Source organism: Bacillus sp. AFS037270, from assembly GCF_002585305.1.
Genome location: NZ_NUNF01000009.1, coordinates 1 through 47175, shown reverse-complemented (window position 1 = coordinate 47175; position 47175 = coordinate 1). Strand labels below are relative to the sequence as shown.

General features: G+C 36.8%; 46 protein-coding genes, 4 pseudogenes and 1 riboswitch. Of the genes and pseudogenes, 16 read left to right on the top strand and 34 right to left on the bottom strand.

What is annotated here, in order from left to right; all coding sequences use genetic code 11:
* Window positions 1–469 precede the first annotated feature (469 nt).
* Together COD92_RS04095 and COD92_RS04090 are read right to left on the bottom strand one after the other, a co-directional pair.
* The gene (locus COD92_RS04095) at window positions 470–667 is read right to left on the bottom strand and encodes a hypothetical protein (RefSeq protein WP_098995904.1); all 198 of its coding nucleotides are present in this window, start codon (window positions 665–667) and stop codon (window positions 470–472) included.
* A 153-nt stretch (window positions 668–820) separates the two neighbouring features.
* Entirely contained in the window at window positions 821–1444 is a 624-nt protein-coding gene (locus tag COD92_RS04090) for a hypothetical protein (protein WP_098527472.1), read from the bottom strand.
* A gap of 226 nt (window positions 1445–1670) precedes the next feature.
* Here COD92_RS04090 and COD92_RS04085 point away from each other — a divergent pair, with 226 nt between their 5' ends.
* Window positions 1671–2117 (top strand): hypothetical protein, encoded by a 447-nt coding sequence (locus COD92_RS04085; protein WP_098527473.1) that lies wholly within the window; start codon window positions 1671–1673, stop codon window positions 2115–2117.
* Between the two features lie 105 nt (window positions 2118–2222).
* On the opposite strand, the pseudogene COD92_RS33260 reads toward COD92_RS04085, so the two are convergent.
* Window positions 2223–2687 (bottom strand): annotated as a pseudogene (locus tag COD92_RS33260) (ATP-dependent DNA ligase); the annotation flags it as partial.
* Between the two features lie 1366 nt (window positions 2688–4053).
* Between COD92_RS33260 and COD92_RS04075 the strand changes: the two are divergent.
* Entirely contained in the window at window positions 4054–4473 is a 420-nt protein-coding gene (locus COD92_RS04075; protein ID WP_098527475.1) for a hypothetical protein, read from the top strand.
* Between the two features lie 100 nt (window positions 4474–4573).
* Here the strand turns inward: COD92_RS04075 and COD92_RS04070 are convergent, their stop codons facing one another.
* Together COD92_RS04070 and COD92_RS04065 are read right to left on the bottom strand one after the other, a co-directional pair.
* Complete coding sequence (locus tag COD92_RS04070) at window positions 4574–4831, bottom strand: hypothetical protein (protein ID WP_098527476.1); 258 nt, start codon at window positions 4829–4831, stop codon at window positions 4574–4576.
* Between the two features lie 111 nt (window positions 4832–4942).
* Window positions 4943–5431 carry a hypothetical protein gene (locus tag COD92_RS04065; RefSeq protein WP_098527477.1) on the bottom strand — a complete coding sequence of 163 codons (489 nt, stop codon included), beginning with the start codon at window positions 5429–5431 and terminating at the stop codon, window positions 4943–4945.
* Window positions 5432–5664: 233 nt separating this feature from the next.
* Here COD92_RS04065 and COD92_RS04060 point away from each other — a divergent pair.
* The 4 genes and pseudogenes from COD92_RS04060 (at window position 5665) to COD92_RS04045 (ending at window position 10729) form a co-directional block, all read left to right on the top strand.
* A pseudogene (locus COD92_RS04060) lies at window positions 5665–7169 on the top strand (ABC-F family ATP-binding cassette domain-containing protein).
* Between the two features lie 250 nt (window positions 7170–7419).
* Window positions 7420–8325, top strand: a complete 906-nt coding sequence (locus COD92_RS04055) for a putative selenate ABC transporter substrate-binding protein (protein WP_098527478.1) — start codon at window positions 7420–7422, stop codon at window positions 8323–8325.
* A 14-nt stretch (window positions 8326–8339) separates the two neighbouring features.
* The gene (locus COD92_RS04050; protein ID WP_098527479.1) at window positions 8340–9098 is read left to right on the top strand and encodes a phosphonate ABC transporter ATP-binding protein; all 759 of its coding nucleotides are present in this window, start codon (window positions 8340–8342) and stop codon (window positions 9096–9098) included.
* On the top strand, window positions 9095–10729 hold the full coding sequence (locus COD92_RS04045; RefSeq protein WP_098527480.1) for a PhnE/PtxC family ABC transporter permease: 1635 nt from the start codon (window positions 9095–9097) through the stop codon (window positions 10727–10729). The genes COD92_RS04050 and COD92_RS04045 overlap by 4 nt, the downstream gene beginning before the upstream one ends.
* A gap of 240 nt (window positions 10730–10969) precedes the next feature.
* Here COD92_RS04045 and COD92_RS31785 read toward each other — a convergent pair whose 3' ends face one another.
* Window positions 10970–11137, bottom strand: coding sequence for a hypothetical protein (locus tag COD92_RS31785; RefSeq protein ID WP_176541041.1), 168 nt, complete (start codon window positions 11135–11137; stop codon window positions 10970–10972).
* A 251-nt stretch (window positions 11138–11388) separates the two neighbouring features.
* On the opposite strand from COD92_RS31785, the gene COD92_RS04040 reads away from it, so the two are divergent.
* Both COD92_RS04040 and COD92_RS04035 read left to right on the top strand, forming a co-directional pair.
* Window positions 11389–12555 (top strand): MFS transporter, encoded by a 1167-nt coding sequence (locus COD92_RS04040; RefSeq protein WP_098527481.1) that lies wholly within the window; start codon window positions 11389–11391, stop codon window positions 12553–12555.
* 72 nt (window positions 12556–12627) lie between these two features.
* Window positions 12628–12978 (top strand): hypothetical protein, encoded by a 351-nt coding sequence (locus COD92_RS04035; protein ID WP_098527482.1) that lies wholly within the window; start codon window positions 12628–12630, stop codon window positions 12976–12978.
* Between the two features lie 214 nt (window positions 12979–13192).
* On the opposite strand, the gene COD92_RS04030 is transcribed toward COD92_RS04035, so the two are convergent.
* Entirely contained in the window at window positions 13193–13633 is a 441-nt protein-coding gene (locus tag COD92_RS04030; protein WP_098527483.1) for an ArsI/CadI family heavy metal resistance metalloenzyme, read from the bottom strand.
* A 289-nt stretch (window positions 13634–13922) separates the two neighbouring features.
* Here COD92_RS04030 and COD92_RS04025 point away from each other — a divergent pair, with 289 nt between their 5' ends.
* From COD92_RS04025 to COD92_RS04015, 3 genes are all read left to right on the top strand, one after another.
* Window positions 13923–14249, top strand: coding sequence for an ArsR/SmtB family transcription factor (locus tag COD92_RS04025; RefSeq protein WP_098527484.1), 327 nt, complete (start codon window positions 13923–13925; stop codon window positions 14247–14249).
* A gap of 71 nt (window positions 14250–14320) precedes the next feature.
* Window positions 14321–14512 carry a hypothetical protein gene (locus tag COD92_RS04020; RefSeq protein ID WP_098527485.1) on the top strand — a complete coding sequence of 64 codons (192 nt, stop codon included), beginning with the start codon at window positions 14321–14323 and terminating at the stop codon, window positions 14510–14512.
* 28 nt (window positions 14513–14540) lie between these two features.
* Window positions 14541–14747, top strand: a complete 207-nt coding sequence (locus tag COD92_RS04015; protein ID WP_098527486.1) for a hypothetical protein — start codon at window positions 14541–14543, stop codon at window positions 14745–14747.
* A 79-nt stretch (window positions 14748–14826) separates the two neighbouring features.
* On the opposite strand, the gene COD92_RS31780 is transcribed toward COD92_RS04015, so the two are convergent.
* From COD92_RS31780 to COD92_RS32650, 15 genes are all read right to left on the bottom strand, one after another.
* Window positions 14827–14997, bottom strand: a complete 171-nt coding sequence (locus COD92_RS31780) for a hypothetical protein (RefSeq protein ID WP_176541040.1) — start codon at window positions 14995–14997, stop codon at window positions 14827–14829.
* A gap of 199 nt (window positions 14998–15196) precedes the next feature.
* A complete protein-coding gene (locus COD92_RS04010) occupies window positions 15197–15625 on the bottom strand; it encodes a protein-tyrosine phosphatase family protein (protein ID WP_098527487.1) in 429 nt (142 codons plus the stop codon).
* 28 nt (window positions 15626–15653) lie between these two features.
* A complete protein-coding gene (arsA, locus tag COD92_RS04005; RefSeq protein ID WP_098527488.1) occupies window positions 15654–17429 on the bottom strand; it encodes an arsenical pump-driving ATPase in 1776 nt (591 codons plus the stop codon).
* A 16-nt stretch (window positions 17430–17445) separates the two neighbouring features.
* Window positions 17446–17811 (bottom strand): arsenite efflux transporter metallochaperone ArsD, encoded by a 366-nt coding sequence (gene arsD / locus COD92_RS04000; protein WP_098527489.1) that lies wholly within the window; start codon window positions 17809–17811, stop codon window positions 17446–17448.
* Between the two features lie 101 nt (window positions 17812–17912).
* Window positions 17913–18335 carry an arsenate reductase (thioredoxin) gene (gene arsC, locus COD92_RS03995; RefSeq protein ID WP_098527490.1) on the bottom strand — a complete coding sequence of 141 codons (423 nt, stop codon included), beginning with the start codon at window positions 18333–18335 and terminating at the stop codon, window positions 17913–17915.
* Between the two features lie 26 nt (window positions 18336–18361).
* Window positions 18362–19417, bottom strand: coding sequence for an ACR3 family arsenite efflux transporter (arsB, locus tag COD92_RS03990; RefSeq protein WP_098527491.1), 1056 nt, complete (start codon window positions 19415–19417; stop codon window positions 18362–18364).
* A gap of 26 nt (window positions 19418–19443) precedes the next feature.
* Window positions 19444–19791 carry an ArsR/SmtB family transcription factor gene (locus COD92_RS03985; protein ID WP_098527492.1) on the bottom strand — a complete coding sequence of 116 codons (348 nt, stop codon included), beginning with the start codon at window positions 19789–19791 and terminating at the stop codon, window positions 19444–19446.
* Between the two features lie 250 nt (window positions 19792–20041).
* A complete protein-coding gene (locus tag COD92_RS03980; protein WP_255286511.1) occupies window positions 20042–20536 on the bottom strand; it encodes an arsinothricin resistance N-acetyltransferase ArsN1 family A in 495 nt (164 codons plus the stop codon).
* A gap of 226 nt (window positions 20537–20762) precedes the next feature.
* Entirely contained in the window at window positions 20763–21125 is a 363-nt protein-coding gene (gene crcB, locus COD92_RS03975; protein ID WP_098527493.1) for a fluoride efflux transporter CrcB, read from the bottom strand.
* Window positions 21125–21520, bottom strand: coding sequence for a fluoride efflux transporter CrcB (crcB, locus tag COD92_RS03970; protein WP_098527494.1), 396 nt, complete (start codon window positions 21518–21520; stop codon window positions 21125–21127). Before crcB (COD92_RS03970) ends, crcB (COD92_RS03975) begins: the two co-directional genes overlap by 1 nt.
* Window positions 21521–21582: 62 nt before the next feature.
* Window positions 21583–21643: riboswitch (Fluoride riboswitch) on the bottom strand.
* Between the two features lie 100 nt (window positions 21644–21743).
* On the bottom strand, window positions 21744–22577 hold the full coding sequence (locus COD92_RS03965) for a D-alanyl-D-alanine carboxypeptidase family protein (RefSeq protein WP_098527495.1): 834 nt from the start codon (window positions 22575–22577) through the stop codon (window positions 21744–21746).
* 114 nt (window positions 22578–22691) lie between these two features.
* Window positions 22692–23885, bottom strand: coding sequence for a nucleoside transporter C-terminal domain-containing protein (locus COD92_RS03960; protein ID WP_098527496.1), 1194 nt, complete (start codon window positions 23883–23885; stop codon window positions 22692–22694).
* Between the two features lie 528 nt (window positions 23886–24413).
* On the bottom strand, window positions 24414–25718 hold the full coding sequence (locus tag COD92_RS03955) for a hemolysin family protein (RefSeq protein WP_098527497.1): 1305 nt from the start codon (window positions 25716–25718) through the stop codon (window positions 24414–24416).
* 95 nt (window positions 25719–25813) lie between these two features.
* Complete coding sequence (locus COD92_RS03950) at window positions 25814–26227, bottom strand: MerR family transcriptional regulator (RefSeq protein WP_141561075.1); 414 nt, start codon at window positions 26225–26227, stop codon at window positions 25814–25816.
* 35 nt (window positions 26228–26262) lie between these two features.
* Window positions 26263–26388 (bottom strand): hypothetical protein, encoded by a 126-nt coding sequence (locus tag COD92_RS32650; RefSeq protein WP_255295240.1) that lies wholly within the window; start codon window positions 26386–26388, stop codon window positions 26263–26265.
* A gap of 118 nt (window positions 26389–26506) precedes the next feature.
* Here COD92_RS32650 and COD92_RS03945 point away from each other — a divergent pair, with 118 nt between their 5' ends.
* Entirely contained in the window at window positions 26507–26890 is a 384-nt protein-coding gene (locus tag COD92_RS03945; RefSeq protein ID WP_176541042.1) for a DUF1398 family protein, read from the top strand.
* Window positions 26891–27150: 260 nt separating this feature from the next.
* The gene (locus COD92_RS03940) at window positions 27151–28149 is read left to right on the top strand and encodes a DUF3231 family protein (protein ID WP_098527500.1); all 999 of its coding nucleotides are present in this window, start codon (window positions 27151–27153) and stop codon (window positions 28147–28149) included.
* 102 nt (window positions 28150–28251) lie between these two features.
* Here the strand turns inward: COD92_RS03940 and COD92_RS03935 are convergent, their stop codons facing one another.
* Window positions 28252–29832, bottom strand: coding sequence for an amidohydrolase (locus tag COD92_RS03935; protein ID WP_098527512.1), 1581 nt, complete (start codon window positions 29830–29832; stop codon window positions 28252–28254).
* Between the two features lie 326 nt (window positions 29833–30158).
* Complete coding sequence (locus COD92_RS03930) at window positions 30159–30779, bottom strand: hypothetical protein (RefSeq protein ID WP_098527501.1); 621 nt, start codon at window positions 30777–30779, stop codon at window positions 30159–30161.
* A 293-nt stretch (window positions 30780–31072) separates the two neighbouring features.
* Here COD92_RS03930 and COD92_RS03925 point away from each other — a divergent pair, with 293 nt between their 5' ends.
* On the top strand, window positions 31073–34735 hold the full coding sequence (locus COD92_RS03925) for a polysaccharide deacetylase family protein (protein WP_098527502.1): 3663 nt from the start codon (window positions 31073–31075) through the stop codon (window positions 34733–34735).
* A gap of 65 nt (window positions 34736–34800) precedes the next feature.
* Here COD92_RS03925 and COD92_RS03920 read toward each other — a convergent pair whose 3' ends face one another.
* The gene (locus COD92_RS03920; RefSeq protein WP_098527503.1) at window positions 34801–35190 is read right to left on the bottom strand and encodes a hypothetical protein; all 390 of its coding nucleotides are present in this window, start codon (window positions 35188–35190) and stop codon (window positions 34801–34803) included.
* A 192-nt stretch (window positions 35191–35382) separates the two neighbouring features.
* Here COD92_RS03920 and COD92_RS32645 point away from each other — a divergent pair.
* Window positions 35383–35798: pseudogene (locus tag COD92_RS32645) on the top strand (NADPH-dependent FMN reductase); the annotation flags it as partial.
* Between the two features lie 113 nt (window positions 35799–35911).
* Here COD92_RS32645 and COD92_RS33565 read toward each other — a convergent pair.
* The 6 genes and pseudogenes from COD92_RS33565 to map form a co-directional block, all read right to left on the bottom strand.
* Window positions 35912–36500 (bottom strand): annotated as a pseudogene (locus tag COD92_RS33565) (DUF421 domain-containing protein).
* A 51-nt stretch (window positions 36501–36551) separates the two neighbouring features.
* Window positions 36552–37628, bottom strand: a complete 1077-nt coding sequence (locus tag COD92_RS03905) for a PrsW family intramembrane metalloprotease (protein WP_098527504.1) — start codon at window positions 37626–37628, stop codon at window positions 36552–36554.
* Window positions 37629–37760: 132 nt separating this feature from the next.
* On the bottom strand, window positions 37761–38729 hold the full coding sequence (locus tag COD92_RS03900; protein WP_098527505.1) for a ring-cleaving dioxygenase: 969 nt from the start codon (window positions 38727–38729) through the stop codon (window positions 37761–37763).
* Window positions 38730–38743: 14 nt separating this feature from the next.
* Window positions 38744–39349 (bottom strand): alpha/beta hydrolase, encoded by a 606-nt coding sequence (locus COD92_RS03895; protein ID WP_098527506.1) that lies wholly within the window; start codon window positions 39347–39349, stop codon window positions 38744–38746.
* A gap of 248 nt (window positions 39350–39597) precedes the next feature.
* Entirely contained in the window at window positions 39598–41076 is a 1479-nt protein-coding gene (locus tag COD92_RS03890) for a SulP family inorganic anion transporter (RefSeq protein ID WP_098527507.1), read from the bottom strand.
* A gap of 274 nt (window positions 41077–41350) precedes the next feature.
* A complete protein-coding gene (map, locus tag COD92_RS03885; RefSeq protein ID WP_098527508.1) occupies window positions 41351–42091 on the bottom strand; it encodes a type I methionyl aminopeptidase in 741 nt (246 codons plus the stop codon).
* A gap of 214 nt (window positions 42092–42305) precedes the next feature.
* On the opposite strand from map, the gene COD92_RS03880 reads away from it, so the two are divergent.
* Window positions 42306–43634 (top strand): D-serine ammonia-lyase, encoded by a 1329-nt coding sequence (locus COD92_RS03880; RefSeq protein WP_303745788.1) that lies wholly within the window; start codon window positions 42306–42308, stop codon window positions 43632–43634.
* A 28-nt stretch (window positions 43635–43662) separates the two neighbouring features.
* Here the strand turns inward: COD92_RS03880 and COD92_RS03875 are convergent, their stop codons facing one another.
* From COD92_RS03875 to COD92_RS32480, 3 genes are all read right to left on the bottom strand, one after another.
* A complete protein-coding gene (locus COD92_RS03875; RefSeq protein WP_098527509.1) occupies window positions 43663–45177 on the bottom strand; it encodes a pyruvate kinase in 1515 nt (504 codons plus the stop codon).
* 154 nt (window positions 45178–45331) lie between these two features.
* Complete coding sequence (locus COD92_RS03870; protein WP_098527510.1) at window positions 45332–46690, bottom strand: arsenic transporter; 1359 nt, start codon at window positions 46688–46690, stop codon at window positions 45332–45334.
* A gap of 226 nt (window positions 46691–46916) precedes the next feature.
* Window positions 46917–47175 (bottom strand): hypothetical protein (locus tag COD92_RS32480; RefSeq protein WP_218014452.1); only part of this gene is annotated, 259 nt, incomplete at its 5' end.

Here is a 47175-nt window from a genome sequence, read left to right as displayed (position 1 = left end):
ACTATTTCTTTTTCCACTTCGGATTCACTCCTCTCAAGATAAAAAGTATTATACTCATATATGAATAAAATTGTCAAAATTATCAGTTAATACTAAATAATTAGATGTGGATTATTGAATTCCTTAGTTTGTACTTCGGAAAATGTTTTTTAGTCAAAACAGGAAATTATACCCATATATTTCCTACTTATAAGGGTAATCTTATTATTAGAGCAAGGCTTAACAATAAACCTCACTGTGTATGGCTACTACATCATGATAAATTAGCCTTGCTCTCAATTCCCACCCAATTACCCATATCATCCAGCACTTTAATTCATAAAATGTATTGGGATTAGTCAAAAAGCCAAGCCAGTATGAATCAACTTTGTTCTATGTGTACTTTTCCATTCACTACTCAATAATGTGAGTAGTCTTTTTCTATTGCCATAAAAAAAGCACCCAAATTCATGAGTGCTTAAATGACATATTATTTATAATTAGTTTTTAATGAAACTGCTATTGGATCTTTTTCCATACAAAATTCCAATAATGATATTTTTCCTTCATGTTCTAATTGATGAGCCAGAAAAATTATTTCTTCTGCTTCTTCTTTAGATGAAATGGGAGATAATCGTACATTACCATTGTTTAGTACAATTTGATTAAATAAATCATACTTTTTCAAATTATCAGCCCCTCATTAAAGTATTACTTTGTAATTACCCAATGAACCAATGAATTAAACATAAAAAGCCACCCTCTACACATTTGTATCATTTTCTTAAATTAGTATTCCAACGCAAAATTCTAATCTTGAATAGTTACTAAAACACCATCTTCAAAATATATATATATATTTATAGCCAGGATAAACCCATTGTTCACTAACACCACTTGCACTTGTAGTTCGATTAATATCTGATGGTCTTCCCCATCCTTCAGTTAAAACTTCTTCTGAAGTCATTCCGATAATGACAGGTTGAGGGTCTACCGTTCTTTCATAAACTTTTTTATTTTGTGTTTCTTGGTTAGCTAATTGGAAATAGTATTGATATTTATCATTAGCCGATGTTTTAACTTCATCAATTTGATTTTTTATTTCATCTGGAACATATTTTAGTGCTTTCAAAGTTAAAGCTATATATTGATATTTTGCTCCAAGATTATTTGTCTCTGTATCACTCCGTTGTAATTCTTGATATTCCTTTAAAGAAAAGGCAATATTGTAATAATCTTTTAGTACCTCATTAGATTGACCAATTGTTAGTTTCATTAATGTATCATAATCTTTATTTATAACTAGTTGTATGTACTTTTGTTCTTCCTCTGTAATTTCTCTGGTGTATGATTTAGGTTTAACCTTAACTTCAGTATTAACTTCTTTGTGTGTTTGTTTTTCTTGAGGTGAACAAGCTGATAATAAAAATCCACAACCTAAAAATAACAAGATTTTATAAAACAAAATATCCCCCCTTATTCTACAAAGGTCAATTTTACCACGATAGAAGTTGGGGAATTTTAGAAGTTATCGACAAGTTTTTTAAGTCGCAACTTGAATATATTATTGGATTTCTTATTGTACTACTGGGGATGGAAAGTTAAATAAACAACACAGAATTTAAGTGATTTCTCTGTGAATTATTCCTAATTAAAAGGGGAAACTAAGATAAAAAGGGGAAATCATTTATATGCCTAATATAATTAGAATCATTCAGCTGATTTTGCCTTGGATTTCTATCGTTTTTCTTCCAAAAAAGTCATTTAAACAATATATACCTGTATCTCTTTTTGCCTCATTACTTGTTACAGGAATGTGTTTGTTAGCTGTCCCATATAAGTGGTGGGTTGTTAAAGGGGGATGGAAAGTTAAACTTTTAAACGATGGTAGCTTTATTTTTGGACCTTTCCTTGTAGGAACATTATGGATTTTCCATTTAACCTTTGGAAATTTAAAACGATATTTTGGGTTTAACTTACTAATGGATTCCTTTTTTTCTTTCCCACTGAGCTATCTGTTTCAAAAGTTAAAACTTTTTAAGTTAGTTAACTTTCGACCTAAACACATATTTTTTTCATTTATTACTTTCTCTCTAATTATTTATGGGTATGAGGTGCTAATAAAAAGGATTAAATAATGCTATATTAATTCTCTAACTAGGGCGATTGCTTAAAAAGGTAATTGTTTTTTGTTATTCAAGTATCGGGTGCTTGAGTTGAAGAAGAAACAAAAAAGAGTGAGCCTAACTAGCCCACTCTACAAATGAAGGGACTCTAAAGAGTCCCTTTTTAGTTAGATTCCGATATTTAACTTTTGCTTTAAGCTTCGGATTAAGATAAATAAACTTGTCATTTTCCTCAGTAATGAAGTCTCTGTATTGCTTATAAAAATCCTTCTTGTTTGGAGTAGGCATAAACTCCAATAGCCCTGGATATTTGCCATTATCAAAGTTTAGTAGTAATCCAAACTCATCTTTCCTTAAACCAGATATATAGACATTCTCATATTGATAATTAATCACCTTTAACCAGTCATGCGAGCGTTTATTTATTTGATACTTGGAATCTGCTTTCTTTTGAACAATCCCCTCAAGTTCATGCTGCTTAATTAACTCAAAGTACTGTTCTGCATTTCCCTCTATCCACTGGACTTTATTTAATAAAGCTGTGTCTTCAGGTATAAGTTGATTGAGTATTTCTCTACGCTCTAATAATGGTAAACAAGTGTCGAGCCAATATTTTCATGCAAAAATATACTATAGAAAATGATGAAAGGGTAAATAAATTGAGTAAGATAGGATCTCATGGTTCTCATGAATCACACGGTTCACATGGGTCAAGTGGGGATTTAATAAAGAAAAAGATGTAAGACCATCAGCGTTTAGAGCTGTAAACACTTCTGTTGACCAAATTGTTACAGCCAATACTCCTGTTGCACCAATTCTATATCCAAATGAACAATTTGACTTAAATAAGGAATATAACCCTGATAAATCGACCTTTACTCCAAAGCAAGATGGAATATATTTAATTATTGCTAGTGTTTCATTTTTCCCAGAAAACCCAAATACAAATTATAGATTGGTATTAAACATTCGCGTAAACAATATTCCTGTAGCAACCGATGACGAATTTTTTGGTCCAAATCCGGTTGAATAGGGAGATCAAGTTAGTGTATCTAGCATCTTAAAATTAAAAAAAGGTGATGCAGTGACAATTTCTCTCTTCAGTACCACTAATGGAACCATTAAAGCTGAGGATCCAGAACTTCCTCGTGGTAATCACTTTGAAGCAGCAAGCTTCACTTTTTAAGTAACAGTCAAAACATGTCTATAAATAAGGCACTTTATGCACAACTCGTCAAATTGGCGAGTTTTTTGTGCTTATTTCCCTAATAACTATGTCCAGCTAAAATTCATTTCAATCTTTATTTTAATAAAGTACCTTAAAATTGAAATATCTAAATTAGAGCTCTTTATTGAACAAACCTGCCCCGTTCGTATTATAAGGTCAGCCAGAAAATATTTCTGGTTGACCATTTTTTATATGGTTTTATTATTACAGTAGCCAGGGTAGAACGTAACTGCCCGTGGGGCTTCGACCCCGTCAGCTAAACGGTTCGCCCCCTACTTGTAGAAACATGATTGAGGCTGGTTGGGACGTAGATCTCGTATAACAAGTGAAGCTGTGACACTGCATGGAGGAATTAGGGGTACTGGCAAATTTGCTTTCAAAAATATTAGGGAACAAAAAGTACAAATAATTACTATTTTTCATCGTATATACAACCATTCAGATAAAAGATGTTATGCATACACTATTTTAAAGTTGTTTTAATAATGCTTGAGTATATATCCATAAATCAATTTACTGAAATTAGGATACTGTAGAATATTAAAATTTTAGGAAGGGAGATGGGAAAACATATACGATCATCAAGATGAGGAAAATAATAAAACGATAAATGAGTTTGATTCCTTAAAATCTAGTTACTTATCTAAACAAGAAAGTAAATCAATAAATTCATGGATTTTAAAAATAAAAAATAAAAACAATATTAAAGAAAGCAAAGAAATGAATGCACATGTAGAAAGAGCTATTAAAACTCTTCGGTTAAAATATAAATTAATTGGTAATGGTAAGAATAGAATTGTGTTTGACCTTGAAAATGGATATGTACTAAAGGTCGCCCTTAATAATTGGGGTATGAAGAGCAATAAAAAAGAATATAAGTTATTCTTTAATTCACCATCCCACATACAAAAACATTTATGTCCCGTAATGGAGTCTGGTTACGGATGGATTATAATGAAAAAAATGACACAAAAGATACCGTCAGATAAAGAATATGATAAAAAGATATCACAATTGATTAAGATATTTAAGGAAAATGGAATTGAACCAAAAGATATCAAAGAGAAGAATCTAGCACTTTCTGAAAATGGGGAATTTATAGTAGTTGATTATGGTAATTTTATTGTAACCGGTGATTGACATACTTTATTATTTTTGTCATTTATTTTCAATAGAACAAGAAGAAGCATGTTTTCTTTAGATAATATATATTTGAACAAAAAATTCAGACGGGTTTATGCTAAACCCGTCTGATGATTTCAAGTATTCCTGATAAGCTGGTGTCAGTAAACGAACTCCCTCCACTATTATCTGAACCTGTTCTGGAAGAAGAACTACTTCCACTACTTGTTGTCCTCGTTCCCCCGTGATTATCTGAACTTGAACCAGAAGATGTCTTTGTAATCGAGATTGGGGCAATTGTAACAGCTCCACCAAAGTTAACGATCCCACCCGATATAGTACCAATAGTTATTCCATCTTGATTGTATGCCGCCATTCAAACACTCCTTCCCTTATTCCCTATTATATGTACAAGGTATAGTGCTTGTTTAAACTTCTTCATCAATCTTAAGAAAAATAGAGCAGCGCTTAGGAGCCCGACATGGTCTCAGTACCTCGGGTTCTCATAATTACTTCCTGCACGGCGTTCCAACTTACAAATCCATTTATAAAATCCAAATAAAATTAACAAAAGTATAGGATCAAGTATGGCTGCGTGCCACAAACGCCACCAGCCATAATGAAAATAACCAAAAGGCTCTGGAAGTAATGTAATCTTTTCATATGCTAAAATCACAATAACAAAGATAAAGAGATAAGTGATTTGTGTGCTGGTTTTGGTTTTAAAGGGAAAAAAGTTTGAAAAGATGATATTGACCGGAGGGACAATTAAGAGGTGTGGGATTAACCCACGCCAATCAATTTCTTTATCAAAGTACCAATAGCCATGAAATTTAAATTCGACAAAAATATCAAAGCAGCTTTGCAAAGCAATCGAAAAAGTCCAAATGTGAACGATTTGGTTGAGTGTTAGTCGCTTATTTGTTTTATACATAATTAAATTAAAGATACCAACCGCACTAAGCATTCCGATCATACAAATTTTCCCTTTTTTTATATAACCTACCCATATAGTTCGGCTTGTTATACATCGGAAATCAAGGATGATGGAAAATCGATTCATCGGATTCATCAATAAGATGTAATCCCTCTTTTGTTTTCCAATTAATTTACAATTTTTTCCTGCTAAAAAATCTAGTCGAATTCTAAAAATCTAGTATGATGTATTAATGTTTGAATTCTTGAACAAAGCGAGGATTACGAATAAAAATGAGCTTATTAACTGTTGAAAATTTATCCCATACATTTGGAGATCGCACATTATTTAAGAATGTATCTTTTCGTTTATTAGCAGAAGATCATGTTGGATTAGTCGGCGCGAATGGTGTTGGTAACTCCACTTTAATGAATATTATTACGGGACAATTGATTCACGACGGCGGCCGTGTCGAATGGACACCAGGCGTTCACTATGGCTATTTGGATCAACATACCGTGTTAACACCTGGCAAAACAATGAGAGATGTTCTTCGGGATGCCTTCCTTCCTCTTTTTGAAAAAGAAAAGGAATTGAATGAAGTTATCGCACAAATGGGCGATGCCTCACCTGAAGAGTTAGAGGTCCTATTGGAAAAAATGGGTGAAATTCAAGATGCCCTGGATGCAGGTGGTTTTTACTCACTAGATATTAAGATTGAAGAAGCAGCACGAGGATTAGGTTTGGATGCGATTGGCTTAGACCGTGATGTCACGCACTAAGTGGCGGACAGCGTACAAAGGTTCTATTAGCCAAGCTATTATTAGAACAGCCCAAGGTTCTATTACTAGACGAGCCAACCAACTATCTAGATGTTGAACATATTCGCTGGTTAACTTCTTATCTAAAGGATTACCCATATGCGTTTATTTTAATTTCCCATGATACAGAATTTATGAACCCTGTATCCAATGTTATTTTTCAATTAGAATTCTCAAAGCTGACCTGCTACACAGCAAGCTATGAAAAATTCCTAGAACTAGCGGAAATTAATAAAAATCAGCATATCAATGCCTATGAAAAACAGCAGGAATTTATTAAAAAACAAGAAGACTTTATTGCTAAAAACCAAGCCCGTTATTCGACTACCGGCCGGGCTAAAAGCCGTCAAAAACAGCTGGATAGAATGGAGCGGATTGACCGTCCTGAAACTGCCGTAAAGGCTACCTTCAGCTTCAAAGAGTCACGTTCAAGCATCCGCTATGTGTTTGAAGCAAAAGATTTAGAGATTGGTTATACAAATCCATTGCTGCCGAAAATGAGTATGACGCTTGAACGCGGTGAAAAGGTGGCAATTATTGGCTGTAACGGTGTTGGTAAATCCACACTACTAAAAACCATGCTTGGAAAAATTGACCCGTTAAATGGTAAGGTAGAACGCGGTGACTTCCTCTTTCCTTCATATTTTGAACAAGAGGTAAAAGCGGGCAATATTACACCAATTGAAGATGTTTGGAATGCCTTCCCTTAAATGGATCAGCATCAGGTTAGAGCTGCTCTTGCCCGCTGCGGTTTAAAAAATGAGTATATCTCACGCCCAATGAGTCAGCTAAGCGGTGGAGAGCAAGCAAAAGTCCGCCTTTGCAAGCTGATGATGAATGAAAGCAACTGGATTTTATTCGATGAGCCGACAAATCACTTGGATATTGATGCTAAGGCAGAATTGAAACGTGCATTAAAAGAATATAAAGGTACTGTTGTACTTGTTTGCCACGAACCTGATTTTTATGAAGATTGAGGAACCAAAGTGTGGAATGTCGAAGAATGGTCACAAATGACAGTTTAAGAACGTGTACCTGACCCCTGCCATTTAGCAGGGGTTTTTCTTATTGACACTGAGCATTCAAATGAATTTCCGATATTTACCTATATAGATAATCGATTGAGTTTGATAGAACAAATAGATTAAATGAATTTATTCGACAAATTTCTTTCTTTATAATGAGAAAGGAACTAGGAATTAACTAAACTAAGAGGTGCGGAAATTTATGAAGAAATGGCTTTCTATGTTATTATTAGCTATGCTTGTCTTTTCACTAGCTGCATGTAGCAGCAAGGATGAAAAAGCAAGTGAAGGCAAAAAGGAAACAACTACGAATACAAAAGAAGTTTTAAAGATCGGTGCGATTCCTGACCAGAATGCAGCCGAGCTTGATAAAGGAATGACGGCAGTAGCTAAATACCTTAGTGAAAAAACAGGAATGAAAGTAGAATTTGTTCCGTCAGTTGATTACGCTGCACTTGTAACAGGGTTTCAACGCGGTGAAATTCATATGGCTTGGTTTGGTGGTTTAACAAGTGTTCAAGCGATCAATCTTGTACCAGGTGCTGAATCTTTTGCGCAAAGACCTAGAGATGCGGAATTCCACTCTGTATTCATTACTCAACCGAATTCAGGTATTACAAAGCTTGAAGATTTAAAGGGTAAATCGTTCACATTCGGAAGCGAAAGCTCAACTTCTGGACATTTAATGCCACGTTATTACTTAACAGAAGCTGGAATTGACGCGAACAAAGATTTTGATGGAAAACCAAACTTCTCTGGCTCTCATGATACTACTTATAAATTAGTAGAATCAGGTGCATTCAAAGCGGGTGCACTAAACGAAGCTGTTTGGGAAGCAGCTGTTAAAGATAAAAAAGTTGATACAAACAAAGTTAAGGTATTCTATACAACCCCTTCTTTTTATGACTATAACTGGACTATCAACAGCAATGTTGACGATGTCTTTGGAAAAGGCGCTACGAAAAAGGTAGAAGATGCAATTCTTTCCATTACAACAGATCAAAAAGAAATTACGGACTTTTTCCAAACCGATAAATTTATCGAAACTAAAAATAGTAATTATGAAAAGATTCAAAAGGTAGCAAAAGAATTAAACATCATTAAGTAGTAGGTGTCAGAGAAATGTCTTCAAAAAATATGATTGAAGCCAACAATTTAACAAAACATTTTGAGCGGAAGATAGCCTTATCTTCCCTTTCTTTTACCATAAAACAAGGTGAATTAGTCGCATTAATTGGTCCAAGCGGAGCGGGTAAAACCACTCTGCTTAATTCCATTACTGGACTTGTGCCAATTACAGGAGGCGACCTTCTCATCGATGGCAAGCCCCTTTCTGCTTATAAAAAAGGAAAAATATTTGCCAAAAAGGTTGGCGTCATCCGCCAGCAATTCGATTTGATTGGGCCGCTTGCGGTTATCCATAATGTTCTAGCCGGAAAACTTTCTGAATGGGGAACCTTTAAGTCCCTTTTTTCATTATTAGTCCCACAAGAGAAACAGTTAGCGCTTAAAGCATTAGAACGTGTCGGACTTCATGATAAAGCCTATGAAATTACCTCCACTTTATCAGGCGGTGAGCAGCAGCGTGTCGCCATGGCACGGTTGATGGTACAAAAACCGGAAGTCATTTTAGCCGATGAACCTGTAGCTTCATTAGATCCGGCCAGAGCCGATGACATTTTATCCATGCTGACAAAAATTGTCACAGAGGAAAACCAGACGTTAATTACCAGCCTCCACTCTGTTGAATACGCTAGAAAATATTTTACTAGAATCATTTCGATGAAAAATGGCGATGTATTTTTTGACTTGCCAACCGAACAAGTAACAGATGACCACTTAGCTGAGTTATATCAAATAAAAAGCGGTGGAACCTTATGAAGTTAACCCGCTTATTTCGATTGCATAATCGCTTTCTCCTTTCTCTCCTCTTGGCAGCTATTTTTGTCTGGAGTCTTTTTTCGATACGGTGGAATGCCGATTTATTTCATTCCGGCGGGATTCCAACATTAGTGCAAATATTTGAAGGACTTTTTCATCCTGACCTATCCCCTGAGGTTCTCGTTCTTGGACTTGAATCAGCGTGGATTACATTGGCGTATGCTGTTGCAGGTATGTCGCTCGCCATCCTGTATGCCTTTGTCGTAGGGATTCTCGCATCTGGTGTATTAACTTCTACAAAAACATCGAAATGGATTTCGAAGGTGTTTTTTAGGGGGGTTTTAGGATTTACACGTTCGATACATGAACTAATTTGGGCATGGCTGTTTGTGGCGGCAGTTGGACTTTCCCCTTATGCTGCAATATTTGCCCTAGCTATCCCTTACGGTGGAATCTTGGGCAGAATCTTTGCGGATATGCTAAATGATGTCTCGGAAGAACCTATAAAAGCATTAAAAACATCAGGCGCGTCTAAACTTCAAACACTCATATATGGCTACCTTCCATTGATTTGGGCGGATATGATTAGTTACACGATGTACCGCTTTGAATGTGCAATCCGTTCTTCCGCTATTATGAGTTTTATTGGTCTCGGCGGCCTAGGTTATCAAATTCAGCTATCGCTTCAGGATTTAAAATATGATCGGGTTTGGGCCTTTGTGTTCTTTCTTATTGGACTTGTAATTTTAGTGGATTTATGGAGTAATTTTGTTCGCAGGACCTTAATAGAGCGAAAAAAACAGCGCGGTTTCAGCTCTGGCTGGAGATCTGTCTGTTTCACCTTATTGCTTATAATCGGCTCATGGGTATTTATCAATATTAGTGAGAACGCACAATTTTTTGAGCTGCTTTCTGATAAAAACATCGAAGCGGCCAAAAGATTTTTCGGAGGGCTAATGGGAATCGGTGTTGAACATCCGGCATTCCTAGATGGAGAAAGCTGGTCTGCAGCGTTAAAGCTAACAATAGAAACACTTGAAATGAGTATTATGGCGATTGGTTTCGCCACCATTGCCGCACTTCTTACAGTGGTTCCGGCGGCTCGAAACATCGCCAATGGAAAGTTAAGCGGGTCTAAAAAATGGTACAATTGGCTCCTTTATGGTGTGGTCCGCCTCGCTTATATTTTTTCCAGGGCAGTTCCTGAGCTAGTTTGGGCGATGATGATTATCTTTATCTTTAAACCGGGTATATTACCAGGCGCGATTGCCCTTGCCCTCCATAATTTTGGGATATTGGGGAAACTTTGGGCTGAAGTAATTGAAGACATGGACTCCCGCCCCATTCGAAATTTGGCAGCTGCGGGTGCATCTAAAACAGAATCGTTCTTTTATGGGATCCTACCGATTGTCATGCCTAGATTTCTTACCTATATCCTCTATCGCTGGGAAGTGATTATGAGGACAACCATCGTTGTTGGGTTTGTCGGAGCAGGCGGTTTAGGAATGGACTTTAAGCTTGCGATGAGCTTTTTCAATTACACACAAATAACCTTACTGCTCTTATGTTATATGATTCTTGTAATAATTGCGGACTTTGCCTCAGAAAGCACTAGAAAAGCAGTAAAGTAAAAAAACACATCTTCCAGTTAAGATGTGTTTTTTGCTATGTTCTATCACTAACTAGATTTATGATATCAAGTTGCTAGCACTTTCATAGAAATCAACTATCCAAGATTAGCATGGCTTTTTATCAATATTTTTCGGCTGTTGTGCTTCTTCTGCACCAGCCATTGTTCTTTTTTGTGTATATCCTTTCATGATAATTTTTCCATTTCCTATAAATTAAAGTATAATTGTTTTACTTATATTCTAAAAAATGGTCTGATGGCAATGTACAAAATTATGCTCTGAAGGCACCATTACCTCAACAAATTCTCCTCTTGCTAGTTTTATATCAATCTCATTTAATGCAGTAAATGGATTTCGCTTTGTCCCCAAAACTTTATTTACTCCCCTTGCTTCTAAAACGTATATCATATGTTTCCCTCGCTTCCCTTATTTCCATAGTTTTACTATAATGAAATGTCATAAGCTTTACCATAATGAATCCTTACAGAAATAGGAATAAACCTTACAATTTTGTAAGGTTCATTGTAAGTTGATATTGCTTTTGTCTGCATACTATTTCCAGTCAAGGAAATAATGGGATTTAAATGCTTGTTTTAACAAGTCGATATCCTTTATCCTAATAGAGAATGTACTGTTTTTTACAGCGGGGGTGAGAGTAGTTGGAAACAAAAAAGGCTTTACCTATATTATTTCTTGTTATGTTCTTGGTAATGGTTGGTTTCGGAATTATTATTCCAGTTTTGCCGTTTTATGCTGAGGAAATTGGGGCAAATCCAACCGAACTCGGATTATTAATGGCGGTTTATTCGCTGATGCAGCTTATTTTTGCTCCCATTTGGGGTCAGGTCTCCGATCGAATCGGGAGAAAGCCGGTGATGATGCTTGGAATAGCCGGTTTAGCGATCTCCTTTTTCATCCAAGCCGTATCAACACAATTGTGGATGCTGTTTGCGGCAAGAATACTTGGAGGAATTCTGTCCTCAGCAAATATGCCAACCGCCATGGCCTATGTTGCGGATATTACTACAGAGGAAAATAGAGGCAAAGGTATGGGGATTATAGGAGCTGCGACTGGGCTTGGCTTTGTCTTTGGCCCGGCGATAGGCGGTATTTTTTCAAAAATCAGCTTAAATATGCCCTTTTATCTTGCAAGCGGGTCATCATTGATCACCTTATTTCTTGTATTGATTTTACTTAAGGAATCAAAACAAAACGGCATTGAAACGATACAGAAAAAACCATCTTTTTGGAAAGCACTCAATGGTCATACTTCTATTCTGTTTTTTGTACAGTTTCTGATTTCATTATCACTATCTGGTCTTGAAGCAACATTTGCTTATTTTGCCGCTAAAAGAGCGGGCCTTGACTCCATTCAGCTTGGCTATATTTTCATGATCATGGGTTTCGGGAGCGCCCTTGTTCAAGGTGGCTTAGTCGGCAGACTAACGAAAAAATACGGCGAGAGTTCAGTCATTCAAGGCGGGATGATTGTCTCTGCGATCGGATTTGGTCTTATCCTACTTGTTCATAATTTTTCTACTGCCGCCATATTTCTAACAATATTTGGGTTAGGTAATGGTGTCATTCGACCAAGTGTTTCATCCCTATTGACGAAGACATCGATGGCAGGTCATGGACGGGCGACTGGTTTATTATCTTCCTTTGATTCATTGGGCAGAATCATTGGACCGCCTCTTGGCGGTTGGTTATTTTCTTTAACGATCGGACTTCCTTATATTTCAGGAGTTGTTATTACCTTCGTTGCCTTAGTACTATTTCTTATCTTCCGGCCTCAGGTGAATCCTGTTAAAGTAACGAACCTTTAATTAAATAGGCATATGTTTAATGGACATGCATAAAATGGGTTTGAGGATTCAATCGAAGTGAGGAGCATAAACATGAAAAGAAAAACCTTTATTAGTGTTTTTTTTGCTGTGATTCTCTTGGGCTTTTCGGCTTATCTTGATTCGCCATACTCATTCCTGAATAAAAACTATGCCTATTCGAACGACCAGCCTGCCGCAGCCGTGCCAATTGCTGTGGAACCATCAACGGACGTTCCTGATACGGAAGAACGACTGGTGAAACGTGAAAAGAAGAATGGCTACATCTTTGAAACATACGAGGAATATGAAGTTTATAAAGACAAAGACGGACATATTTTAAAAAGTGAACCGACTGGACAAACGGATACCCTTAAATATTGGGATTATAGCAAAAGCAAAGGAATCAGTAAGAAAGACCGCTAAATGGCTTAGCGGTCTTTTTTGTTAACAAGTTGTAAAGATTCTAATTTATGATTTAAAAAATGGGCTGTCTATTTTTTTTTAATTAGAACTTGTCCTTTTCAATATTAAAACAGTGAGTAATTACCCAAATTAAAAATTAACGTAATAAAAAACGCTGAGATTTTCAGCGTTTTTTACTTTTTAATGTTTTAAGTTACTCTGTTTAAGGGGTCTCCTAACAACAGGGGGAATTTTTAATTTCTATCTTGGACGGTGTTGTTGCACAGCATGTTGAATGTGTAGCCATTGTCTCTACATCACCTTTTGTGTAGAAGAACTCCCACTCGTTCCCGTCTGGGTCGGTTACCCAAAATTTATCTTGAGTAGCATAGCAGCAGGTAACATCCATCTCTTCTCTTGCAAAGAATCCTAATTTTTCTAAACGATCTTTATGTTGCAAGACCTCTTCTTGATTTTCTACTTGAAAGCCAAAATGTCCAACCTGGTTTCCAGAAACTTCATTTTTTAAGTTTAAAGTGAAATTAAGGCCAGGATCATCAAGTAAAAACTTAGCATAGTCTGGCTTTACTTTTACTGGCTCAGAATTAAATACTCTAGCGTAAAATTCAATGGACCTTTCTAAATCGGTAACATTTACTCCAACATGCATTTTCATTAGTAACAGCTCCTTCATGTTTATTAGCTTATAAATCAATTAATTTTGATTTATTGTTCTTAAATCAACTTTTCTTGATTTATAGTTTCAGTATATTAGTAATTTTTTCTAATTACAATCCTTTCATCGAGAAAATTTGATTTTTTATTTGTATCATTTTAACTTCTCAGAAATATAATAAAATATAAATTAAAATCAACTTTTTTTGATATAATCAATTGACACATGAAAATATTGGATATATTATGAGTGTATCAAGATTATTTGATTTATGAAGTAGGTGATGAAGATGAAGGAAGAAATTCAAATACAAGATATATCCTTGGATAAAGTGTTTGAGAAATATGAACTAAAATTTAAAGCGATTGCTGATAAAAAGAGACTACAAATCATGAATATTTTAACTCAAAATGGTTCTATGTGTGTGTGCGATCTCGCTCCCATGATGGATATGGCTCAATCGAAATTGTCTTATCATTTAAAGATTTTATTAGATGCCAACATTATCACAAAAGAGACCAAAGGCACCTGGAGCTATTATGAACTGAATCAAGACGAACTTAATCATTTATTGTCCCATGAGCTTTGCTGTATCTTTAAACCAACTTGTTACTAATTTTTTTAGATTTTAAATCAACTTTTTTTGATTAATATATCAACATAATTTGATTAATAGGAGGATGGAACATGTTTAATGAGTTTGAAGTATATCAAATGATGAAATTACGCCAAGAGGAAATAGAAAGAATAGCTCAAAACGCTTGGAAATTAGAGCGGTTGCAAAAGGAATCTTTTTTCCGAAAATTAGCAAAGAAATTAAAATCAAAACCTAAATCAACCGTCGTAAAAACTAATTGCAATTGCGTGTGCTGTTGTTAAGCACCTCGTCCTATAGGAGGTTGTGAATTTGACCGTTAATCATGCCAGCACCTTAAAAAAAGAGTATTTTCTTTCTTATATAAATTTAGTGATGATTTCTCGAAATTGTTCCTTGCAACAGGCTAAGGAATTAACAATAGAACTGTTTTTCAAAAACAACTATGAACAATATGGTAAACAAACTTACGAACGATTTATAGAAGCTTTTAAGCAATTAAGCAAGACTGAAAATTAGCCCAGTTTCATGGCATTTTTAATATGTATCAATAAAGGGAAGTTCGTTTTAAGAAACAAACTTCCCTCCATATTTCCCTTTAACAACAATTACTTTCATTACCTAATAACACGAGCCCATTGGCCTCTTGACTGAAATCAAGAGTAAGGTCTTCCGTATATGGCTCAATATCAGGATCGATTGCTACCGATACTTCATTAATAGTTACTACTTTATCTTTTTCATCTGGCTCATCCAGAGCCAGTCCCACTTGTGGCTGTCCTCAGCCAAAGCCTGCAAAATAGACACGGATGTTTTTGGCATCGTGTTCTTGGGACAATCGCTTCAATATATCACGAGCTTGATCTGTAATATTCATTTGCCCATCACCTTTCAAAAAATTCTTACTTATCTTACTTGTTTTATATCCATTTGCAAATCAAAAAGTTACTTGTATGTTTGATTTCTTTTTAAGCATTAGGAAAAATGCGTTGTAATGCTTCTTTCATTTGAGGTTTTACATTAACTTTTGGACGGGCTGTCTTAGCCATTTTTTCAGCCTCATCAATTGTCTTCGCTTTACCTAATGACAATAAGGTTCCAACTGCAACAGTTCCCGCACGGGTGCTTCCACCCCCACAATGGAAAAAAACTTTTTTTCCTTCGTTATAGGCATTTACAACATGTTCAATCGATTTTTTGATTGATTGATCTTGATGCTCGGCATCATCAACGATTGGAATATGAATTCGATCATACCCTGACTTGTTCTCATGTGACTCTGCACGTAAATCGAAAATCACATCAGCTTGCTCATTTTCCATCATGTCCTTTACATCATCTGCTCCGCCAAAATAAATACGTTCTTTAATTAATTCGTTATAGTTCTTTGTAGTCATGGTTTTATTCCACCCTCCAATGAGTCACTTAGTAGACACTTATAAAATTTTTTAATTGTTCATATCCTTTATTCTCTTCACTCATGAGAGGAACAATTGCACATCTTTCTGCCAATTCAGTAGTAACCTTTTGTATCCATCCTTCTTCTGCCTGTGCTCTACCATTTAATACAGGATCTTTAGTAGCAGTGGCGTAAAGGCTCTGGTTTATTAGCCACCATAAAGGTTTTATCTCGGCACGTTTTAAGTCATTCTGTAATCGACTAGCTTCTAATACAGGGGTAGCTTCTGCTAACGTTACAATGACCACGCTGGTTTCTTTCGGATTCCTTAAACGAGGCAGCAGTGTTTTCACGCTCTCAGGTATTTCCCCTGTTGATCGGGCCAGTTCTTTATGATAAGACTGAGCGGCGTCCAAAAGGAGTAAGGTGTGACCAGTTGGGGCCGTATCAATCACAACAACTTCATCCTTTGATCGCTCTACAACCTCTGCAAATGCACGAAATACGGCAATCTCCTCTGTACAAGGAGAGTTTAAGTCTTCTTCAATGTAGGCAAGTGCTTCATTATCCAGTTCCTTGCTTACTTTTGATAAAACTTCTGCTTTGTATGCCTCAACTTCTTCAGTTGGATTAATGCGGCTAATGGTTAATTGATCATTCATATCACTATTTTGAAAAACAAACTCTAGATGGGCAGCTGGGTCCGTTGTGGTTAAATGTACTTTATGACCTTTTTCTACTAATCCAACGGCGATTGCAGATGCCATTGTGGTCTTTCCAACACCACCCTTCCCCATTGTAAAAATCACTCTAGTATTATTTAAGGAGAAGTCTTCAATCACTTTATTTAAGCCAGGTAGAGATATAATCTTGCCTACAACCTCTGGTTCTGCAGCTGGCATTGTATACTGCTTAAATAAGAAACGTAAGTTTTGAATACCTGTTAAGGAATAAGAAACAAACGGCAACGAATAAGTGACAACTTGCTTTAAATCGTTGGGCATTTGTTTTATGGCATTACGTTGTCGTTCATAAAATGCAGATGAAACTTTATCGTCTGGCAGATAAGATTGCATTAACCCGTTAACAATGAGAGCTTGATTTGTAATACCAATTTCTTTTAATTCCTTAGAGGCACGGTTTGCCTCAAGTAATGAAGACTCATCAGGTCTTGCTACAAGGATGAGTGTTGTTTTTGTTGAGTCTGATAGTGCGTTCATTGTAACGGAATAGATTTGCTTCTTTTCATATAACCCTGATAAAGGGCCTAAACAAGAGGCGCCATGGGTGTTCTCTTCTAAAAAGCCACTCCAAGCAGTTGGTAATTGGAGAAGTCGAAGAGTATGACCCGTAGGTGCAGTATCAAAGATTATATGCTCGTAAGCTTCAACGACATTAGGATCTGCCAGTAAATTTGTAAACTCATCGAATGCTGCGATTTCAACTGTGCAAGCCCCTGATAACTGTTCTTCCATAGTAGCCACTACTGCATCAGGAAGTTTCCCACGATAAGGCCCAATAATTCTATCCCGATAGGCTCTTGCAGCTTCTTCAGGATCAAGATTACAAGCGTAAAGGTTTGGTACATTAGTAATTGCCACCGGAGTATTTGTTAACCCAACTTCTAATACATCCTGTAAGTTAGAGGCAGGGTCCGTACTGACAAGTAAGACTTTTTTTCCATCATCAGCTAATACTACAGCGGTTGCACACGCAGTCGATGTCTTCCCTACTCCACCTTTTCCTGTGAAAAATAAAAACTTGGTGTTCACAATCATTTTCGGATGGAAAGATTGAAACATAATTTTCACTTCTTTCTTATTTCGATGGTTTTAAATCAATTGTAAGACGTGGTTTTGGTTTTTCGCTAAGTTCCTCAGCCTGTACTCCAAACCAATCAGCAAATTCAACGTTGGTTGGATAGGCTCCAATTTTTGCAATTTCACCTTCAACTAAGGTTACAGGGAGTGAATCTGGCCCCTTTTCGTGAAGAACTTTGCTTACCTCTTTGTTCTCAACAAAAATGGCTGGTTCAAATCCAAGGTTATATCGTTTGATGTCGTATCCTTTTTTCTCTAATAGAAAGATAGCAGTTGCCACTCTGGTTAACTCTGGATCTACACTTGGACCACATACACCTGTAGCACAGCACAATGCTGGATCGAAAATTTCAACTTTATTCATTAATTAAACCTCCTAAAGGGTTTTTTGTATAAGTATTTACTTATATGATTCCTAAAGTTAAAGCCAAGAGTATTTTTACTCTTGGCTATTTAATTCATTTCTTATTCACCAGTTTCAGCAAAACTCTTAATGCGTTCTCCGATTTCGTCACGGACACGTTGGAAGAATGCCCACTTTTCTTCGTCATTTCCTTGAGCTTTTGCTGGGTCATCAAAGCCCCAGTGAACTCGTTTTACTTTTGGAGGAGTAACAGGGCACTTATCAGCAGCGTCACCACATAATGTTACAACTAAATCGGCGTTGTTTAGATATTCAGGATCGATAATATCAGAAGTATGAGTTGAAATGTCGATACCAGCTTCTTTCATCGCTTTTACGGCATTTGGGTTTAATCCGTGTGCTTCAATCCCAGCACTGCGTACTTCCCAATCATCGCCTAAATGTTTCTTTGCCCAACCTTCCGCCATTTGGCTTCGGCATGAATTTCCTGTACATAAGAAGTAAAGTTTCTTTTTATTTTCCATGTTGATTTCCACCTTTATTATAAGATTTAGGCTGCATGTTCATTAAAATATTTTCTTTTAAACCATAAAGCTACATTAACTAACGCAATCATTACAGGTACTTCCACAAGAGGTCCAATAACCGCTGCAAATGCAGCACCAGAATGGATTCCAAATACACCAACAGCAACAGCAATTGCTAATTCAAAGTTATTACTTCCAGCTGTAAAAGCAAGAGTTGTTGTTACAGGGTAGTCCGCTCCAATTTTCCTTCCCATGAAAAATGAAACAAAGAACATTATTACAAAGTAAATTAATAAAGGAATTGCTATACGAACTACGTCTAATGGCAAGCTTACAATAGCGTCCCCTTTTAATGAGAACATAAGGATAACCGTAAATAGTAAAGCAATTAATGTAATCGGACTAATTTTAGGAATAAACACTTTTTCATACCATTGTCTGCCTTTAGCCTTTACCAACGTAAACCGAGTAATCATACCAGCTATAAAAGGTATTCCAAGATAGATGAAAACGGATTTAGCTACTTCTATCATCGTAATATTGACAACTGCCCCTTGGATTCCTATCCATTCAGGGATGATCGTTACAAATACATACGCATAAACAGAGAAGAATAACATTTGGAAAATAGAGTTGAATGCTACTAAACCAGCAGCGTATTCCGTATCTCCTTTTGCAAGATCATTCCATACAATAACCATCGCAATACAACGAGCTAAACCAATCATAATTAGACCAACCATATATTCTGGCTTATCAGGAAGAAAAATAATGGCTAATAAAAACATAAGAATTGGTCCAATGATCCAGTTTTGTACTAGTGATAAAACTAGAACTTTTACATCTTTAAAGACCCTTCCAATCTCCTCATATCGGACTTTGGCCAGCGGAGGATACATCATTAAAATTAAGCCAATTGCAAGTGGAATCGATGTAGTGCCAACTTGCAATTTGTTCATGCCTTCTACAAAACCTGGAAAAATGAACCCCAATCCGATACCCACAGCCATAGCTAGAAATATCCATAGCGTTAGGTAACGATCAAAAAAAGATAGACGTTTCTTTTCTGTATTACTCATTTTCTCACTCCCAAACTATATTGAAGCTAACATCCGCATTGAAGTGTCGGATTCGCTTTTTCAATCATTTTGATTTTATCTGTCTGCGCTGGTACATGTTCCAAAATATCTTCTATAAGTCCAAAAAGCTCACTTTCATGATTAAGGGAATAATATATCCACTGGCCTCTTCTTTCTTCTTTAACCATCCCTGCATCTTTTAATTTTCTAAGATGCTGGCTGATAGATGGTTGACTCATATCAAACACTTCAAGAAATTCGCATACACAGCACTCACGTTGTTTTAATATAGCAATAATGGTTAGGCGAGTTTTATCACCTAACATTTTTAAAACGTTAGCTGCTCTCTCTAATTGAACTATTGATTTCACCAAAACGGACACCGCCTTAAATACATAAGTAAATAATTATGTTCTTATTTAAAATCCATGTTATATAATAAATAATTTTTTGTAGACTTTAATAAATTTATGCATACGTCTTGGATTTCTAATCCGATTAAATTGATATATAACTATTTGCTTATATATTAAAACAATAAATATTCAAATTCAAGTAATCTATTGTAAAGTTAATGTAAATAAAATAGATTGATAACCATAGCTATCAATCTACTGTAAGAAATTATAATAATTTTTCCATTGCCATAACATCCACAAATTTCCCATCGAGAAATCCTTGATTTTTAAAAACGCCTACTTCACGGAAACCCATTTTCTTATATAATCCCTGTCCTAACTTATTAAATGGAAAAGTGAACAGAATCATCTTATGAAATCCATTTTTTATAGCAAGGGATTTAAGATCTTCAAGTAGTTTCTTCCCAATTCCCCTTCCTCTGAACTCTCTAGAAATATAAACTGAAATATCAGCGACTCCATCATAGGCACAACGATTATTGTATTGGTTTAAAGAAGCCCAACCAACAATTTGACCTTCACTCTCCGCAACAATTACTTTATAACGGCCATTATGTTTTTCAAACCATTCCTTCATGTAGAAGAAATCTTTAATTTCTGTTTCCAGTGTTGCTATCCGATCCTCAATTCCTTGATTGTAAATTTGTTGAATGGACTTTATATCCGACTCTTCTGAACTTCTTATTAATAAATTCATCAACACCCTAGTACCTCCTTTTTGTTAGAAATTCTTAATTTATAATTTATATTCATTCCAACGATAATGGTAAGACGCTAAATTTAATATCGATGAAATTAATAAATACTTCTAGGATTTTAATCCCAATCCTTCCATCATTTTCATGGTTTAAGCCAAAAGATCAATATGGATTGACCAGATAGTATTCGTTTGCTCTGCTAATGGTGCTAAAGTACAATTGCTATGATTAAATCTTGATACCGATAATGCTCCCGACCCACGCAAAAATAATACCAAAAAACACTGAAATACTAACATAAAGCGCTGCGTTTTTAGTTTCTCTCTTCTGCAGCATTTGAATCGTTTCGTATCCGAATGTAGAGAAAGTCGTATAGGCTCCAAGAAAACCAGTTCCACACAATAACCAAATCCATTCCGAAATTTCCTTCCCTAGATGTAAAACAGCTAGAAAACCAAGTACAAACGATCCAGTAATATTAATGATAAAAGTTCCAAATGGGAATGCAACAGATGTTTTGGCAGCTATCCATTTTCCTAGCTGAAATCGCATGATGGCACCCAAAATACCTCCTATACCTACAAATAACATTATTTCTCTTCTCCTTTCCTTTGATTCTCTGACTTAAATTCAGCCAATTTAGCACCAAACAATGCGAGTGTAATTCCTCCTAAAATGCTTAAAACGACATAGATAATGGCCATTGTAATTTGATGATTTTTAACCAAATTCAATGTTTCAACAGAGAAGGTTGAAAAAGTAGTAAATGCACCTGTAAATCCAGTTCCAATAGCTAATTTTAAAATCGGATTAATATTTCTTCGCTTTAATGTATTAGTAAAAAACCATGATAGAAATAGACACCCTAACAGGTTAATGACCAAGGTTCCTAATGGAAATCCCGATGGTACAGGAATTATTTTTCCGATCAAATAACGGAATATGGCCCCAAAAAAGCCACCAATTCCAACAGCTAATAAATTCATTCATACACCCCCTTACATCATTTCGGTGTAAAAAAACAGACTCCTACCAGTAATAAGTAAAATCACTGGTAGGAGTCATCAGTCACTTCGACGGTCTAAGGCGACTCCATCGCCTATTGAATATGGATAATTATATAAGATAATTCTTTTGCAGACAACTTAAACCAATTGTTTTGATATTGATGTGTTTGACTTCCACTTTCTTAACATTTCGGAAACATGATCAGCGCGCCGTAAGTGTTTGCATATAATTGAATGAATAGTTTGCCATTGTTTGAATATCACTGTATTTTGACCTCTTATCCGTCTTCATGACCACAGAGATGACTTCCTTATTGCCCTTTTTTAAATATTCAACTAATGTGTGCTGTGCTGCATCAGTAAATCCAGGTTTACCAGCAATAGCGTTCGGCATGGTGTGAAGTAGATTGTGGATCGTTTTTTCTTGCATGCTTGTTTTAATTTGTGTTGTTTGTGTAGACAAGACCTTCAGTACGTTAGGATGCTCAATCGCTTCTCTTGTGATAAGGGCCATGTCATATGGAGTAGTGTAATGATTTGGATCATGGAGACCATTAGGTGTAACAAAATGGGTGTTTTTTAGACTCAATTGTTTCACTTTGTGATTCATCAGTTCAGCAAATCCCTCTTCGCTGCCGGCCACGTTTTCAGCAATTGTAACCGCCACATCATTAGCACTTAATAACAATAATGCCTTCATTGCGTCTAGTTTAGAAATCTTCTCTCCTGCTGCAAGCCCCAAACAAAGGCACTCTTGAGCTGCGGCATTTCGGCTAACCACTAACATTTCTCCATCTTCCATTCGTTCATCTAAAATAGTGGCTGTTAGCACTTTAGTCATACTTGCAGGATACGCTTTTGAATGGGCATTTTTGTTATAAAGAATCTCTCCTGTTAAGGCATCTATGGCTACTCCAAACGCTCCCACAATTTGTGGAGGTTCTGTCTCCGCCGTACTGACCTTAACTGATGACATTCCAGACATTAGTAAAAGGACTAAGATTGTTGTTGTAAAGAGCTTGCTGATGTTTGTCATGATGTACCTCCAGTTTGACGAACCTTTACTTCAAGTATTTAACTAATATTATCCGTTTTAATTTGTGCCATTATTACCAAATATTAAAAAGAGCCCATTTAGGCTCTAATTTTTTTACCATATAAACAAACCAACGAACATGGCACTTAAAAGAGATACAGCAATTCCGCTCACTAAAAGCTTCCAAACGTTTTTTCCGATTATACGAGACTTGTCATCACCCATAATAGAAGCGATGGCTCCGTAAATCATACCAACCGTACTGAAATTGGCAAATGATGTTAAAAACGTAGTTGCCACGGCTACGGTATGCCGTGGTAATGAATCTATATGTTTCTTAAGATCCATCATTGCTACAAATTCGTTTGTGGCAAGCTTTGTTCCCATAAGCTGGGCAACGTACATGGCATCATGCCCAGACAAGCCTAGAAGAAAAGCAAACGGGCTAAAAATCACTGAGAAAATCTTTTGGACGGTTAGCCCGTGGACAAAGAAACCCAAAATGCCATTTACACAGGCAGTTAATGCTACATAACCTACGACCATGGCCATAATGACAATGACCATACGAATTCCGACAAGCATGCTATTGGAAATGGTAGAGAAAAAATCTTTTCGTTCTTCCTTTGAAGGAACATAGACCACATCTTCTTCTTTACTGACCTCTATAGGATTTAAAATACTTGCCAGCAGTAAAGCATTTAAGCAGTTTAATGGGATCGCAGCAAAGACATAGGCCCCTGGTACCATGCTAAGATAAGCACCGATAATAGAACCGCTAATACTGCTCATACTCATAATTCCAAACGTAAGCAGGCGGTTTTCTTTTAACACTAAGAGCTGTTGACGAATTACGGCCAATGCCTCTGTATTTCCAAGGAACATCATTTGCAATGAAAAGAAGCTTTCCAGCTTTGGTAAGCCTGAAATCTTGGAAATCACCCAGCCTACTTTATCGATAATCCAAATTAAGATCCCAAAATAAGTGAGGATATCAAAAAAGGTAATGATAAAGATAATCGGCATTAAGGCACTAAAGAAAAAATCAATCGAGGGATTCGCCATTGCAGATGGGAAGACAAAAGAGATTCCCTCGTTTGCACAGGAAATGAGAAACGTAAAAAACGAAGCAATTTGATTAATGATCCATGTCCCGATTTTAGTTGCAAGCATAAACCAGGTAATAAGCAGTTCGATTACAATTAAACTAAGGACAGATCGCCACTTTACCTTTTTCTTATTAGGAGAGCAAAGGAATACCAGACCAAAAACAACCAAAATACCTAGAATATTTAATAAGAAAAACATGCAAACAACTCCCTATCTTCTGTTTCCCTGTATATGAAAGCCCTCATTTCACCCTCAGCTACAAACCTGGGAATGAAAAATATGTACTTTGGAAACCGAGCTTAACACAAAATAACAAGTATCTAAAAAAATAGTCTGCATGTTAATTACCTAGTTTATTCAAAATACACAGCAGTCCGACGTTTTGATTGCTCCGGTAAAAATTGAACTGAACCTTTATTGGAGAGATGATTAAAAAAGAGAGTGGGAAAACCCCAATCTCCAAAATGGGTAGGATTAAAGATGGAAAAGCATCGCCAGAGTAAACTGAAGTAGTGCTTTTCTACCATATTAAAGGTTGAATTTTCTTTAGCTATAATATAAATTTTTATTTAAGTTATAATAATATTTGTGTGAAATCAGAAAAATCTTCGGTAGATAAACCACAAGATAGTTTCTGTAAATCCCACAAAAAAGGGATACTGATTTTTCAGTATCCCCTTTTTACCCAATCCAAAATGAATTAGCGAAATAAATTCATTTATTCAACTAAACAGCCACTTGGTTTAATTTTACAATTTCTAATGACTTGATATGATAGCTATCCACTTCAATCACTTTAAACTCATAGTTATCATGACAAATTTTTTCACCTTCAGCAATATCCATTTTCTGTGATAAGATCCAACCACCAATGGTATCCATATCAGTATCGTCTAAGTCTAAACCAAATAAATCATTTATTTCTTCAATAAGAACTTTTCCATCTACGATGGTTTTATTTTCACTAATTTTATTAATATCTGGCACCTCATCAGCATCAAATTCATCACGAATTTCACCGACAATTTCCTCAAGAATATCTTCGACTGTTACTAGACCTGCAGTCCCTCCATACTCATCCATTAAAATTGCCATATGAATGCGGTCTTTCTGCATTTTAAGTAACAAATCGTGAATGGCAATGGACTCAAAAACTTGAATTACAGGACGTACATAATGTTCAATGGGAGTTTCTAAATTCTTATTGATGATATAATCTGTTAAGACCTCTTTCATATTCAACATTCCCACAATGTTATCTTTTTCACCATCAATAATTGGGTATCTTGTATAATTTTCCTCTTTTACGATTTCAAGACATTCCGCTAACGTTTGAGATCGATCAAAAGCAACAATCTCAGTACGTGGTACCATAATTTCTTTTGCAATTCGATCATCAAATTCAAAAATATTGTTAACGTATTTAAACTCAGATTGATTAATTTCTCCACTCATATAACTTTCATTAATAATTAATTGAAGCTCTTCTTCAGAGTGTGCTGTTTCATGTTCTGATGCGGGTTTCAATCCAAAAATCCCTACAACTAAACGAGCAGAACCATTTAGCATTTTTATAAAAGGATACATAATTTTATAGAATAGTATCATTGGTCTAGCGAAAAGCAATGTGACTGTCTCAGCTTTTTGGATTGCAAACGTTTTTGGTGCGAGTTCCCCAACCACCACGTGAATAAAAGTGACAGAGGCAAACGCAATAATAAAGGATGTTATACTTGAAACAGTTTCTGATAAGTTTAAGGTAACCAACAGTGGATGAAGTATATGCTCGACCGTTGGTTCTCCCAACCATCCTAAACCTAATGCAGTAACAGTAATACCCAACTGACAGGCAGATAAATACTCATCAAGGTTTGAAACGATTTTTTTTGCTGCCATTGCATTTTTGTTACCTTCCCCAACGAGTTGGTCAATTCGGGAACTGCGGATTTTAACAATAGCAAATTCATATGCTACGAAAAAAGCAGTAAATCCAATTAGAATTGCTATGATCAGCAAATTAATTAATATCAATGGTCACCTCACTTTTATTTAAAAGTAAGGAATACACCTCCTGGTTTATTAAAAAATAATATAAATGTTATGATTAGGAATCTAATGACCTGTCATTAACCAAATAATAATAACAATGTTTGCGCCAACGTTACTCCCTGTAAGGAAAGTTTATTTACAAGTATTTCTTTTTCATTATTGTTTAATTTTTGAAGTATTGGCTCCATTACCTTTATTTCCTCTTTTAAATGATCCATTAAATTAGCAATCTGTTCACAATGTTTCTCTATTTTCTCTTTATCTATCTCAGTATCTGTATTAATCATACGAATAGCAGATTTAATTTCTTCAAGCGGCATATTAAGAGTTTTATAATGTTCAATTAATTCAAGAATTTTAATAGATTCTTCTCCGTACATTCGATAATTTGAATCCGTCCTTACAGGGTTCAGTAAGCCTATATGGGTGTAATAATCAATAGTTCTTCTTGACAGGTTCATCAAACTAGCTATTTCTCCAATACGATACAACTTCCCAACTTACTCACCCCTTTCTAGTAATGTTACTATAACACGATATAAACCGTACAGTCAACGTGATGGTTAGGATAAGTGACATAACTATCGTCATTGGCCGCCAAAAACATGAAGTGACGGATTGCAAGTTGTCTCCGTAAAATCTCTGTGTTCAAAAGAATTGCCTTCAAAAAGATTTCTTTTTAATGATTTGATTTGAATATTACAATTCTAGGCATAAGAATTAGCTTTACGGTTAAAATGATGAAGAAAAAATCTTATGGAGGCATGATCATGAATGACAAACTAACGGAGAAAGAGTTAAATAAGATTATTGAAAGAAGAAGCACAGGAAAGACAAGTTTTGCTGAATTTTTAGTTGAATTATCTGAAATTGGGATTATGCAATACCATATTAATGTTGCCACAGGTCAAGCCTCTTACACAGGCGAGTATTCGGAGTTACAAACAGAACCTCAAGTAAACTTTGTGATTGCTAATCACTTTAATAGAGATCAGGCATTACAATCAATCGCAAATATTCCCCTTCCCTTTCTAGACTTTTTAAGAGAGATGGCAAACGCAGGAATTATGACCTATACAGTCCATATTTCCGAAAAAAAAGCTATTTATCAGGGAAAGAATGGTGAACAAATAGAAGAACATATTCAACTTTAAAATCCAAATTCCTGCATAAATTTAAAAAGAAAAAAGACCGGGAGCGACTCCAAATCATCGTCTTTAAATCAAGATCAAACAAATATTATCTGATTAACTCTAAAATGGTAATGAACATTGATTTTATCAATATCATTATTCTCCAAGTAATCTCCTCTCTTTAGTTATTGGCTTCCCTTTCTGTTAAATATCTCCTCTTTTTTATTAAATTAAGAACTTATGGTTAAATTAAGAAAAAATAATAACTAGGAGGGGTTTAAATGACGAGTGGTGTTCCAATTACGTCATCAGAATTAGCCAATTTATGGATGACTTATCAAGAAAAAACCATGTTTATTAGAATATTGGAGCATTTTATAGAGCACGCCGATAATGAAGAAAAACTATTGTTACAAACTCATTATAATAATGCATCAATAACAATTAATACTATTAAGGAAATTTTCAAACTAGAAGGGGCGGTTATTCCAATTGGTTTTACAGAAGATGATGTAATTAAGGGAGTTCCAAAGTTGTATGATTACATTTTCGATATCATGTATTTGCATATGATGACCAAAGTGGAAATGAGCCTATATTCCCTTTTTTGTGGCATGTCCTATCGGAAAGATATTAATGATTTTTTTATCAAATTGACCGCAGAATCCCAAGCGATGAACAGCCAATCCACTCAGTTCCTTTTAGAAAAGGGAGTTTTGGTACGTCCACCCTTTGTATCGATGCCTAAAGAAGTACATTTTGTACAGGATACCCATTATAGGAGTGGTTTCAATTTGTTGGGAGAACTGAGATCTTTAAATACGATTGAAGTTTCTCTTATCCATCATGCCATTGAAACAAACCTGGTAGGAATGCAATTAATGATTGGATTTGCTCAAGTAGCTTCAAATAAGGATGTGCAAGACTATCTCGTCAGAGGAATGAAATTGTCAAAAAAGATTGAAATGGATTTAGGTGAATTTTTACGCAAAAGTTTTATTGAACCCCCTGCTACTCATGCAGGTAAAGCAACTACGTCGAAAATTGCACCATTTTCTGACAAATTGATGATGTACAACACCAGTTTATTAACGTCATTTGGGCTCGGAAGTAATGCATTAGGCAGCGCTTTTAGTTTACGAAATGACTTACCAGCAAAAATGGCGTTACTGACAAAAGATATTTCCACTTTTGCCCATGATGGAGGAAGGATTATGATCAAAAATGGATGGATAGAAGAACCTCCACAGATTGAGGACCGTAATGATCTAACTAAATAACTTTTTATAGAAGGACCACAAAGTAGAGTGCTACCTTGTGGTCAATTTTCATACTTAAATAAAAGCTTTGACATGTTTTCTATGTTACTATTGCTGTTTTATTTAACTTCTATTAAATACTATTCGACCAGCCACGACTGTTTTCAAGGTTTTTGCCGCTAGCATATCCTCGGATGAGCCCTCAAATAAATCACGATCAAAGATGGAAAAATCCGCGACATATCCGGCTTTAATAAGCCCGCGTTCATGTTCTTTACAAATGGCTTTTGCACTGCCAATCGTATAGAGCTGGATTGCTTGGAAGCGAGACAGCTTTTGTTCCGGAATGTATCCATCATGCTTTGCATAAGGTTTTTTTCTCTCAACCGCCGCATAAATAGAATACAATGGATTAATCTCTTCTACAGGTGCATCAGTCCCAGCTGAGCACATTAATCCTCGGTCGACTAATTTTTTCCACGCATAGGCCCATTCCAGCCGGTCTTTACCTAGTCGACTGATGACCCAGGGGAAATCTGAAGGTACAAATGCTGGTTGAAGGTCTAAAACTACTGGTAATTTTTCCATTCGGTCTATTAAGTCTTCACGTAACACACAGCAGTGGATCAGGCGGTCTCTTTTACCGTTTGTTAATGGATATTTTTCAATTACAGTAAGTATCTGTTCTGCTCCTGCATCTCCAATCATATGCACGGCGACAGCTTCATTATATTGCCGGGCTAGTTTCACTAATGCTTCTAATTGTTCATTCGTTTGAATCAATAAACCACGATTGGTTGGTTGATCTGAGTACGGTTTTGATAAGGCAGCAGTAGCTCCGCCTAATGCACCATCAACAAAGATTTTCATGGCACCTGGTTCAATAAATGGCTCGTCAAAAGCCACATTGGCCTTCATCATTTTTTCAAATACAGCATTATGTCGAAGCAGTGTTACTCTAAAATGATGTTTTTCCCCTATAACCCGATGGAAAGCGGTTAACGGATTCGAAAACTTCCCAAAGTAGCTCATATCTTCAGTGTGTCCTCCCGTTAAACCATATGATAGCATCTCATCAATGGCAAGATTAAGAGAATCGGTTAGAGCCTCGATGTACGCTTCACCTTCTCGTGGAATCGCTTCTGTTACGGAATTAGTTGCTAGGTCATATAACAAACCATTTAACGTACCTTGTTCATCTCGTCCAATCTCTCCGCCTGCTGGGGATTTACTATCGCCAAAGATTCTGCCTGCCTCAAGGGCTGCTGTATTTCCTAAAATAACATGATGACAGATTCTAGTTAATACGATTGGTTCTTTGCGAATGGCATCGAGCTCTTGGAGTGTTGGAATCCGTTGATCTGCAAAGTTATTTTCATTCCATCCTTCACCAAATAACCATTGATCAGCAGGTGTAGTCTTTGCTGCTGCTTTTACCATATCTAACATTTCCTCAGCTGAAGCAGCTTTAGATAAATCTAGCCGTGTTAACTTTTCACCTTGAAAAATCATATGCAGGTGACTATCCACGAAACCAGGATACATGACGGCACCGTCCAAATTGATAAGCTCATCTGTTAATTTACTAAGTTCATTAAAAGTACCTGCCGCGATAATTTTGTCATCCTCAACAAGGACAGCTTCTACAGTTTCTTTTTCCTTTTCCATAGTGTAAATTTTTCCACCATACCAAAGTTTTCTCAAAATAATGCCCTCTTTCTTCTTTCTTAGTAAATTCTTATATTCTATTTTAACTGTACCTAAAATTAATTTTACTATGAACATGTCATTCCTTTTTTCAGAATATATTAATTAATCAAAAAGACAAAGCGTTTAGTTTTGTTTATTCAGCTAAGCTTTTTTATCTCTATCATTTGGCCGTTTGTTCTTATTTCTCTAAATATCTTGTAGATGACAGGGTTGTTCCCACTGTTCGGTTATGCCTTGAGTCAATCCTTCAATAAAACTAATAAGAATACTAATTCCCGTATAAAAAATTAGGGAACCAAAATGGTCCCCTTTTTAAAATATTAATTTTTCTTTCCATTGTTCACTTTTTGATCCTTACGAATCGTTGCTTTTGCTTTTGCATCTTGAGAAACTTGTTGTCCATGATTGACATTTGTTGTTGTCGAGTTTGCCGGTGCCGTTGTTGTTGATGACGATGTTGTTGTCGAGTTTGTCGGAGCCGTCTTTGTGGTTGTTTTTGTACTTGTCGTTGTTGTATTAGTTTTCTGATTGGTCGTAGTTTTAGTAGTAACAGGTGCTGTAGTTTTAGTTGCTGATGAAGCAGCTCGTATAGTCGTGGTACTGTTTTGTACCTGAGCTGTGGTTTTATTACTCTCCGCTTGAAGAGTAACAGGCTTAATAGAGACCGTACTATCGACGTTCTTTCTTTCCGTTATAGGCTTTTGCTCTTTTAAGGTTTTATTTTCTGTTGTGATTTTATCCGCTGTTCCTTTTGTTTGATTGTTCTCGTTTTTTTCTACTGAGTCTATGTTATCAGTTGTTTTTGGTTCATCTGAAATAGGTAAATTATTAACTTCGTTCAATTGTTTAGTAAATTGATTGGATAATAAGTTGTTGGTGAGAGAAAACGTAACGGATCCCACTAACACCATGGTTAGGGCTCCAATAGCTCTTTTGTTCATATTCTTCCCCTTTTGTCTTTTTATTCAGGATGGCAATACAAATTTCGCCAAAACCTGCAGGTTTATGGGGGTAGTTAAGTAAATTTAAGAGACTAAAGACCAAAAATTGACTCAAGTACCATTAGAAATAAAAAAAACATTTCATTCTACCCCCAAAATCTATTAAAGACTACCTAACCTTTTGTTGGTAGTCTTTTTTTGTCGAAAAATATAATGCAGTAACCGCAGCATCAAGAAAGTAATACATTCTATTAAAATTTAACTCTCAACAAACGCCTATAAGGAGGAATTACGTGAATAGAGTTTTTAGGTGGATTGTTCGATCATTTTTTGCACCCGTCACTGGTAATAGAGGGGCCATTGCGAGTTCACTTGGATTTTTCCTGGCATTTTTGCCTATATACAGTGTAAGAATTCCATTATTGCTCGTTCTCTCACTTTTGTTTCGTCTTAATATCATCGCCATTTTACTTGGAACGTTAATTACCCTTTTTATTCCTAATATTCGAGATTTGCCTTTCCTGCATGTACCTGTATTAGAAGGATATAATTTAACACCAGCCTTGGGTGGATTAATCGGGCTTGTTTGTTATTTTTTCTTCCATTGGTTTTACAATATAGGGCTAAAAAAAAGGGAACGAAATCAAGAACATGTCTTTCTTGATCCAGAAAAAAGACGCTGGTCGATAATTAAACGTATGAGTACCGGCTTTACTCTATTAGTTGTTTTAGTATCTTTTATTTTTATTGAAAGTCTATATACTGACCCGGTGTTTCCGAACCTACAATTAAATAAAAGTGGAACCACAACCAGGATTGAACCCATTAATCAAAGTTTCACTAAAGAACAGCTTGCCAGCCAGCTGGAAAAAAACAATCCTACCCCTCTTATTCAAAAAAATGATGGAATAGAAAACAAAGGACAAATTTCGAAAAAACAAGAAGTTTATGGTTTTTACGTCAATTGGGATGCAAACAGCAAAACTTCTTTTAAAAAAAATATCGATTCGATAACAACATTAGTGCCCGAGTGGCTGCAGCTTAATACTGACCTGACCTTTAAATCCAGCAATGACTCGTCTATTATTACAGAGGCAAAAGCACATCAGATAAAGGTTCTCCCAGTAGTGAATAATTTTATTAATAATAAATGGGATGCAGAAACTCTTCATCGGTTATTTACTACTCCCGGTGCGGAGGATCTTTTTATTAAAAATTTGTTGGATTATGTGAGAACAAATGACTTTGCTGGTATTAATATTGACTTTGAGAATATCAACCAAAAGGACAAAGCTGAATTGTCAAGCTTTGTAAATAAAGTTTCTGATGCATTTCATCAACATGACCTATTGGTATCAATTGATGTCCCACCAAGTAACACTTCTTTTGACTATGCTTCATTAGCAAATAATGTTGACCGGATGTTCGTTATGCTATATGACCAGCACAACTCTACGAGTAATCCTGGACCTATCGCACCATTAGATTGGGTAAAAGGCAGCTTGAACCGCCTTCATATTCCTTCTGAAAAATTAATTGTAAGTTTGGGAAGCTACGGGTATGACTGGGAAGAAAACTCCAAGGATCCTGCTGAAACAGTTACTTTCGGGGATATAATGAATCTTGGAATGGGTACGAACATTAATATCAATTGGAATAAACAAGTAGGTAATCCTTATTTACGTTACAAAATAAACGGAAAAAACCATACTGTTTGGTTTTTAGATGCCGCAACATTTTATAATCATATGAAGACAGCGATAGAAAGTGGTTCAAAAGGAATCGCTGTCTGGCGTCTTGGATCCGAAGATCCTTCTATATGGAACTATATTAATCAACCAAAAGCAATGAAAAATCCATCCAATGCCCTGAAAACCTTAGTCAGTCCTGAACCTGTTCACTATTCAGGCGCGGGAGAAATTTTAAAAGTGGTTTCTCAATCAGAAAAAGGTAAAAGGACCATAGAAATGGATCCACAAGATTTGATCCAAAATGAAACCTATAGCAAATTACCAAAGCCTTTTGAAGTGGTTCGTTATGGAAAACCAAAAAAGAAGGAAATCGTCCTTACCTTTGATGACGGGCCAGATCCAGTCTATACACCGCAAATTTTGGACATTTTAAACAATTATCATATAAAAGGTTCCTTCTTTATCGTAGGAGAGAATGCAGTGCTGCATCCAGAACTGATTAAAAGAATTCATGGAGAAGGCCATGAAATTGGCAGTCACACCTTTACACATCCTGATGTTGCATCGACCGCACCATGGCAAACAAAATTGGAGCTAAATGCTAATCAAAGACTTTTTGAGGAAATTACTGGGCACTCAATGACCCTCTTCCGCCCACCGTATGTGGCAGATGCGGAACCGAGCACAAGAAGTGAACTGCTGCCAATCATGCGTGCACAGGATATGGGGTATACGATGGTCGGCGAATTAATAGATTCTGACGATTGGCAAAGACCTTCTAGTAATGAAATTGTAAAGCGGGTTTTGCAGCAGCTGCCAGAGGGAAATGTGATTTTGTTCCACGATTCTGGGGGTGACCGCTCCAACACGGTAAAGGCTTTGCCGATTATCATAAAAGAACTAAAACAGCGCGGCTATACCTTTACAACCATTGGTAATTTGATTGGAAAAACAGATAGTCAGATTATGCCTTCTGCTAATCAGGACAGCCCTTATTTGGTCTATGATAAAGCTGTTTTTAAGCTTATGCAGGGCTGGCGTTTAGGATTATACGCCCTTTTCTACTCAGCTATTATCTTAGGAATCTTGCGCCTGGTGCTCTTTGTCTTCCTTTCTAGGAAGCAGGTAAAAGCGTATAAAGAGACTGTGATTGACCCTGACTTTACCCCGTTTGTAAGTGTCGTTATTGCCGCCTATAACGAGGAAAAAGTAATCTGCAAAACGATTGAGTCTATATTATCGAGCGATTACCCTGCTTTTGAGATGTTAATTATTGACGATGGTTCAAAGGATGATACGGCTGGTGTTGTTGAAAAAAATTATTCAAACCATTCTCTCGTCAGATTAATAAAAAAATCTAATGGGGGAAAATCCTCTGCAGTCAATCTTGGTTTCAAAGAAGCAAAAGGAGAAATCGTCGTTGCTCTTGACGCAGATACACTCATCGCTGATAATGCAATCTCCCTGCTTGTTAACCATTTTACAAATGAAAGCGTGGCTGCTGTTTCAGGTAATGTCAAAGTCGGTAATAAAGGGAACCTCCTTACAAACTGGCAGCATATTGAATATGTAACAGGCTTTAACCTAGAGAGAAGGGCATTTGCGGCTTTAAATTGTATTACGGTCGTACCAGGTGCGATCGGTGCATGGCGAAAGACGGCTGTGGAAGAAGCAGGATACTTTAAAGAGGATACGCTAGCAGAAGATACCGATATCACTCTTACCCTTTTACGGCAAGGGAAAAAGATCGAATTTGAGGAAAAGGCTTATGCCTTCACAGAAGTACCTGAAGATCTAAAAAGTCTTGCCAAACAGCGGTACCGTTGGGTTTATGGTACATTACAATGCTTATGGAAACATCGTGCGGCTTTATTTAATAAGAAACACAATACATTAGGTTTTATCGGCTTACCAAACATGTGGCTTTTTCAATATATCTATCAAACCATCTCTCCTATTGCAGATATATTGTTTATTATAGCTCTTTTTAACGGCCACTCTGGAAAGGCAGCCATTGGCTTTATCCTATTTTACTTGCTGGATTTCGTTACGTCCCTATATGCATTTCGTATGGAGAATGAAAGCCCCAAACCACTGATTTCCTTATTTTTACAACGGATCTTGTACAAACAGCTTATGACTTATGTAGTGATAAAATCTATTTTCTCTGCAATAAAAGGAGTAACCGTTGGTTGGAATAAATTAAAACGAAAAGGAAATGTTACGCAAGAAACCTATATGGTGAATGTTAAGGAAAATATGTAAAGCACTAAAAAGGTCTTCCAATTTTTCGGAAGACCTTTTTATTACTAAAAAACTTTATACTGTATTTAAAAGAGACGTCTATTAATCACTGTGCATTGTCTTGCACCTCTTCGAATCAAACGGCGTGCCTCAGCTAAAGAGATTTCGACAAGTACAGCTTCGTCTATGTCGTCTTCTACATCAAACAAAGCAAATGCCTCTCTATCTAAAATCAATACACAAACGAAGTTTACTTCTAAATTATCAGAAGTTGGCCTGCTAGTAACTACTTGGCAACGCTGGACTCCTGCATTCAAGAACGCATTAGCCTCTCTACGGGAAATGCGAATAAATACATATTCCTCTATTTCAACATTACCAGCTTCTGCTTCGATTTCTACCACCAAAAAGAAACCATTTCTTCTTGTTTCGAGAATACAATTAGCTCCAATCGATATAACATCTTCTGGATTCATAAATATCACCTCCCTTGTACAATAAATTCAACTGGTAAAGGAATTGCTTGGACAACTATCCCAAGAAATTATTAGAAGGTGATTAGATTTTTTTTTAAATGTTCCCTGGTTATATAAAGTCACGTTGAATAACTGATATTAGGAATTGTAAGGTTAATGAATTGGAAAAGTTAGGGAAACATTTTTTACATAATTGTAGATTTTGAACTACCATTCTTAGGTACAACTAACGCCTCTGAGCCTGGATTAGGAAGATGGAATGAAAAGCTTTCAAGCTTAGACGGATTTGTGTTTATCGTCCAAGAGTACAACCATAGTATCACAGGAGCATAAAAAAACGCTCTTGACTGTGCACGTGAGGCTTAGAACAACAAATCTGCTGGTATCGTCAGTTATGGATCTACCGGCGGTGCGCGTGCTGCTGAGCACTTACGCGGGATTTGCGGAGAATTATTGATTGCAATGTCCGAGCCCACCCTACATTATCTTTATTTACTGATTTTGAAAATGGTACTGACTTCAAACCTCAGGAATTACATTTAAACAATGTAAATGCAATGCTCGACCAAGTTCTTGCTTGGGGCGGCGAATTAAAGATATTGCGATAAAAGTCTATAAAAAAAGGAGCAGCCTTTTAAATGGCTGCTCTCTATTATTATTAATACCTCCAGTAAGAATTAAATCCAACGAGGGCTAGTCTTTTTTTGTTTTTAAATAAAAGTTAATTCAAGATTTCCGGATGTTCTTGTGGAATATTTTGATGGATCTCCTCGAATATGTCCTGACTAGAATCCTTGTTCGCTGTAGTTAGGTTTTGTTGTGAGATTTGATTGATTAGTTTTTTAAATTCGCCAATCGTTAGTGGTTTTGCGTCTTCTTTTAATTCATAGCCCAATTGACCGTTTGGTTCAATTGTTCCAATTTTGATGTCAGATAACTTGGTAGGGCCCATATTGCGCATCCGCATTTCCAGCCCGTCAACAGTTAATCGAAGCTTCTTTAAATTCTTAACATTTAACTTCCCGTTTTCAATAACTATTTTAGATTTTCCCATAATTAATTTTTCAAAAGGGTTAAAATGAAGTTGTATACTCAACTATTAGGATGGACACCACAAAAATGATTGCCCCTCCAATTGCCTTAATCATACTTACTTCTACAATTGGTTCAACTATAAGGTGGCCAAGAGAAATCATTACGATCGTTTGGGCAAGTGTCATCTGTGCGATTGATTTTCTTCCAGCGATTCGAAGCAAAACAACACCCGTAAAGAACAGTATAAAAGATTTTAAAATAAAGGATAAATCCATAATAAATCCCCCCGAGGATTATACTCTTCCCTAATATTTAATGAGTTGAATTTAATTCTGGGATTGATATTTAAACGTCAATTTTTTATTGCCTATTTCTTTAAGGCCAGCACGAATCAGCAGGAAAACGACAATCCATGAAGAAACCATTAAGAAGATCTGTCCAAATGGGAACATCCCTGGAATTTGTGTGTCCCATAAGGCATGCATCAAAATTACCAAGATAAAGACGCGTAAAAATTTAATATTGAATAACATTTTGAACTTGAAAGGCTGGTCCCCTTGAACCCTGCAGAATGCTGCACCTGTCAAAGCGGCCCAGGCTACATGGCCGCCAGGAGCCAAAATTCCGCGCCATAGCATCGTGATGTACAGATTTTTGCCATCCCCGGAAAGCAGCGCTCTTAGGGCATAACCAGCTGTTTCAAAGGCTGCAAATCCTGCTCCAACGGCTGCACCAATGAGAAGTCCATTTAGGATATACTTGTATTTACGGTACCGTACAAAAGTGATGACCGTAATTGCTTTGGCGAGTTCCTCGGCAATTCCGATCGTAATGGGATTGATATTATGTTTTAGGATATCGAAAAACAATAGGGCGACTAACATAGAGAGAATCCCGCCGATAAACACAACATAAATGATCCGATAAAAGGCAATATTTTGCGGAGCGTTCATTTCCCAGAAGAAGATTAAAGTAGTTAACGGAACAGCAAAAGCACCAACAATGATAAGTCCAGGTATAAAGTTTACATTTCTAAAATAACCTACGCCAATATATAATCCTAAGAATGCAATCAGTGCAAATATGAACACTCTTGCAAAAAGCCAAGGCTTTGGCCATGTTTCTGTAACTTCCGTTATTTTGGGTGTGGTAAGCGCAGTGCCTACGATGAAAAGGCGTTCAGCCTCTAGTTCACTATGATTTCTAAAGACACGAGAAAAGACGTTTTGAAACTTTGGTTCAACCGAACGTTCAAATCTCGGAACCATATCCACATAATGGGCAAATTCATAAAATAGGCTGTTTTCATCCTCTTCCGTATTATTTTTAAAGAACTTTTCGCCGCAGCTTAAGCAGAATTTTACACCATCTGGATTTGTATAGACACATTGCGGGCATTTCATATTACTTCCCCCTCTTGATACCGAATTCTTTTAATATGTACTCGATTACAAAATTACTTATTTTATAGTTAATTTAACCAATTAACACAAATAAAAACAGACGAATTTTTCGCCTGTTTTTGTGATATGACTTTAATTTAATTCAAGAGGGCGTAAGTTTGCTTCAATTTCTTCACGTCTCGGTTCTAAAAATGGTGGTAATGCCAGTTTTTGACCCATAGTTTCCAATGGTTCATCTGTCGCGAAGCCAGGTGTATCAGTTGATAGTTCAAACAAAATGCCATTGGGTTCTCTAAAATATAGTGCTTTAAAATAATATCGTTCTACCTTACCTGAATTGGCAATCCGGTGTTCCTTTAAACGTTGAGCCCATAAATGGTATTCCTCCTCATTAGGTACCCGGAAGGCCACATGATGGACTCCGCCGCGTCCAATTCGTGCACGCGGTAGATCTGGTCTTGTTTCAATATGGACCTCTGCTCCACTGCCACCTTCTCCTGTTGCAAAAACCATAATATTAGGATATTCCCCTTCTAATGATGGATAGGAACTCACAAATCGGAATCCCATAACTTCTGTAAGAATTCCGATCGTTGGTTCGGCAATGCTGACTGTAAGTGTGACTGGACCTAATCCAATAATGGCATGTTCAACAGGGATATCGTCCCGTTTCCAGGGGATACCGGCTCTAACGCCGGTTTCCTCATTATCTGCCACAAGTATTAAGCGGGTTCCTTCAAAGTCTCGAAAAGCTAAGGTATCGCGACCGGCCCTTTTTTCAATTGAGTCATGATGGATTCCCAATTGGGTAAAACGTTCTTTCCAAAATAACAACGCATCTGTGGTTTTCACTTTTAATGAAACCGTAGAAATATCTGAAGTTCCTCGGTAGGAGTGGCCTAGGCCTGGAATATCAAAGAAAGTGACCTCTGTACCTGGAGTTCCCTCGGCATCCGCATAGAAAAGGTGATAGGACTCAGTATTATCTTGATTGACTGTTTTCTTAACTAATCTCATGCCTAAAATTTTCGTATAAAATTCGTAGTTTCTCTCGGCTTTGCCTGTCAAAATCGATACATGATGCAGTCCTAATAATTGCATTTTTTAAAACCTCCTTAACCAACAATCCCTTTATACCATTTGGCTGCTTCTTCTACTTCTTCTCTGGTTAATTGATGTCCGCGATTTTCCCAGTGCAGCTCTACGGATGCGTTGGCATCTTGAAGTAATCTTTGTAATTCCTGCGATTCCAATGGTGGACAAATTGGGTCATTAGTTCCTGCAGCAATAAACACATTCGCACCTGTTAAGTCAGGAAGCTCGATTCTTCTCGGAACCATTGGATGATGAAGGATAGCACCTCTTAGGGCATTCTGATAGTGAAATAATAGGCTTGCAGCAATATTCGCCCCGTTCGAATAGCCTATGGCAATGATATTTTTTCGATCAAACTCATATTTTTGTGCCGCCTCAGCAAGAAATTCATTTAATTCTTGGGTTCGGAAAACAAGATCCTCTTCATCAAAAACACCTTCCGCTAGTCTTCTAAAAAAGCGGGGCATTCCATTCTCCAATACATTTCCACGAACACTTAGTACAGACGCCTCTTCATCAATCATTCCAGCCAGCGGTAAGAGATCTAATTCATTTCCTCCAGTACCATGAAGTAATAGCAAAGTTGGTTTTACAGGATTTTTTCCTTTTTGAAAAATATGTTTCATCTATACTCTCCTTTCAAATTCTTAAATGGTTTAGGCATCCACGACAATTTGTTACTTAACCCGGACTCGATCAATCCATTGTTCGTTAGCTATAATACGTAGTACACCTTTTTTGCTAGTATTTCCAAATTCGTTTGATAATTATTTTGAAATCAATTATCTTGAATACGAGATAATTGTAATACATCTATTGGCGCTTCGTCAATAAAAAAACACGCTGAGTATTATTCAGCGTGTTCCTCCTGGATTTAATGACTAGCAGCTTTTTCAAGTCCGCCAGACTTGTTATGAATAGCTATTTTATTAATAAGCTTATTACTCTCCGTATTTAATCCTCTAAGGTTTACCTTGACACCATTTTGATGGTATTTGATCACGACTTTATCAATTGCTCCAACAGCTGAATCATCCCAAAGGTGAGCATGAGATAAATCTAAGTCGACTTCCTTTACATCTTCTTTAAAATCAAAACCATTTATAAAGTCAGTTACAGAAGCAAAGAAAAGTTGTCCTGTCACATGATAAATCCTTTTATTGGCCCCTATTGTTGAAATACTGGTTACTTTTACTTTAGAAATTTTTGAAGCAAAGAATATCGCACTTAGGATTACCCCTACTAAAACCCCTAAAGATAAGTTATTTGTCATGACTACAGTTATAACAGTAATGACCATAACAATCGAATCGGTAAATGGTACTTTTTTAAAGTTTTTAAGGCAAGACCAATCAAACGTTCCAATGGAAACCATAAACATTACTGCCACAAGTGCTGCCATTGGTATTTGAACAAGGAAGCCCTTCAGTGAGACGATCAGAGTCAGTAAGAAAGCACCTGCTACAAAGGTAGACAAACGCCCTCTCCCACCTGATTTAACATTTATTACAGATTGTCCAATCATGGCACATCCAGCCATCCCGCCAAAAAGACCGGATACGATATTAGCCATCCCTTGTCCTCTAGCTTCTTTGTTTTTATCGCTTTCAGTATCTGTCATATCATCGACAATCGAAGCCGTTAGTAAGGTTTCCACCAAGCCCACAATCGCAATGGAAATAGAGTAAGGAAAAATAATTTGCAAGGTTTCCAAAGTAAACGGAATATCTGGAATTAAAAATACCGGTAGTTTCGATGTTAGTTCACCTAAATCTCCAACTGTACGTACATGGCTGCCCGTTAGAATCGAGATAACGGTCATAACTAGGATCGCAACTAGTGGAACAGGAACGGCTTTTGTGAAACGAGGCAGTACATAAATAATCACAAGCGCTAAAGCAACCATCGCATACATTTGCCAGTTAGCTCCTTTAAACTGAACTAATTGAGCTGAAAAAATTAATATGGCCAGTGCATTAACGAAACCTGTCATCACAGAACGCGGGACAAACTTCATCAAACGGCCTAATTTTAATGCTCCCATAATGATTTGAAGAACACCCGTCAGGATGGTCGCGGCAAGTAAATATTGCAAGCCATGTTCTTTGACTAAGGATGTCATTAATAGTGCAGTTGCCCCGGTCGCAGCCGAGATCATCCCGGGTCGTCCGCCTACGAAAGAAATGGTAACCGCGATACAAAAGGATGCATACAGCCCAATCATGGGGTCCACTCCCGCGATAATTGAGAAGGCAATGGCTTCTGGTATAAGTGCCATAGCAACCACTATCCCAGATAATACATCTCCCTTGATGTTTCCAAACCATGAATATTTAATTGTAGTTAAATTCAAATAAAGCACCTCTCTCTTTAATCTTTGAAAATTGTCCAGCTTCAGCGCCTATTCAAGGCACTTCCGCTTTTCTATTTGACTTCCAACTCTCATGAAAGTCGGGGCCGTTGTTAACAGGAAGATTATAAAGGAATGTGACAAAATTGTGAAATTGAATGAAAGCGGGGCCATTACCTATTTTCTTTCATTTCCTGCATTTTTCTAGTAATATCATTAGAAAGTATAATAATGTATAAAAAAGAGAGCGTACCTAGATACGCTCTCCGTCCATTCATTATTTGGTTAAAATAACGGGGCCATCCTTTGTCACAATCAAGGTATGTTCATATTGTGCAACAAAGCTTTGCTCTGTTACAAAAGTCCAGCCATCATCCAGTTGGAATACTTCCTCGTCATGGGTAGAGATAAACGGTTCAAAGGCAATGACCATTCCTTCTTTCAATAGCCCGTGGTCTGAAGTTTCATTATAATTATAAATATACTCAGGTTCTTCGTGAATCGTACGCCCAATACCATGGCCGGTAAGGTTCATAACAACGGTTAATCCGTGCTGCCTTGCTACTTGATGAACGACTTTACCTATTCCCGTAATTCGAGCACCAGGTTTTACTTTTTTTAGACCTGCTTCAAAGGCTTCTTTGGCAACATCGCAAATTTTGGAAAGGATCTCTTCGCCTTTGCCAACTACAATGGAAATGCCGGTATCAGCAAAGTAACCATTTTTTGAACCTGATACGTCGATATTCACTAAGTCCCCTTCTTGAATTACGCGTTCTCCGGGGATTCCGTGCGCGACTTCTTCATTTACACTGATACAAGTATAGCCAGGAAAATCATATTCGCCTTTGGGTGCGGAGATCGCTCCTTCTTTTTCAAAAAGTTCTCCGGCTAAATCGTCAAGTTCTTTAGTGGTGACACCTGGTACAGCTCTTTTCACTAGTTCATCTCTTATCGATGCTACAATTCTGCCAATTTCCTTTAAACTGTTAAAATCCTCTTCTGTTTTAGCAATCATTGGTCTTGCCCCAATCTACATGATTTATTAGTAAAAACACCATAATTTAGATTTTACCCGTCCTTTCGAGAAAATCCAAGTATTGTTGATTATTCATATTTTTTTGAAAATAGCTCCCACCCATCATATCCCGCAAACCCAGAGTAAATGATTCAACCCACAACCTAGGAATGTTAAACTATAGATATCAAATCTGAAACATGGAGAGAAAAATGTGAACCCAGTAGAGATTGAAAGTTTGCTTGACGCTCAGGCCCTTAAGCTAATCGAAAAAATGAAATCACATGACGAAGTTTTATGGTTTAATCCGAAAATCCAAACGGCCCAAAACAGTCTGGAAGACTCCCTGCTCACCCTGGAGGATATTCAAGATGCTGAAGAACGATTGAAACGATTTGCTCCCTATATAGCTCAAGTGTTTCCTGAAACTAAAGGAACCAACGGAATCATTGAATCAAACTTAGTTAAAATCCCTGCCATGAAGAATAAATTAGTCGAGAGTTACAATCAGCCAATCTTAGGAGATATATGGTTAAAATGTGACAGCCACCTCCCCATTTCCGGCTCGATTAAAGCAAGAGGCGGCATATATGAAATCCTTAAATATGCCGAGGATTTAGCGATTGAACAACAGCTTCTTCGCAAGGATGATGATTATTCTATTTTGGACAGTGAAGAATTCCGCCGATTTTTCTCACAATATCGAATTGCGGTGGGTTCCACGGGTAATCTAGGACTAAGCATTGGGATAATCAGTGCTAAATTAGGATTTAAGGTAACTGTCCATATGTCAGCAGATGCGAAGCAATGGAAAAAGGATCTGCTAAGAGATAAAGGTGTTCAAGTAATCGAATATGGGGCGGATTACAGTAAGGCGGTAGAGGCTGGTCGTATTCAGGCAGAAAAAGATCCCCGTTGTTATTTTGTAGATGATGAGAACTCACAGCATTTATTTCTCGGTTACGCCGTGGCTGCCTTAAGGATAAAAAATCAACTAGATGAGCTTCAGATAAAAGTCGACGAAGATCATCCCCTGTTTGTTTACTTGCCCTGTGGTGTGGGCGGGGCTCCCGGTGGTGTTACGTTCGGTTTAAAACAATTGTTCCAAAACAATGTTTACTGCTTTTTCGCTGAACCTACTCATTCTCCTTGTATGTTACTTGGATTATTAACAGGACTCCATGAAAAGATTTCGGTCCAAGATATAGGGATTGATAATATTACGGCGGCGGATGGACTTGCTGTAGGAAGACCATCCGGATTTGTCGGCAAGATCATCTCGCCTATTTTAAGCGGTGCTTTTACAGTTAGAGATGATGAGTTATTTAAACTTTTAAGGATTCTGGTTGATACAGAGAATATAAGATTGGAGCCTTCTGCTCTCGCAGGGATGATTGGCCCGGTTAAACTAGCACAAGAAGGAAAGGCATTTTTACAAAAACATCATTTGCTTAACAAAAAAGCTGCGCATATCGTTTGGGCGACAGGAGGTAGTATGGTTCCAGACGTGATTATGGAAGATTACTATAAAAAGGGATTTTAATGAAAAAAATAGCAGCCTCCTATAACTGCTAATCTAGGCGGCTGCTATTTTTAAATACCCCAAACTGTGCGGTTAAGTCAATTAGTGGCTTTTGTCTCGGTGGATTAACTTCCACTGTACGTAACAAATTAACAAGCATTCTCAATGCATCGACTACAAAAGGCCCTTTATTAAGCATGATGCAGTTTGCCCGACTCCCATAGGCAGCATCGGTTATCTCTGCACGCGCTGGGATTCCTTTTTTTGTGAGCTTCTCCAATACACCTGTTGCCCATATAACGGGTGTGTAGGCAGCCGAACAGATGGTTAAGATTTCATCCTGCACAAATGATAAGTTTTCAGGACCAACCTCAACAGCCAAGTCGCCCCTTGCCAGCATTATTCCGAATCTGTTAAAATGCAAACCTTCTATAAGGATTCTCGCCAAATTATGAACAGCATCTTTTGTTTCGATTTTGGCGACTACAGCAATATCGGTTCGCTTAAGTATTTCTAATTCTTGACGTAATTTTCTTAAGTCAAGTGGGGAGTGGACAAAGGATATTCCTAAAATATCCGCGTGATTAGTTATAAAGGGTATGTCCGCTAAATCCTTTTCTGTTAATGCCGGGAGATTTAAGCTTAAAAGCGAATCAGGTAAATTTAGCCCCTTCCCTTCTTTAACCCTTAATGGTTTGGCCGTGGGTGAATGGATTTCCACTTCTACAAATTCCTTGGTAACTTGTGATACGAAACCATGGATTTTCCCATCATCGATAAAAATAGAATCGTTTACCCGAACATTTCGAAACGCTTTTTCCAGCGTTACCGGTACGCCGGCAGGAGTATCCTCCACTGCCGAATGCCCCTCGGTATCGGAATTCAAATAAAATCGCAGCTGATCACCTTTTACCACATAAATAGGAGCATCAGGCAGCTTCCCAACTCGTACCTTGGGTCCGGCTAAATCCATATAGATTTTACATTCGGACTTTTGATATTTCCCTTCAATCCTTAGCTTTTTTTCTACATCCCTTATAGCATCAATTATTTGCTTCCATATTTCCCGATCATCGTGAGCGCAATTGATTCGGGCAATATTCATACCATTTAGTATTAGCTGTTCTACCTGGTTCGGATTGTTTAAGACTTTTGAATCTACCGTGACCATAATTGCTGGTTGATTCGGTTGCATTCTATTCCCGAAGAGTTCATCTGTCCGCTTACTTAAGATTTTTCTTGAATCGAATGGTGTTGAAACCATTAGATTCTTTTGCAAAGGTAATGAGATATTTAAATAGGATAATATTTTTTCTAGTGTATATAAAACGTGTGTAGATGATTGAGAAAGATCTGCAAGCCCTTTTTCTTTTAGTTCTTGGCATATACCAAGTAAGTTTTGTTCACGAAATCCTAAATATGAAATTAAATTATCCCGACAGATTCTGGCATCGTCCTGGAACTCGTGATGCTCCTCTACATGATCACTAGCTTGAATGATTTGTTTATAGATGCTTTCTAGCCGTCTTGGTAATTCTCGTTGGTTTAATGGGAATTGTGCCACATCCCCTTCACATCCTTGTATCCCAAACTAAAAAAAGTTTTCCCATTATTTATTATTCATGAATGTAAAAAGTGTGTAGTGGTCTTCTGACTCAAAATAAAAAAAAACAAGTTTAATGAACAAACTAACCCTCATCAAACTTGTTTATGTGAGATTATTTTACAAAAAAGAGTAAGAGCCATAGATACAAACTGATTAAGGTAAAGACCAAGGTTGGCGGTATGACAATCAGCGTTACTTTAATGTATTCTACCCAAGTAATCGTAATTTTGCTTTTCTTAAGTATATGCATCCATATTAGTGTCGCCAAGGTTCCAATCGGGAGAATAAGGGATCCAACATCACTTCCGATTATATTTGCTAAATACACCGTTTTCATAATTAGCGGGTCTAGTCCCATATCAGTTAATGCTAAGGTTGAGACCATCAAGGCAGGATGGTTGTTAAAAATGTTTGATAAAAATGCCGTGATAACACCCATTGTTAAACTTGCATGTAAGAAGCTGTCAATGACAAGGGGTTTTAGATTTTCAATTAAATATGCTGTTAATCCGATATTGTGTAAGCCAAAAATAATCACGTACATACTGAAGGCAAAGATTAAAATGTGCCATGGTATTTTTTTTAGGACATCATTTGGATTGACTTTTAAATACATCCATCTCCAAATTAAAAGAATTAGCGAACCACAAACCGCAACAAGAGAGACCGAGATGCCAATAAAAGATGCTACAAATAGACTAATCCTGACTATGAGGACGAAGATTAACATTTTCATCATAAGTTTCTTTTGTTGGTCAAACAGACTTTCTGAGTTTTGTTGGAGCGGATGGAATGGGAGGTTTTTTTGCAGCGGAATTGAGTAAGAATGGAAGCGAATTTGGGCTGGAATATTCTTTTTGAAGACTAGGTACAGCAAATAGGATAAGAACAATAGGCCGAGGACTCCTGGCACAAACATCATTTCGGTTTGCATATAAAGGTCCATTCCAATAATTTTCAATGCAATAAGATTAACAATATTGCTTACACCAATGGGGGCACTGGAGGCTGTGGCGATTAAAGCTCCACTTAACAAAAATGGGATTTTTTGTGAATTTTTTAGTTTTAAATTATTTAAAATTAAAATCAGGATCGGTGTAGTAATTAGAATACTTCCATCGTTATTAAAAAATAACGTCATTAAAAAGCATAACAGCAAGGTATTCCAATATAAGCGGTAACCAGACCCCTTTGATAGTTTAAGCATTAGTGCCGCGGTCCAGCTGAAAAAGCCTATGCTCTCAAGAACTATTGCCATTACAATCGTGGCTATTATGGTAATCGCAGCCCCAGTTACCTTGGAACTGATGTCAAGCAAGTCACCTGTTGACACACTACCGCTCAAGAAGACTAGAACAGCTCCAATCGTAGCTGGTATAGCTTCGTTCATATTTTTGGGACGGATGAAGATCATCACCATAGTTAGAATAAAAGCTGTTATCGTAACAATCACCGTCAAAAGATGATACATAAAAGTTAATTTACTCCCTTCATTTAGTTTCCTTCTGATTTTTTTCCGTTTATTCTCTTCTTGTCCCTTGCCATATAGTACGTCCAACAAGAAGGCTTGTTCTAAACGAATATCCCGTAATAAAACAAATCAGCATTTATCTAGATAAATATTTTTAGACTTAAATAGATTTTTGCCTAGCAGATTAATATTTGGGCAAATTACTCTGCTTAAATGATCTAGGTATTTATGTAGATTGGGTTAATATTGGTTGTATTTTGTTTTGAAGAACCATATAAAAAATAAAGCCGGCACTTGTTGAAGTACCGGCTTTATAAATCAAATTATTTTCTACCTTTAGGACCTTTAGCCCCTTTAGCGCCTTTAGAGCCTTTGCTTCCCTTAGAGCCCTTGCTGCCTGAAGATCCCTTGCTGCCTGAAGACCCCTTACTGCCTGAAGAGCCTTTGCTGCCTGAAGATCCCTTACTGCCTGAAGAGCCTTTGCT

Coding starts and splice junctions, on each gene's coding strand:
- COD92_RS03940 (WP_098527500.1), top strand. CDS start 27,151: ATGACGAGTGGTGTTCCAATTACGTCATCAGAATTAGCCAATTTATGG.
- map (WP_098527508.1), bottom strand. CDS start 42,091: ATGATTGCTAAAACAGAAGAGGATTTTAACAGTTTAAAGGAAATTGGC.
- COD92_RS03945 (WP_176541042.1), top strand. CDS start 26,507: ATGAATGACAAACTAACGGAGAAAGAGTTAAATAAGATTATTGAAAGA.
- COD92_RS04020 (WP_098527485.1), top strand. CDS start 14,321: ATGTTTAATGAGTTTGAAGTATATCAAATGATGAAATTACGCCAAGAG.
- COD92_RS04065 (WP_098527477.1), bottom strand. CDS start 5,431: ATGATCGGAATGCTTAGTGCGGTTGGTATCTTTAATTTAATTATGTAT.
- COD92_RS03905 (WP_098527504.1), bottom strand. CDS start 37,628: ATGAAATGCCCGCAATGTGTCTATACAAATCCAGATGGTGTAAAATTC.
- COD92_RS04075 (WP_098527475.1), top strand. CDS start 4,054: ATGAATGCACATGTAGAAAGAGCTATTAAAACTCTTCGGTTAAAATAT.
- COD92_RS04035 (WP_098527482.1), top strand. CDS start 12,628: ATGAAAAGAAAAACCTTTATTAGTGTTTTTTTTGCTGTGATTCTCTTG.
- COD92_RS03900 (WP_098527505.1), bottom strand. CDS start 38,729: ATGCAATTATTAGGACTGCATCATGTATCGATTTTGACAGGCAAAGCC.
- arsA (WP_098527488.1), bottom strand. CDS start 17,429: ATGTTTCAATCTTTCCATCCGAAAATGATTGTGAACACCAAGTTTTTA.
- crcB (WP_098527493.1), bottom strand. CDS start 21,125: ATGTTATTTGTAGGTATAGGAGGTATTTTGGGTGCCATCATGCGATTT.
- COD92_RS04025 (WP_098527484.1), top strand. CDS start 13,923: ATGAAGGAAGAAATTCAAATACAAGATATATCCTTGGATAAAGTGTTT.
- COD92_RS04045 (WP_098527480.1), top strand. CDS start 9,095: ATGAAGTTAACCCGCTTATTTCGATTGCATAATCGCTTTCTCCTTTCT.
- COD92_RS04050 (WP_098527479.1), top strand. CDS start 8,340: ATGTCTTCAAAAAATATGATTGAAGCCAACAATTTAACAAAACATTTT.
- COD92_RS04030 (WP_098527483.1), bottom strand. CDS start 13,633: ATGAAAATGCATGTTGGAGTAAATGTTACCGATTTAGAAAGGTCCATT.
- COD92_RS04055 (WP_098527478.1), top strand. CDS start 7,420: ATGAAGAAATGGCTTTCTATGTTATTATTAGCTATGCTTGTCTTTTCA.
- COD92_RS03870 (WP_098527510.1), bottom strand. CDS start 46,690: ATGTATCATCTTTTGACGGTGATTGTTACGATAACAGCTTTTATTCTA.
- COD92_RS03965 (WP_098527495.1), bottom strand. CDS start 22,577: ATGACAAACATCAGCAAGCTCTTTACAACAACAATCTTAGTCCTTTTA.
- COD92_RS03930 (WP_098527501.1), bottom strand. CDS start 30,779: ATGAACAAAAGAGCTATTGGAGCCCTAACCATGGTGTTAGTGGGATCC.
- COD92_RS04070 (WP_098527476.1), bottom strand. CDS start 4,831: ATGGCGGCATACAATCAAGATGGAATAACTATTGGTACTATATCGGGT.
- COD92_RS03960 (WP_098527496.1), bottom strand. CDS start 23,885: ATGTTTTTCTTATTAAATATTCTAGGTATTTTGGTTGTTTTTGGTCTG.
- COD92_RS31785 (WP_176541041.1), bottom strand. CDS start 11,137: ATGATATACGTTTTAGAAGCAAGGGGAGTAAATAAAGTTTTGGGGACA.
- crcB (WP_098527494.1), bottom strand. CDS start 21,520: ATGAATTTATTAGCTGTTGGAATTGGTGGCTTTTTTGGGGCCATATTC.
- arsB (WP_098527491.1), bottom strand. CDS start 19,417: ATGAGTAATACAGAAAAGAAACGTCTATCTTTTTTTGATCGTTACCTA.
- COD92_RS03920 (WP_098527503.1), bottom strand. CDS start 35,190: ATGAATCCAGAAGATGTTATATCGATTGGAGCTAATTGTATTCTCGAA.
- COD92_RS04085 (WP_098527473.1), top strand. CDS start 1,671: ATGCCTAATATAATTAGAATCATTCAGCTGATTTTGCCTTGGATTTCT.
- COD92_RS04010 (WP_098527487.1), bottom strand. CDS start 15,625: ATGACTACAAAGAACTATAACGAATTAATTAAAGAACGTATTTATTTT.
- arsC (WP_098527490.1), bottom strand. CDS start 18,335: ATGGAAAATAAAAAGAAACTTTACTTCTTATGTACAGGAAATTCATGC.
- arsD (WP_098527489.1), bottom strand. CDS start 17,811: ATGAATAAAGTTGAAATTTTCGATCCAGCATTGTGCTGTGCTACAGGT.
- COD92_RS03895 (WP_098527506.1), bottom strand. CDS start 39,349: ATGAAACATATTTTTCAAAAAGGAAAAAATCCTGTAAAACCAACTTTG.